The 55,714-nt window shown below is 53.4% G+C and carries 59 protein-coding genes, 1 rRNA gene, 1 other RNA gene and 1 pseudogene; 39 read left to right on the plus strand and 23 right to left on the minus strand.

Features of this window, described 5'->3' with window-relative positions:
* Nucleotides 1–127 (plus strand): integrase core domain-containing protein (locus F3I44_RS21410; protein ID WP_150019289.1); only part of this gene is annotated, 127 nt, incomplete at its 5' end.
* 67 nt (nt 128–194) lie between these two features.
* On the opposite strand, the gene F3I44_RS21415 is transcribed toward F3I44_RS21410, so the two are convergent.
* Together F3I44_RS21415 and F3I44_RS21420 are read right to left on the minus strand one after the other, a co-directional pair.
* The gene (locus tag F3I44_RS21415) at nt 195–488 is read right to left on the minus strand and encodes an RnfH family protein (protein ID WP_150015986.1); all 294 of its coding nucleotides are present in this window, start codon (nt 486–488) and stop codon (nt 195–197) included.
* Nucleotides 481–915 carry a type II toxin-antitoxin system RatA family toxin gene (locus F3I44_RS21420; RefSeq protein ID WP_150015985.1) on the minus strand — a complete coding sequence of 145 codons (435 nt, stop codon included), beginning with the start codon at nt 913–915 and terminating at the stop codon, nt 481–483. The genes F3I44_RS21415 and F3I44_RS21420 overlap by 8 nt, the downstream gene beginning before the upstream one ends.
* Before the next feature lie 158 nt (nt 916–1,073).
* On the opposite strand from F3I44_RS21420, the gene smpB reads away from it, so the two are divergent.
* The 3 genes from smpB to F3I44_RS23810 all read left to right on the plus strand — a co-directional run bounded on the left by smpB (nt 1,074) and on the right by F3I44_RS23810 (nt 2,855).
* Nucleotides 1,074–1,556 carry an SsrA-binding protein SmpB gene (smpB, locus tag F3I44_RS21425; RefSeq protein ID WP_150015984.1) on the plus strand — a complete coding sequence of 161 codons (483 nt, stop codon included), beginning with the start codon at nt 1,074–1,076 and terminating at the stop codon, nt 1,554–1,556.
* Nucleotides 1,557–1,599: 43 nt separating this feature from the next.
* Nucleotides 1,600–1,962, plus strand: a transfer-messenger RNA (tmRNA) gene (gene ssrA / locus F3I44_RS21430).
* 173 nt (nt 1,963–2,135) lie between these two features.
* Complete coding sequence (locus F3I44_RS23810; protein ID WP_190286031.1) at nt 2,136–2,855, plus strand: HNH endonuclease; 720 nt, start codon at nt 2,136–2,138, stop codon at nt 2,853–2,855.
* Here F3I44_RS23810 and F3I44_RS21440 read toward each other — a convergent pair.
* The 10 genes and pseudogenes from F3I44_RS21440 to F3I44_RS21485 form a co-directional block, all read right to left on the minus strand.
* Nucleotides 2,852–3,709: a Dam family site-specific DNA-(adenine-N6)-methyltransferase gene (locus tag F3I44_RS21440; protein WP_150019609.1), complete on the minus strand. Its 858-nt coding sequence runs from the start codon at nt 3,707–3,709 to the stop codon at nt 2,852–2,854. The genes F3I44_RS23810 and F3I44_RS21440 overlap by 4 nt on opposite strands.
* Nucleotides 3,706–3,972 (minus strand): HTH domain-containing protein, encoded by a 267-nt coding sequence (locus tag F3I44_RS21445; RefSeq protein ID WP_150019610.1) that lies wholly within the window; start codon nt 3,970–3,972, stop codon nt 3,706–3,708. Before F3I44_RS21445 ends, F3I44_RS21440 begins: the two co-directional genes overlap by 4 nt.
* Before the next feature lie 659 nt (nt 3,973–4,631).
* The gene (locus F3I44_RS21455) at nt 4,632–6,311 is read right to left on the minus strand and encodes a hypothetical protein (RefSeq protein ID WP_150019612.1); all 1,680 of its coding nucleotides are present in this window, start codon (nt 6,309–6,311) and stop codon (nt 4,632–4,634) included.
* Between the two features lie 2 nt (nt 6,312–6,313).
* Nucleotides 6,314–6,853, minus strand: coding sequence for a hypothetical protein (locus F3I44_RS21460; RefSeq protein WP_137241224.1), 540 nt, complete (start codon nt 6,851–6,853; stop codon nt 6,314–6,316).
* Nucleotides 6,825–7,550, minus strand: a complete 726-nt coding sequence (locus tag F3I44_RS21465; RefSeq protein WP_150019613.1) for a hypothetical protein — start codon at nt 7,548–7,550, stop codon at nt 6,825–6,827. Before F3I44_RS21465 ends, F3I44_RS21460 begins: the two co-directional genes overlap by 29 nt.
* Complete coding sequence (locus tag F3I44_RS21470; protein ID WP_150019614.1) at nt 7,540–8,070, minus strand: tail fiber assembly protein; 531 nt, start codon at nt 8,068–8,070, stop codon at nt 7,540–7,542. The genes F3I44_RS21465 and F3I44_RS21470 overlap by 11 nt, the downstream gene beginning before the upstream one ends.
* The gene (locus F3I44_RS24365; protein ID WP_370461297.1) at nt 8,067–8,933 is read right to left on the minus strand and encodes a hypothetical protein; all 867 of its coding nucleotides are present in this window, start codon (nt 8,931–8,933) and stop codon (nt 8,067–8,069) included. The genes F3I44_RS21470 and F3I44_RS24365 overlap by 4 nt, the downstream gene beginning before the upstream one ends.
* A pseudogene (locus F3I44_RS24045) lies at nt 8,910–9,299 on the minus strand (tail fiber protein); the annotation flags it as partial. The gene F3I44_RS24365 and the pseudogene F3I44_RS24045, both read right to left, overlap by 24 nt.
* 4 nt (nt 9,300–9,303) lie before the next feature.
* Nucleotides 9,304–9,588: a phage regulatory CII family protein gene (locus tag F3I44_RS21480; protein ID WP_223811726.1), complete on the minus strand. Its 285-nt coding sequence runs from the start codon at nt 9,586–9,588 to the stop codon at nt 9,304–9,306.
* Nucleotides 9,588–9,896, minus strand: a complete 309-nt coding sequence (locus tag F3I44_RS21485) for a hypothetical protein (protein WP_150019616.1) — start codon at nt 9,894–9,896, stop codon at nt 9,588–9,590. The genes F3I44_RS21480 and F3I44_RS21485 overlap by 1 nt, the downstream gene beginning before the upstream one ends.
* 178 nt (nt 9,897–10,074) lie before the next feature.
* Between F3I44_RS21485 and F3I44_RS21490 the strand changes: the two genes are divergently transcribed.
* The 7 genes from F3I44_RS21490 (at nt 10,075) to oxlT (ending at nt 16,752) form a co-directional block, all read left to right on the plus strand.
* On the plus strand, nt 10,075–10,626 hold the full coding sequence (locus tag F3I44_RS21490; RefSeq protein WP_223811727.1) for a phage repressor protein CI: 552 nt from the start codon (nt 10,075–10,077) through the stop codon (nt 10,624–10,626).
* A gap of 1 nt (nt 10,627) precedes the next feature.
* Nucleotides 10,628–11,680: a site-specific integrase gene (locus F3I44_RS21495; protein ID WP_143991426.1), complete on the plus strand. Its 1,053-nt coding sequence runs from the start codon at nt 10,628–10,630 to the stop codon at nt 11,678–11,680.
* A gap of 531 nt (nt 11,681–12,211) precedes the next feature.
* Nucleotides 12,212–12,877, plus strand: a complete 666-nt coding sequence (locus tag F3I44_RS21500; protein ID WP_223811728.1) for a hypothetical protein — start codon at nt 12,212–12,214, stop codon at nt 12,875–12,877.
* A 58-nt stretch (nt 12,878–12,935) separates the two neighbouring features.
* Nucleotides 12,936–13,409, plus strand: a complete 474-nt coding sequence (locus F3I44_RS21505) for a hypothetical protein (protein ID WP_150015974.1) — start codon at nt 12,936–12,938, stop codon at nt 13,407–13,409.
* A gap of 485 nt (nt 13,410–13,894) precedes the next feature.
* On the plus strand, nt 13,895–14,716 hold the full coding sequence (locus F3I44_RS21510; protein WP_150015548.1) for an RNase A-like domain-containing protein: 822 nt from the start codon (nt 13,895–13,897) through the stop codon (nt 14,714–14,716).
* Between the two features lie 7 nt (nt 14,717–14,723).
* On the plus strand, nt 14,724–15,020 hold the full coding sequence (locus tag F3I44_RS21515; RefSeq protein ID WP_150015547.1) for a contact-dependent growth inhibition system immunity protein: 297 nt from the start codon (nt 14,724–14,726) through the stop codon (nt 15,018–15,020).
* Nucleotides 15,021–15,477: 457 nt separating this feature from the next.
* Entirely contained in the window at nt 15,478–16,752 is a 1,275-nt protein-coding gene (oxlT, locus tag F3I44_RS21520; RefSeq protein ID WP_150015546.1) for an oxalate/formate MFS antiporter, read from the plus strand.
* Between the two features lie 258 nt (nt 16,753–17,010).
* Here oxlT and F3I44_RS23815 read toward each other — a convergent pair whose 3' ends face one another.
* The gene (locus F3I44_RS23815; protein WP_190285984.1) at nt 17,011–17,181 is read right to left on the minus strand and encodes a hypothetical protein; all 171 of its coding nucleotides are present in this window, start codon (nt 17,179–17,181) and stop codon (nt 17,011–17,013) included.
* A gap of 29 nt (nt 17,182–17,210) precedes the next feature.
* Nucleotides 17,211–17,348 carry a hypothetical protein gene (locus tag F3I44_RS23820; protein WP_190285983.1) on the minus strand — a complete coding sequence of 46 codons (138 nt, stop codon included), beginning with the start codon at nt 17,346–17,348 and terminating at the stop codon, nt 17,211–17,213.
* A gap of 235 nt (nt 17,349–17,583) precedes the next feature.
* On the opposite strand from F3I44_RS23820, the gene F3I44_RS21530 reads away from it, so the two are divergent.
* The 7 genes from F3I44_RS21530 to F3I44_RS21560 all read left to right on the plus strand — a co-directional run bounded on the left by F3I44_RS21530 (nt 17,584) and on the right by F3I44_RS21560 (nt 23,732).
* The gene (locus F3I44_RS21530) at nt 17,584–19,020 is read left to right on the plus strand and encodes a circularly permuted type 2 ATP-grasp protein (RefSeq protein WP_150015549.1); all 1,437 of its coding nucleotides are present in this window, start codon (nt 17,584–17,586) and stop codon (nt 19,018–19,020) included.
* Entirely contained in the window at nt 19,014–19,940 is a 927-nt protein-coding gene (locus F3I44_RS21535) for an alpha-E domain-containing protein (RefSeq protein ID WP_013358779.1), read from the plus strand. The genes F3I44_RS21530 and F3I44_RS21535 overlap by 7 nt, the downstream gene beginning before the upstream one ends.
* Nucleotides 19,937–20,719 carry a transglutaminase family protein gene (locus F3I44_RS21540; RefSeq protein WP_150015545.1) on the plus strand — a complete coding sequence of 261 codons (783 nt, stop codon included), beginning with the start codon at nt 19,937–19,939 and terminating at the stop codon, nt 20,717–20,719. Before F3I44_RS21535 ends, F3I44_RS21540 begins: the two co-directional genes overlap by 4 nt.
* A 73-nt stretch (nt 20,720–20,792) precedes the next feature.
* The gene (locus F3I44_RS21545) at nt 20,793–21,521 is read left to right on the plus strand and encodes a proteasome-type protease (protein WP_150015544.1); all 729 of its coding nucleotides are present in this window, start codon (nt 20,793–20,795) and stop codon (nt 21,519–21,521) included.
* 113 nt (nt 21,522–21,634) lie between these two features.
* On the plus strand, nt 21,635–21,880 hold the full coding sequence (locus F3I44_RS21550; RefSeq protein ID WP_150015543.1) for a YmjA family protein: 246 nt from the start codon (nt 21,635–21,637) through the stop codon (nt 21,878–21,880).
* A 193-nt stretch (nt 21,881–22,073) separates the two neighbouring features.
* A complete protein-coding gene (locus F3I44_RS21555) occupies nt 22,074–22,562 on the plus strand; it encodes a cold-shock protein (RefSeq protein ID WP_150015542.1) in 489 nt (162 codons plus the stop codon).
* A gap of 315 nt (nt 22,563–22,877) precedes the next feature.
* Nucleotides 22,878–23,732: a PA4780 family RIO1-like protein kinase gene (locus F3I44_RS21560; RefSeq protein ID WP_135907824.1), complete on the plus strand. Its 855-nt coding sequence runs from the start codon at nt 22,878–22,880 to the stop codon at nt 23,730–23,732.
* Nucleotides 23,733–23,788: 56 nt separating this feature from the next.
* Here the strand turns inward: F3I44_RS21560 and mgtU are convergent, their stop codons facing one another.
* On the minus strand, nt 23,789–23,875 hold the full coding sequence (mgtU, locus tag F3I44_RS24370; protein WP_368668636.1) for a magnesium transporter protection protein MgtU: 87 nt from the start codon (nt 23,873–23,875) through the stop codon (nt 23,789–23,791).
* A gap of 10 nt (nt 23,876–23,885) precedes the next feature.
* Nucleotides 23,886–26,588: a magnesium-translocating P-type ATPase gene (gene mgtA, locus F3I44_RS21565; protein ID WP_150015541.1), complete on the minus strand. Its 2,703-nt coding sequence runs from the start codon at nt 26,586–26,588 to the stop codon at nt 23,886–23,888.
* Between the two features lie 658 nt (nt 26,589–27,246).
* Here mgtA and F3I44_RS21570 point away from each other — a divergent pair.
* The 6 genes from F3I44_RS21570 (at nt 27,247) to speG (ending at nt 32,969) form a co-directional block, all read left to right on the plus strand.
* On the plus strand, nt 27,247–28,815 hold the full coding sequence (locus tag F3I44_RS21570; RefSeq protein WP_150019617.1) for an ABC transporter substrate-binding protein: 1,569 nt from the start codon (nt 27,247–27,249) through the stop codon (nt 28,813–28,815).
* On the plus strand, nt 28,815–29,867 hold the full coding sequence (locus tag F3I44_RS21575; RefSeq protein ID WP_150019618.1) for an ABC transporter permease: 1,053 nt from the start codon (nt 28,815–28,817) through the stop codon (nt 29,865–29,867). Before F3I44_RS21570 ends, F3I44_RS21575 begins: the two co-directional genes overlap by 1 nt.
* Complete coding sequence (locus tag F3I44_RS21580) at nt 29,864–30,721, plus strand: ABC transporter permease (protein ID WP_150019619.1); 858 nt, start codon at nt 29,864–29,866, stop codon at nt 30,719–30,721. Before F3I44_RS21575 ends, F3I44_RS21580 begins: the two co-directional genes overlap by 4 nt.
* Nucleotides 30,711–31,547 (plus strand): ABC transporter ATP-binding protein, encoded by an 837-nt coding sequence (locus F3I44_RS21585; RefSeq protein WP_150019620.1) that lies wholly within the window; start codon nt 30,711–30,713, stop codon nt 31,545–31,547. Before F3I44_RS21580 ends, F3I44_RS21585 begins: the two co-directional genes overlap by 11 nt.
* Nucleotides 31,534–32,211, plus strand: coding sequence for an ABC transporter ATP-binding protein (locus tag F3I44_RS21590; protein ID WP_150019621.1), 678 nt, complete (start codon nt 31,534–31,536; stop codon nt 32,209–32,211). The genes F3I44_RS21585 and F3I44_RS21590 overlap by 14 nt, the downstream gene beginning before the upstream one ends.
* 212 nt (nt 32,212–32,423) lie before the next feature.
* The gene (gene speG, locus F3I44_RS21595) at nt 32,424–32,969 is read left to right on the plus strand and encodes a spermidine N1-acetyltransferase (RefSeq protein ID WP_003850356.1); all 546 of its coding nucleotides are present in this window, start codon (nt 32,424–32,426) and stop codon (nt 32,967–32,969) included.
* Here speG and F3I44_RS21600 read toward each other — a convergent pair whose 3' ends face one another.
* The 4 genes from F3I44_RS21600 to F3I44_RS21615 form a co-directional block, all read right to left on the minus strand.
* Nucleotides 32,970–33,389 carry a hypothetical protein gene (locus tag F3I44_RS21600; protein WP_150019622.1) on the minus strand — a complete coding sequence of 140 codons (420 nt, stop codon included), beginning with the start codon at nt 33,387–33,389 and terminating at the stop codon, nt 32,970–32,972. It abuts the gene before it with no gap.
* 85 nt (nt 33,390–33,474) lie between these two features.
* Nucleotides 33,475–34,410 (minus strand): homocysteine S-methyltransferase, encoded by a 936-nt coding sequence (gene mmuM / locus F3I44_RS21605; RefSeq protein WP_150019623.1) that lies wholly within the window; start codon nt 34,408–34,410, stop codon nt 33,475–33,477.
* Nucleotides 34,400–35,809, minus strand: coding sequence for an S-methylmethionine permease (gene mmuP / locus F3I44_RS21610; RefSeq protein ID WP_150015534.1), 1,410 nt, complete (start codon nt 35,807–35,809; stop codon nt 34,400–34,402). The genes mmuM and mmuP overlap by 11 nt, the downstream gene beginning before the upstream one ends.
* 136 nt (nt 35,810–35,945) lie before the next feature.
* On the minus strand, nt 35,946–36,281 hold the full coding sequence (locus F3I44_RS21615) for a DUF2002 family protein (protein ID WP_003850360.1): 336 nt from the start codon (nt 36,279–36,281) through the stop codon (nt 35,946–35,948).
* A 153-nt stretch (nt 36,282–36,434) separates the two neighbouring features.
* Here F3I44_RS21615 and F3I44_RS21620 point away from each other — a divergent pair, with 153 nt between their 5' ends.
* From F3I44_RS21620 to emrB, 11 genes are all read left to right on the plus strand, one after another.
* Nucleotides 36,435–36,752, plus strand: coding sequence for a DUF883 family protein (locus tag F3I44_RS21620; RefSeq protein WP_033733577.1), 318 nt, complete (start codon nt 36,435–36,437; stop codon nt 36,750–36,752).
* Nucleotides 36,753–36,976: 224 nt separating this feature from the next.
* Nucleotides 36,977–37,294, plus strand: a complete 318-nt coding sequence (locus F3I44_RS21625) for a type II toxin-antitoxin system RelE/ParE family toxin (protein ID WP_150019624.1) — start codon at nt 36,977–36,979, stop codon at nt 37,292–37,294.
* A gap of 63 nt (nt 37,295–37,357) precedes the next feature.
* Nucleotides 37,358–37,675: a DNA-binding transcriptional regulator gene (locus tag F3I44_RS21630; RefSeq protein WP_150015532.1), complete on the plus strand. Its 318-nt coding sequence runs from the start codon at nt 37,358–37,360 to the stop codon at nt 37,673–37,675.
* A 294-nt stretch (nt 37,676–37,969) separates the two neighbouring features.
* Nucleotides 37,970–38,212 (plus strand): glutaredoxin-like protein NrdH, encoded by a 243-nt coding sequence (gene nrdH, locus F3I44_RS21635; protein ID WP_150015531.1) that lies wholly within the window; start codon nt 37,970–37,972, stop codon nt 38,210–38,212.
* A 4-nt stretch (nt 38,213–38,216) separates the two neighbouring features.
* A complete protein-coding gene (nrdI, locus tag F3I44_RS21640; protein ID WP_150015530.1) occupies nt 38,217–38,630 on the plus strand; it encodes a class Ib ribonucleoside-diphosphate reductase assembly flavoprotein NrdI in 414 nt (137 codons plus the stop codon).
* A complete protein-coding gene (gene nrdE, locus F3I44_RS21645) occupies nt 38,600–40,738 on the plus strand; it encodes a class 1b ribonucleoside-diphosphate reductase subunit alpha (protein WP_150019625.1) in 2,139 nt (712 codons plus the stop codon). The genes nrdI and nrdE overlap by 31 nt, the downstream gene beginning before the upstream one ends.
* Nucleotides 40,739–40,746: 8 nt before the next feature.
* A complete protein-coding gene (gene nrdF, locus F3I44_RS21650; RefSeq protein ID WP_150019626.1) occupies nt 40,747–41,706 on the plus strand; it encodes a class 1b ribonucleoside-diphosphate reductase subunit beta in 960 nt (319 codons plus the stop codon).
* Nucleotides 41,707–42,105: 399 nt separating this feature from the next.
* Nucleotides 42,106–43,293, plus strand: coding sequence for an MFS transporter (locus tag F3I44_RS21655; RefSeq protein WP_150015527.1), 1,188 nt, complete (start codon nt 42,106–42,108; stop codon nt 43,291–43,293).
* Between the two features lie 303 nt (nt 43,294–43,596).
* Nucleotides 43,597–44,127, plus strand: a complete 531-nt coding sequence (gene mprA, locus F3I44_RS21660) for a transcriptional repressor MprA (RefSeq protein ID WP_150015526.1) — start codon at nt 43,597–43,599, stop codon at nt 44,125–44,127.
* A 150-nt stretch (nt 44,128–44,277) separates the two neighbouring features.
* Nucleotides 44,278–45,450 carry a multidrug efflux MFS transporter periplasmic adaptor subunit EmrA gene (gene emrA, locus F3I44_RS21665; RefSeq protein WP_150019627.1) on the plus strand — a complete coding sequence of 391 codons (1,173 nt, stop codon included), beginning with the start codon at nt 44,278–44,280 and terminating at the stop codon, nt 45,448–45,450.
* A 16-nt stretch (nt 45,451–45,466) separates the two neighbouring features.
* Nucleotides 45,467–47,002, plus strand: a complete 1,536-nt coding sequence (gene emrB / locus F3I44_RS21670) for a multidrug efflux MFS transporter permease subunit EmrB (RefSeq protein WP_150019628.1) — start codon at nt 45,467–45,469, stop codon at nt 47,000–47,002.
* 36 nt (nt 47,003–47,038) lie between these two features.
* Here the strand turns inward: emrB and F3I44_RS21675 are convergent, their stop codons facing one another.
* Entirely contained in the window at nt 47,039–48,223 is a 1,185-nt protein-coding gene (locus F3I44_RS21675; RefSeq protein ID WP_150019629.1) for a tRNA/rRNA methyltransferase, read from the minus strand.
* 159 nt (nt 48,224–48,382) lie between these two features.
* Here F3I44_RS21675 and trxC point away from each other — a divergent pair, with 159 nt between their 5' ends.
* The 4 genes from trxC (at nt 48,383) to pssA (ending at nt 53,831) form a co-directional block, all read left to right on the plus strand.
* On the plus strand, nt 48,383–48,802 hold the full coding sequence (trxC, locus tag F3I44_RS21680; RefSeq protein WP_013358802.1) for a thioredoxin TrxC: 420 nt from the start codon (nt 48,383–48,385) through the stop codon (nt 48,800–48,802).
* Nucleotides 48,803–48,883: 81 nt separating this feature from the next.
* The gene (locus tag F3I44_RS21685) at nt 48,884–49,561 is read left to right on the plus strand and encodes a tRNA-uridine aminocarboxypropyltransferase (protein WP_150015523.1); all 678 of its coding nucleotides are present in this window, start codon (nt 48,884–48,886) and stop codon (nt 49,559–49,561) included.
* A 139-nt stretch (nt 49,562–49,700) separates the two neighbouring features.
* A complete protein-coding gene (locus F3I44_RS21690; protein WP_150019630.1) occupies nt 49,701–52,358 on the plus strand; it encodes a bifunctional acetate--CoA ligase family protein/GNAT family N-acetyltransferase in 2,658 nt (885 codons plus the stop codon).
* A 117-nt stretch (nt 52,359–52,475) separates the two neighbouring features.
* Nucleotides 52,476–53,831: a CDP-diacylglycerol--serine O-phosphatidyltransferase gene (pssA, locus tag F3I44_RS21695; RefSeq protein WP_150019631.1), complete on the plus strand. Its 1,356-nt coding sequence runs from the start codon at nt 52,476–52,478 to the stop codon at nt 53,829–53,831.
* A 188-nt stretch (nt 53,832–54,019) separates the two neighbouring features.
* Here pssA and F3I44_RS21700 read toward each other — a convergent pair whose 3' ends face one another.
* Nucleotides 54,020–55,309 (minus strand): MFS family transporter, encoded by a 1,290-nt coding sequence (locus F3I44_RS21700; protein WP_150015520.1) that lies wholly within the window; start codon nt 55,307–55,309, stop codon nt 54,020–54,022.
* A gap of 276 nt (nt 55,310–55,585) precedes the next feature.
* A 5S ribosomal RNA gene (gene rrf, locus F3I44_RS21705) occupies nt 55,586–55,701 on the minus strand.
* Nucleotides 55,702–55,714: the final 13 nt, after the last annotated feature.

Genomic DNA, 55,714 nt, shown 5'->3' on the forward strand with positions numbered 1-55,714 from the left:
AACCCGGCCGGAAGATGTTGCTCAGGCAGGGAGGATGGTGGCAGAGTCAGTAGAAATCTATAACAGTCAGCGGCCACATCTGTCGCTGAAATACAAAACGCCTGATGCAGTGCATCAGGCGTTTTAACGGCATAACGTGTCAACCTATGCCAGGACTAGTCACTGCCATCCGCTGATTCTGGCGGGATAACGACTTATTTTTTGCTTTCTGCCGCCCGCTCTGCGCGCTGACGACGCAGCTCTTTTGGATCGGCAATTAGTGGACGATAGATCTCAATACGATCGCCCTCCTGAACCACATCATCCAGCTTCACTGGCCGACTATAGACGCCAACTTTATTACTGGCGAGGTCGATTTCCCGACGCAGTTCCAGCAGGCCTGACTTCAGTATGGCCTGCTCTACCGTGCAGCCCTGCTCCACTGTCACGTAAAGCTGATACTGCTTTTCAGGCAAGGCATAAACCACCTCGACGGAAATATCAGGCACGGTAAACCTCTTTGGCACGCTGAGTGAAGGCCTGCACCATGCTGTTGGCCAGCTCTTTGAAGATACGACCAAAAGCCATCTCTACCAGCATGTTGGTGAATTCAAACTCCAGGCTTAACTCAACCTTACAGGCATCATCGCCCAGCGAGACGAACGTCCAGCCGCCGGTCAACTTGCGGAACGGTCCATCAACCAGTTGCATATGGATGCTCTGGTTATCCGTCAGGGTATTGCGGGTGGTAAACGTTTTGCTGATGCCCGCCTTTGACACATCCACGGACGCCGTCATCTGATTATCAGAGACATCCAGCACGCGACTTCCGGTACAACCCGGCAGGAATTGCGGATAGGCATCCACGTCATTTACAAGTTGGTACATCTGCCCGGCACTAAACGGGACCAGCGCCGAACGACTAATCTGAGCCATAATGGTTCCTGTTCATCACAAAACCGCTGAATAATAGCATTTTCAGCGATTAAACAAAAATGTCCCCGGGTAAGGGTGTGCTAGAATATCCCGTTTCCTGCTGCCCCGCTGGACTGGGGATGCGATAACCGACTAAGTGATGTAAAATACGCCGCACTATGACAAAGAAAAAAACACACAAACCCGGTTCTGCCACTGTTGCCATGAACAAACGCGCCCGCCACGAGTACTTCATTGAAGAGGAGTATGAAGCGGGATTGTCGTTACAAGGATGGGAAGTTAAGTCGCTTCGTGCCGGTAAAGCCAACATCAGCGACAGCTATATTTTGCTGCGCGATGGCGAAGCCTTTCTGTTCGGTTCAACCTTTCAACCCTTAGCCGTTGCCTCCAGCCACGTGGTCTGTGACCCGACGCGCAGCCGTAAGCTGCTGCTGAAGCAACGTGAACTCGACTCTCTGTATGGCCGCGTTAACCGCGAAGGCTACACCATCGTGGCACTGTCGCTGTACTGGAAGAATGCCTGGTGCAAACTGAAGATTGGTGTTGCACGCGGTAAGAAAGAGCACGACAAGCGCGATGATATTAAAGATCGCGAATGGAAATTAGACAAAGCACGTATCATGAAGAATTCAGCGCGTTAAGCACTGGATTTTAGGTTGTTTAGTTGCTAGTATTTGTAGTTCTGGGGCTGATTCTGGACTCGACGGGATTGTGAAGCCTTAGGAGCATGCCGAGGGGCGGTTTGCCTCGTAAAAAGCCGCAAAAAAAATAGTCGCAAACGACGAAAACTACGCTTTAGCAGCTTAATAACCTGCTCTTAGCCTTCTCTCCCTAGCTTCCGCTCTTAAGACGGGGATCAAGAGAAGTCAAACCCAAAAGAGATCGCGTGGATGCCTTGCCTGGGGTTGAAGCGTTAAATCCAATCAGGATAGTCTGTTAGTGGCGTGTCTGTTCGCAGCTAACCGGCGAATGTAAAAACTGACTAAGCATGTAGTGCCGACGGTGTAGTAATTTCGGACGCGGGTTCAACTCCCGCCAGCTCCACCAAATAAATCAAAGGGTTACGTTCCAGCGTAGCCCTTTTTCATTTTTAGTGGCGGCAATATGGCGATTGAAATCCAACACCTGTAGACACTACCAATCACAAGTAGCCGTTCTCTAAACCATGTCTAAAGGTTTGAAATCGGCTCTGTAAAATTTTGGTAAATGGAGATATAGGGATGTCATCCGAAATTAATCCAAGAATTTTAGAAGCAGTTAAAAATGTGACTGGCAAAAGACCACGAACTGTCATCGAACATATAATTAAGCATGGGTATGTAACCACTGAGGAACTGAAAGAACTTTACGGTTATAATCATGCCCCAAGGGCGGCTAGAGATGTGCGGGAAGCTGGAATTCCATTAGAAACATTTAAAATGCCATCATCTACGGGTCGCGCGATTGCTGGTTACAGATTTGGTGACCCTGACAAAATTGAAGCTCACAAATTAGCAGGTCGCCAAATATTTTCTAAGGCTTTTAAAAACCAACTAATTGCGATTTATGGTTCCAGATGCACTATCTCAGGCGAGTATTACGAACCTATCTATCTTCAGATTGATCACCGTATTCCATATGAAGTTGCTGGTGATGATATTGGTCAAGAAAACGAACCCCATAATTTCATGTTACTGACCGGCACATCGCAAAGACAAAAATCTTGGTCTTGTGAACATTGTGATAATTTCAAAAACAATAAAGACATTTCCATCTGCAAGACTTGCTATTGGGCTTATCCAGAAGAATACTCTCACTTAGCAATGACCGAAGCCAGAAGGATAATTTTAGAGTTTAAAGGAATTACAGAAATTGATATTCATAATAAGATAAAGAAAATTAGCCAAGAAGAAGGCTTGAGTATTCAGGACTTCATTAAAGTAGTCCTGAATACTATTTAAGACATTCTTTTTAGCAACGCAGGTGAGAGATATAACGATTCTAAGGTTTCATCATCTCTCCCTAGTAATGTCGCTTGCGAAGATCGCCCTGCCTTCAACATAATTTTCTTCAGTTGCAAACTTGTTGGCAACTCATTCCCATATGATTTATCGCCACACGTCCCATCGAATGAAAGAATATAGGGAATCCCCCGAATATTCATCCTCTCCATTTCATTGACAAGAGATTCTAAATCAAGAATATAGGCATATCTTGGGTCTTTTTTTGTACTTGTACCTTGCCAAGGAGGATCCATATACACTAGATCATTAGCAGTCGCATTTTGGGTTAGTAATCTGAAATCTCCACTGAAAAGCTCTGTCTGCTCTTTTAATAAAGCGGAAACCTGAAGTAGATTTTGATGGATTTTTTCTGGTTTTGTACCTAAGCGACGCTTATCCTGTGATTGATTAAATTCTCCAGAACTATTAAACCTAATAGCATTTTTTACACATCTTGCCATCAGATATAATAATTTGACAGGATCATTATCTTTATTAAAATCACTACGAACTTTCAAAAAATACTCATTCGGTTCTTTTAGTTGTTCGAACCATAATTTTGAATATCTTTGTGATACATCTATAGGGCTATTAATGATTAAATCCCAGAGTTCTATTAAGTGTTGGTATTTATCTCCAATGACATATTTTTTTGCACTTTGCCTTGCAGCAGCGGCTAAAGTTACAGCTGCTGAACCAGCAAACGGTTCGTAGAAAGTATCAACCTTAAAACCGTTAATATGTTCTAAAATATCATTAGCTAGCTTACGTTTACTGCCTTGATAAGGAATAACGTGAGGTACAACTTTCATTTAACATTATCCGTTAATGTATAATAAACAGAACGCCCTTCATTGTGACGAATAAATATAGCGGCTTCTCCATCCATTACTCTCCTTTTCTCCCTTTTGTAAATCATTGCATACAAAGTATTTTGAGGAGTTTGCCCAGAAAGTAACAGTGGGTATTTTTGATGGATTTTTTCAAAAAGGTGCAGTAACGACAGTGGTTCCTTGTTCCGCTTAAGAATTTTTATAGCGATCTTTTCAAGGTCACTTCTACGCCTACTCCCCATACCACCTTCCTCTCATTGAAAATTATGATGCAAAATTAACATGCTATAGCATGCTAATCAAAGCATTCAAGACCCGAAATTCTAGTAACATATTTAATATCATAACCGTTAATCTGTATATAATCACAGTGCGTGAGCTTCTAGAAATTTCAGTTTTCCAAAACGATGTAATTTTCCCACAGCCCACGCCACGCCTGGCTTGTTATCTTTTCATAGGTTTACCGTTTTGATCTTCCCAGCGATCCTAAAATTCAAGAAAATCAGATAAAAACATTTTAATTCAATATGTTGTATTTTTACTAAGATCCTTCTTAGATGCAGAAAACTGAAAAGCACTGAAAATCCTTTCAACTTTTTCAGTTGGCGAACTCTGACAGAAGGCCAGTAGCCATGCGCTCTGGCCATGCCCTTTGCAAAAAAATAAAACTGAAAAATTTTTATGATGCAAAACCTGCAGGCGGGTGCGGTGTAGCGCCGATTTTGTCTGCCGGACGATTATTTTGCCGTGCTGACGCGCAGCCAGTGCCGCGCTGTGCGGATGATCTGTTTATGGTTGTCGTGCGTGATGGGCGCGCCTTTGCGTGGCGCATCGTGCGTCTGAGGCGTGCTGGTGACGGGCAATAAAAAAACCCGCTGCGATAGCGGGTCAGTGTGCTGGCTTACTTGCCGATGACGGGTGAATATTTCGTACTGAGCGCGGCGGCCTGCTGGCTGATCTGTGCGATATCGCTGCTGTTCGTGGGCTGCCCGGTTGACGGGTGCGTATGGCTGGCCTGCTGGTCAGCCAGCTGCTGAACAAGCGCCACGGTATCGAGCATCAGCTGGGCCACGTTAATCTTCTCTGAACCAATCCACACAACCGGCGCGATAATTTCCTGACGCGTTCCGGCAATGCTCTGGCGCAGCTGGCCAATTTTTTCAGTCAGTGCCTGACCGACTTTAATCGCCGCGCTGCCGGTGACATCCGTTTCCGCATTACCACCCACTGTAATCAGCTGGCTCTGCTGTGCGGCCATGCTGTAATTGCCGGTCGTCACGTGCTGGATTGCCCCGGCCATCAGGGACGCCGTGCCGATCACGGTCGTTCTGTCAGTGGCTTTGACCGTCGTTTCCCTGCTGACCAGCTCACGCGTTTCCGTATCGGCTTTAACTTCCCGGCTCATGGACGTTTCACGGATGGCCTGATCGGTCTGGCGTTCCCAGTCTCCCGCCTGTGTTACCCGCTGTGATACTTCCGCGCGCTGCTGCTGCAGCTGTTCACCCGGTTTCACGTCCGGCAGGCTGGTCCCGCCCGGCATGGTCTGGCGCACAAACGGCTTGTCCGGGCGTCCGCCGGTAAAACCGACCTCAACCAGCGTTCCCTCTGGCGGAAACTGAAACATGCCGGAATCATTACCGGCCATCGGAACGGGCAGCGGCACAGCAGGATAAACCGGCGTACTGCCGTCCGGATTGCCGTCAGCGTCCAGCAGCTGCAGATCGACGGCATAGCGCGGCCTGAAGGGGTCAGCAAAGTTTCCGCTTTTAACCGCCTCAGTCGGGGCAACAACGCGCGCCATTTTGGGCAGGTGCAGGCCGCTGGCCAGCTCCGGGTAATGGCTTTCAACCTGCCGCTGTACCGGTGTTTTTTGTAGCGGCTGGCCGGTGATACGGTTTCGCGGCGTCCAGGTTATTGTCATGGTGTCGCCGCTCAGCTGCACCTTTGTCACGCGCTGGCCGTTCACCTCTACGCCCGGACGCAGTGACTGGATCACAGGTACGGTCATCGTATTGCCACCGGCAGTGGACTGGCTGAACTCCGGCGGAATGTCCACCGGCTTACCGGCAAACAGCGCCTTTTCAGCGCCGCCCAGATACATGCTGCCATCAGGCAGCTGATACCAGAGGTAATCGGCAATCCCGAAGGCGCGCCCCAGACTGGCCAGCAGCTGAAATCCTGTGCCGCTGTGTGTGAAGTGCGGGATCGGCCTGTCGCTGTAATCTGCCTGCGGCACGGTAACGGTCAGGCCGCTGTGTTCTTCCAGCCAGGCGGCAATCTGGCGAAGCGTCGGGTGCTGAAATGCGCACGGCCATGCGCGATCAAATACGCCGCACAGCTCCCGGATGAAAAGACGCTGATAGCCGGTTTCCGAAGGCTGCGAGCGCTCCACGTATCCGGTAAACCAGCGCAGCAGCCTGTCAGGGTAGCCGGTATCAATGCGGACCATTTTGCCGGTGTAATCAGTGCTGGTCTTTGCCGTGACGAAGCCACGGCCACAGCTGCTAAGCTCCAGCACCAGAGCGGCATCAGTCAGATGCACTTCGTCAGTTGACAGGTAAAGTCGGGTTACAGGTTTCATCGCTATTCCAGTGCGTCGTTTACCGGCTTAAGCACTTTGCGCTCAAACCACGTCATTTGTTCGTCGCTCTCGCCTGCGGCCTGCGGTCCGCCTTTGCCGCCGCCGGTCTGTTTGGTGGCCGTGGTTTTGCCGCTTGCGCGCGCTTCACGCTTTTCCTGCACGCTTACATGCTCTGTCAGGGTGAACGTTATCAGCCAGGCCATTTTTCCTTCCTGCTGCGGAGCGTCCACATTGCCGGTGAACGTCGCCTCGCGAAAACTCACCGCGCGCGCCACCTCATGCGCCACGCGGTATTTTTGCCGCTGGCCGCTGGCGTCAGTTGCTGAAGCCAGCTCAAAAATACGCTTCAGCAGGGCAGCATCACTGAACCCGATTTCGCCGCTGATCCTCAGCTCTTTTCCCTTGATGCCCTGCTCTGCCTTAGCCGTTGAACTGGTCTGCCCGGACTGGTCTTTGTCCTGAAAAGCCATTGATACGGTAACCCGCATATTTTTAAGCGGGATGCCCTCACCGTTAAGCGCCAGCGTCGGGTTTGTACTCATGGATCATGCCTCTTATTCCCTCAAGATTGTCACCGACCAGCATCACGGCCGCCGAATACACAGCGGACGGCTGCGGAATATCTTTTTCCAGCTGCGTGAGCGTGGTCACCACGTCGTCGCCGCCGGTAAACACCCATGCCCGTGCGCTTTTGCCCTGCAGATCGCTCAGCCCGGCGGCAATCTCTGCCAGCATGGCATCACGTTTCTGGCCAAACGCAGCCAGCTGCGCTTTCAGTCCGTCCAGCCCGGCTGCTGCGCCTGCTTCACTCTGGGCCTGCTTCACGGCGGCGGCTGCAAACGCAGCGCGGCTGGATGGCACGGACAGCGGCACGGATGGCGGCATCATCGTGTTCATCCGTGCAGGCCGCTGCATCTTTTCCGTGGTCAGTGTGGCGGCAGACTGCGCCAGACGCTTCACCTGAACAAACGCCGGTGCCGGGAAAACCTCAGCCAGCTGGTTCAGTGAGGAAATAAAATTGTCATGCGTCTGGCTGGCCACCATCAGAATAACCACGTCAGCTTTTCCGCCAATGCCTGCCAGCTTTTGCGCCAGATAGGCCGTGGCATTCACCGGACTCAGATATGCGCCGTTATCGGTTTGCTGTCCCAGCCCGTAAATCCACGGATGCACCGGGACCATGCTGCAGTTCAGCGCGGTCACTGCATCCGTCAGCGCCAGCCGCGCCTCACGCCACATCGTTAAGCTCCGGCCAGACAATGTTATCCGGGTCTGAAACATCAAGCTCAATCAGATCGAGGCGGTAATTCTTAAGCGCCATCAGTCGCGCTTTCTGCTCAGGCGTTGCCCTGCCCAGCTCAACCGCATCCGCCAGCGGGGACATTTCAGCAACCGCATCAGCAATGAGTGACAGGCGTTTTTTATCTGCCAGCTCAACCCGCTCAGTCTGGGTGTAAGTGCGGGGCACAATTGCGGAACCGTCAAACATCCATGAACCATCAATTGAGATATTTTCAGGCACCGCATTTTTTTCGACTTCTGCAACAGAATATCCGCCAGGGTAAAGGCGTGACGCATCAAACCCGAAAGAACGGATCACGCCCTCGCTGTCGTAGCAGACTTTTAAAGTGTCAGCACTGAACCGCATACGGTGAAAATACCAGTCCTCACCCTTTTCACTTTGAAAATAAAGCGCGGGGATCATCAAATCCGCATATTCCGGAATGTACTGTGTGAAATTTTTAAGGATTAACATCATGCTGTATGCCCTACATTTACCCAGCCTATTGACGGATAATATTTCTGAATCGGACGGTAAAACACCGTATCCCCGCCGGGGTTATCGCCTTCATAATTCCAGCCGGTCATGACACAACCACCGGGAACACGCTGCTGGCCATTTTTAACAATGAGGAATGCACCTTCTCCACCCAGAGCAACATCAGAAACTCTGTTAAGCTGCGCATCATTCGCTTTATTCCACGCATCATTAGCCCTGTTGTTAGCATTATCTGCATGTGTGGTAATGGCTCTCAGCGCCCCATTTAAATTGATGTTATTCCAGTAGCCCCGAAAAATACTTTTAGTACCACCGCGCTCAACGATGTCACCGTTTTCCTGATAAACGTGGCCATTTCCGCCCCATGAAATAACCAGATTTGACTGAATAGTGACGCCGTTCGCAAATGTGACCTGTCCCGTATCGTGGTTAACCGATAGCGGACGTAAGTCATTCCATGAGCCATAGGGATCGCCGGGCTTTGTAAACATCAGGTAAAAATTACTTCCATCAAACCGCCAGAACTGCGCACGCCCGTTTGATGACACGATCCTGTAATTATCGGGCTGACTTGAAACCGCTTTGCCGTTCAGCCTAATAAAGCAATCAAGTGAGGACGGGTTTATCTGGATATGGCCACCATTAAATTCAGACATCAGGCTGCCCGTATTAACTACGTTTCCATCTTTAATTTTTTGAAAAAAGAACGCTCCCCCATAGGTATTTCCCGGTTCAGCACGCGCTATAACATTCGCTGATATGGCTAATACATCTCCTCTTGCCTCAAGCGAACCATCCAGCACGCCCCCCTTCTGCGAGTAACGCCCGTTTGCGTTGTCCATCGCTGCTTTAACGGCTTTTGGCGTGGCGGCCAGTTTTTCGCTGTCGCTGTCCGTTCCACTGAACAGTTTTACAAAACCCTTTTCCTCAAGGGTTGCATCAGGATGGTTTCGTGATTTCTCATGCGCAGCCAGGGCATTGCTGGCTGCCTGTTCGTTCAGGCTGCCTTTTGGCCGCAAATCGGTAATGTTGCCGGCAGCGTCGATGCCCGCCAGCGCTGACACGTAATGCTTCACGCCGTCCAGCTCGTAGTCAGCAAGATCAGCCGCCACTGTGATTTTGCTCTGCACGCCCCAGACGCTGGCCAGCGTCCCGGTAAAGCACACGTCCAGCCACACTTTTACCGGCTTCACACCGACCTTAATATTCTGGTCAGCGTCCAACCGGTACAGAAGGCTGACAATTAATCTGACGCAGAAAACCGTCCAGAATGGTTGGGTCTTCAGTGAGATCGATGATCGCCAGCAGTTCAGGTAATGTCAGCTGGTGCGACTGGTCTGGGTTCAGTTTGTTGCGAAGTGTGGCCGGTTGCATTCCAACTTTTTTTGCCAGTTCTGTGACGTTGTGTGCCAGTGAAAACTGCCGACAGGCGTCATCTAGATAGTTACGTGCGGATATTTTGTAATCGTACATGCTCACGCCCTCGAACTTATGCATTATTGAATCGTGCAGCGCTTTGCGAGGCGATATTCATCAGGCACCTTGATTTCTTCGCCTGTTACATTGATTACAAAATTGGAATGACCCAAGGCTAAACGTATCTGCTCTTCTTTGTATTTCAGATACTTAATCTGTACTTTGCCGCCAGCACGTTTGCAGCCCTTACGGATTTTTTTAGGGAAAACTTCAACCACTCCGCGCTCTTTCCATTTGTAGACGGTGTGAATTGACAACTTCTCTAAAAACGCAAACTCAAGCGGGTACACCCAAGCGCGAGGAATGTTGATTGAAATAGGTGCATTCATGGTGCAAAATCTCCTGTCGATTGGTTCGTATTCGTATCTTTTAGTATTTATTGGTCTCTATTGACCTCCGTTTGCACCGGAAGGTCTCTAGCTGGTTCATTTGGACGCCTCTATTTATATTCGTCCATACGAACCCTGTCAAACTATTTTGGAGGTTCATTTGGACTTGTCGCAGGGTGTGAAAACGTCTGACGCAATTGATAGGGTTATGGAAGCCTATGGTTTCTTTATAAAAAATGACCTTTGCGCGCACGTTGGACTATCACCTAACACGCTTTCAACGTGGACAAAAAGAAATACATTCCCTGCTGAGCTGATCATTCGCTGCGCACTTGATACAGGTGTTTCGTTGGCATGGCTCACATCTGGCCAAGGTCTTAAACGCAATCCACTGACTTCAGATATTGTTTCTATACCGAGCAATGTTCTGATAAATGGCGAACTTAAGCCATCTGGCTCAATCTCTTTTGATAAGCTTTTTCTGCCTGTCGAAATGAGAGACCCGTTAGTTTTGAGAAGTAATGGCGATTTTTACTTTTTAGATAAAGCCATTGAAGAGCTTAGTGACGGCCAATGGCTTGTAGAAATTGAAAATAAGGTAAGCATTAGAGAGTTAGCATTTATTCCCGTAAAAAAGGTTCGGGTTCTTGGTGGCGGCGTTCATTTTGATTGCGGTGTTGATGAGATAAAAATCCTATCGAAAGTGGTTGGCGTTTCTAAAAAGGTTTGAAATGACAATTAGGAAATTACCTTCGGGAAAATGGCTTTGCGAATGTTACCCAAGTGGCAGAGACGGCAAGCGAGTACGAAAACAATTTGCCACCAAGGGTGAAGCGGTTGCGTTCGAGAACTTCACAATGGATGAGGTTAATAGTAAGCCGTGGCTCGGAGAGAAGGCGGATAATCGTAGGCTTTCAGATTTAATAAAGTTATGGCATTCGCTATATGGTCAGACTCTCTCTGACCCTAAAAGACTTATGGCCAAATTGAAGATAATTTGCGATGGGTTAGGCGATCCATATGCGATGGATGTTACTTCTGGGATGTTTACAACTTATCGTGAAAAGCGTTTAGTTGGTGACATTCGCGATTCAGACGGCATTCCTTTAAAACCAGTAAAACCTAAAACAGTTAACTTAGAGCAGGCTAATTTATCTTCTGTCTTTGGTACTTTGAAAAAGCTAGGTCACTGGAATGCACCAAACCCATTAAGCGGACTACCAACATTTAAAATTGCTCAAACAGAATTAGCATTCCTGAATAATGAGGAGATTAAATTAATTCTTAATGAGTGTGAAAATTCAGGTAATAAAGACTTACTTACTGTTGCCAGAATCTGCCTTGCAACTGGTGCGCGTTGGAATGAAGCAGAATCCTTGCATCGCTCGCAGGTTACGCAATACCGGGTGACATTTACTAAAACTAAAACTAAAAAAAACAGGTCTGTCCCTATTTCCCAAGAACTTTATAACGAGATTCCCAAATCTAATGGGCAATTGTTTAGTCCATGTCGAAAAGCGTTCCAACGGGCGATGGAGCGTACTCGCATCAACCTGCCAGAAGGGCAATGCACACACGTTTTACGCCACACTTTTGCCAGCCACTTCATGATGAATGGCGGAAACATTCTGGTATTGAGAGACATACTCGGCCACGCGGACATAAAAATGACCATGATTTATGCCCACTTCGCACCTGAACATCTTGAAGATGCGATTACAAAAAACCCTCTTGCAAACTTAAAATGGTCTCGCCAAAATGGCGGCGATTTGGCGACAGACTAAATAAAAAGATACTAACTGATACTAATGCATACCAATCGATACTATTCCTTTTCAAACACTTAGACGTAAGTCATTGATTGCGTAAAACATCAGAAGGTATGTAGTAATTTCGGACGCGGGTTCAACTCCCGCCAGCGAGGGTTACCAGAACCCTCATCAAAGTCCTGAGAGCCCGCAAGGTGAAAGCCTTGCGGGCTTTTTTGTGTCTGTAATCGGCTGAATTGCTCCAAACAAACGCGGTAATTGTGGAGCGGTGACGGTGCCCGCATCAATGCCATCATCGGCAGCATATCGAGCCGCAGGGTGATCCTGCACATGTCGGAGCCAAATGAACTCTATAGGGGGAATGTCACTATCAGTCCGCGTCAGGCCAGGCATTACCTCCACTACGACAGATTGCCTGAATGGAGGCCAGCAGCCTCAAGAATCCGTTCAGTATGAAAATTCGGCGGATTGCATAATGAGGCAATTTTCAATTTCATTAGCACATTTGTTATATTCGTGGAGTTGCTCATCTAACAGGGACTGAAAATGGATACGGCCTTACTTAGTGCGCTGGACTCAGACGGCAAAACGAAATTTGAAAGTGCGGTGAACGCATTACAAGGCGATGTATCTGCGGCGGCAGCAAGGCTCTCTGTCGATCCCCGACTGCGTCTTGAGTACTCTAAACGCATTAAAGAAATGGCTGAAGATCTCAGAGCAAAAGTGAGTAGTGGCATTATTAGCTGGGATAAAGCTGCAATGGAGGCACAGGAAACCAGAAATCTGATAATGGATATGGTGCGCACCCGGAGTACGCCACTTGGCAGGGCAATGGCAGAAAGGATGAAGACCTCAGGCGTAACGCTCAATGAGTTAGTCGCCAAAAAAACTGCCGCTATGTTCGGGCCAAAGGCTAATTTTTACAGCTTATCTGAAACGCAAAAAAATCAGGTTTATGCCGCGATTGTAGAGTCAGCGGGTAAATCAAATCCTCAGGTCAACCTGAGAATGATGGAACTATCCCATGCAGCTAAAGGCTTGATAGTTCTTTCTATCGAGATATCAATGTATGAAATATATACGTCAGACAACAAAGCATCAGAAACCGGCAGGCAGGTTGCTATTAACGGAGCTGGTATTGCGGGCGGTTGGGCTGGCGGTGCCGTTGCAGGTTTGATGTGTGGACCTGGCGCCCCCTATGCGTGCTATTAGGCGGATTTGTCGGCGGTGCTTTAGCGGCGTGGGAAATGGGCAACTGGTGGAAATAGAAATGGAAGAAGTCACTACAATATCGCTGTCGGAAGTTAATGAGGCAACAGATACCGCCCAGGCTCGTTCCGAAGTTTTGATTGACGGCATCTCAACGGGAATTATCATCCCTGGAAAAGTGCTTGAGGGTGCGATAATAATTGATGAGCGCCGCTATCTTTTATTCATAACAGATGACGTTCTTTTTGAAGAGATGCTGACGCTCCTGCTGTTAGATCTCTCTCAGGGAATTTTAGAGGAACTGACTATTGGGGGTATTTATACTTCAGGTCATTTCGAGGCTTTGAAAGTTTCACCTCATTCTGCAAGTTTCCGCTTCATCGGTGATACCACGTGGACAGTAAAAGTATCAGCATCGCCAACGTTTAAGATTCCCTTTTCTGATCCTCCCGGAGTAAGCCGCCCAATGGGATTGAGAAAATACATTGATATCAATGCTAACCCTGCACCAGCCAAAGCAGATGGTAGTAGATAGGGTAATCTGAAGCCCTTTTAACCTATCAGCAGAGCAGGTGACCAGGCAGCAGACAAAACGGCATTGGTTTACGCTTAGGAATATCAGTTAAATGTGCGAAGCTGCCCGCATTATTGCTTAGCCAGTTAATCTCGCTACGTGCTTAACCCGGTCAAGGACAACACTGTCAAACGTCGGAGAAAGTTTTTCATGACAGATACGCAAGTTAATGACACATAGCAGCTACGGGCTCACGTTTCGCAGGGCTGACTGCCAATAAGGATCTGCAAGTTCAGTAAACGCCGCACAGTGTAATCCAATTTACTTTTTGCCGCTGCCACATCATTTCAGCATTGTCTCCTGTTTATCCAGCGCCAGCTCCTTTCAGCCACCTGTGAGAAATGAATAGCTTTCACTAACTTAATTTATGGCACTGAAATGGTTGGCAGCACCTGAAAAAAGCATACAATTATGCTGTTTGCCTTTTAAACAAATAAGGTCACATTATGGATGATGGCATAAAGATCGCGATGTCCCCTGTTCAGCTTGCTGCCGCACTCTCTGATAAGACAGTGACAGAGGCGGAAACAATGAGTAACCGCCTTCTCGGGGGGTTGGGACTTGTCATGGGATGCCTTGAACTGGCTGGTGCAACTGCTCTATGTATAGCACCTGAACCTACCGGATTAACAAAAGCAGGATGTGTTGTCGTCGGCGCACATAGTCTCGATAGCATTAATGCTGCTGCAAATCAGCTCATTGTGGGCAGAGACACTCGCACAGCAACATACGAGACAGCAACAGCAATTGCCAAATCCTTTGGAGCAGATGAAGATACGGCTATGAAAATCGGCCTGACTGTCGATATCGCTGTTCCACTAGGATTTGCACTTGGCATCGGCGCAAGTCGTGTAGCAGCAGTAAGAGCTGGCCGCATTAAACTTACTGAGCATGAGTCAGTCACAGGTTTGAAACCCGGCGGGCATACGCTTTCCACACATGTTGGCAAAAGCGATGCAGAACTATTATCCCGCTTTGAAGCCAATAAGCGTTTGCAGTATTCCACTACCTTTACCAACGTGCAGATAGCCGAAGAAGCCATATCGAAAGCGATTTTTGCTAATCGGGACGTTATAAAATCGGTCCTTGGCGGAGGCAGACAGGGAGCTAGGTTAACTATTCGAAATGCATCTGGCAAAGCGATTGGCTACGGTTTCCAGCGCGGGAGTAACCAGCGAATAGTCATGACAAATGTGAGAATTGTTATCGAGTTTCAGCAATATAACGGCAAACCCTATTACATTCTCACAGCATTCCCGGATCTATAGGTACAAAATGCAAAAATTCCACTTTCTTGACCAACTTATTTTCGGTTATTTCAACCAGGACGCGGACATCATCAATGATGGCGAGGATACGGTCGAAGGCATAGTACGGCTATTCAAAAAGTCAGTACCAGACTGGATGCTCAAAGATCTCGCCGAAGAAGTTGATGATTTTATCTCCGCCTATGGTGACGGTGTCGAAGAGGAGTTCAGGAAACGATATGGGTTTGATTTTGCCCCTGAACTATGGGAAACCACGGCTCAGGAATTCCTGATGACTGTTCGTCAGATCTCGTCAGAGAAATGAGGCTTTCAGGATAATATTTTCCTGGTTGATGGTTACCAGAACCATCATCGAAGTCATTAAAGCTCTTACAGCACAAGCCCTGCGGGCTTTTTTGTGTCCTCAATCCGAACATTTCAAACACCTGTTTATCTTTTTCCGGTAACACCTTTCTGTTCATAACCTCGAATATCAGAATGTACCGGATGGCGTTTCTGACTGACCATCAACCGTCTCCCACGCACCATCTCAGCGCACTCATTTTTTGCAGCCCATCACATTTATTCCGCCCGTAACTCCGTTACCAATTGAATTTAAGCATTTTTTCAAACTGGCACACATCCTGCTTTATTGCTTTACGTACATATTTATGTATCGGGATGACTGTCTCAGGGATTTAGCATTTGCAGCTAATGGTCTGGATAGGTGCGACAACAAAAACGTGGTTAAGCAGAGCAAAGCGTAATTATGGAGACAGACAATGACCTCGATAAGTGAACCAGTAGTAATAGCGAAACACAGCAAGTGGGTACAGCTTCTGCTTGGATTACTTTGCATGGCAGCCATTTCCAGTCCGCAATATGTCTGGACGCTGTTGACCAAACCGATGATTGCTAAACTCGGCGTCGGGCTGGCGGAACTTCAGGTCACATTCTCGCTGCTGATTATTCTGCAGACCTTTTTCTCACCTTTTCAGGGTCGGCTGGTCGAACGCTTTGGCCCACGTCTGCTGATCTCCATCGGTACACTGATGGCGGGTTTCAGCTGGGTGATCGCTGCCCGGGTCAACAGCCTGACTTCACTGTATCTGGCCTACGGCTGCCTTGGCGGACTGGGGACGGGTATTGTTTACATCGGCGTAGTGGGACTGGTGATGAAGTGGTTTCCACAGCAGCGCGGTTTTGCCGCCGGAACCGTGGCGGCGGGCTACGGCATGGGGGCCATTTTCACCACCTTCCCGATTTCTATTTCTCTTAATAGCTACGGGCTGGAGCAGACGATGACGACATTTGGCCTCATCTTCGCTGCTGTGGGTCTTCTCGCCAGCCAGAACCTGAGACTGCCTGAAACCAGCATGATGATCCCGGCCAGCAAAACACCGTCTCCCGTACTGGACCAGCGCCAGTTTAAATCCGGAGAAATGCTGCGCCAGCCGTTGTTCTGGCTGATGTTCATGATGATGACCATGATGTCGACTTCAGGGCTGATGGTGACTTCGCAGATGGCGATTTTTGCCGAAGACTTTGGCATCAACAAGGCGGTAATTTTCGGCATGGCCGCCCTGCCCCTGGCGCTGACCATTGATCGTTTTACTAACGGTTTAACACGTCCCCTATTTGGTTTTATTTCTGACCGCTACGGCCGTGAAAATACGATGTTTATTGCCTTCGCGCTGGAAGGCGTAGCGATGACGTTGTGGCTTGCCTGCCGCGAAGATCCGTTGCTCTTCGTACTGCTTTCAGGCGTCGTTTTTTTTGGCTGGGGCGAAATCTTCTCGCTGTTCCCATCCACACTGACCGACACCTTTGGCAGCGAAAATGCTTCAGCGAACTATGGCTGGCTGTATATCTCGCAGGGTATCGGCGCGGTCTTTGGTGGTCCGCTGGCGGCGCTGATGTATCAGCACACCCATAACTGGCACCTGGTCTTTGGCTGCGCGATTACCTTCGACTTCATCACCGCTGGCCTGGCGTTGTGGGTTCTCAAGCCCTGGCGTGCGCGGTTTATGCAGGCACAAAATACTCTTTCACGCTGATTACCAGGAAGTGAATAAAGCGCTTAAAACAGCGTCCCCCGACTACGTGTATTGCCATTGAAAATACTTCGCCTGTCAGAACTCCGGGCGCATCGTTAAAACTCTGTTCGATAGCGGAGACAGTGACCACCCGCTGATCTTCATTCCCTTCTCTCCGTGATGTAAAACGCCCCGGCAGTCGGGGCAAAGTACTTTTTACCCGGTCCAGTAAGTGCCGGTCGATTCGACGGCGAGGAACGGTTTATAGCATTGCGTTTGCTACGCATCGGGAGCGGCAAACTTCTGCGGATAAAACACCCTGGCGAAGAACTGCACGGCCAGCACGTTACAGGAGGAATGGTACCAGATGCCAAAACTGCGACCGGCTTCAACCGCTTTCAGCGTGCTGATGCCTTTACGCGACAGCAGCAGCTTCAGGCTGGCACTCACCTGTTCTGCAGTAGTCTGCGTGCCCGGCACTAAACCGGCGGGTAGTGGAGCGCCCGCTTTTGGCGGTCTGGTGCCACCGCGACCAGATAGACATCCGGCTGCGCGGCAATAACTTTTTCCAGATTCACCTGCCCGAGCGCCCCCGGCAGATCAATAAAATCCCCCATATTACCGTTACCGTCTAAGCGACAGCTTCATGAGCTGAAGACGCCTGAGCCATGACCATTTTGTTGTTCACCACGCCACACTAAGCGCCATAGTAAGACATTGCTGCTCTGCGCCTGCACCAAAAAAGTGCTTTAACCCTTGCACTATCTCGGCTTTGTACCGTTCCGCTTCTTCTGAGGCTGGCACACTTTATGCTTGGATAGATTCACAGCCTTTAACGTCTGCGAGGTGACGATGCTGAATATCAATCTCTCCGCTTCACCCTTTTTTGATGAGATGCTTCTGGCTGAAGGCGAACACCGTGACCACTACGCCGCCTACTGGCAATGGCTGCAGCAGGCCGATCACCAGGCGGTACAGCGCAAGCGGGAAGAAGCCGCCCTCCTGTTTCACCGGGTAGGGATAACGTTCAATGTCTACGATGACGATAATGGTGCTGAACGGTTGATCCCGTTCGACAGCGTGCCACGTATTATTCCGGCCGCCGAGTGGGCCATGCTTGATGCTGGTATCCGTCAGCGTGTGCAGGCGCTCAATGCCTTTCTCTACGATATCTACCACGAACAACACATTCTGAAAGCGGGCGTCATTCCGGCAGAACAGGTTCTGGCTAACGAACAGTATCAGCCCTGTATGCAGGGTGTTGATCTCCACCGTAACATCTACGCACACATTATCGGCGTGGATATGGTGCGCAACAGTGATGGCGAATATTACGTCCTGGAAGATAACCTGCGTACCCCCTCCGGCGTCTCCTATATGCTGGAGAACCGTAAGATGATGATGCGGCTCTATCCGGAACTGTTTGCCCAGCAACGCATTGCGCCCGTAGAACGCTATCCGTCACATCTGCTGCAAACGCTGCGCGAAAGCTCCCCCGTCAACGATCCCACCGTGGTGGTATTGACCCCAGGCCGCTTTAACAGTGCTTACTTCGAACACAGCTTCCCGGCCCAGCAAATGGGCGTTGAGCTGGTTGAAAGCGCCGATCTGTTCGTGAAGGATGGCATGCTGTTTATGCGCACGACCGCCGGGCCATGCAGAGTGCATGTGATCTATCGTCGGGTTGACGACGCCTTCCTCGATCCGCTGGCGTTCCGCCCGGACTCCATGCTCGGCGTACCCGGACTGCTGTCAGTTTATCGGGCTGGCAATGTTGTCCTGGCCAATGCCATCGGCACGGGTGTGGCTGATGACAAATCTATCTACCCCTACGTACCGGATATGGTGCGCTTTTATCTGCAGGAAGAACCGATTCTCAACAACGTCCCAACCTGGCAGTGCAGGCATAAAAATGAGCTGTCGTATGTGCTGGCAAACCTCGAAAAAATGGTGGTGAAGGAAGTTCACGGCGCTGGGGGTTACGGCATGTTGATTGGCCCCGCCGCGAGCAAAGCTGAGCTTGCCCACTTCCGTGACCTGTTGCTGGCGCGTCCGCAGAATTACATCGCGCAAAACACGCTGGCGTTGTCCACCTGCCCTACGTTTGTCAACGACGGCCTGGCACCACGTCATATCGATCTCCGGCCCTTTGCGCTCAGTGGCGCGGAGATCCGACTGGTGCCTGGCGGGCTTACCCGCGTCGCGTTGACGGAAGGATCGCTGGTCGTCAATTCATCTCAGGGCGGCGGAACCAAGGACACCTGGGTACTGGAGGATGATCTATGCTGAGCCGGACAGCCAGTGAACTCTATTGGATGGCCCGCTATCTGGAGCGGGCAGAAAATATCGCCCGGGTGCTGGACGTCACCAACAAGCTGTCGATGATGCCAATCCGTAACGGGGGTACGCATGATCTGCTGGTACCGCTCAACCTGACCAGCACCAGCGGGCTGTATGCTGAGACCTACCCGACACTGACGATGCCCAATCTGGTCAGTTTTTTCGCCCTGGATAACCGGAATCACAGCAGCATTTTCAGTTGCCTGCAGATGGGCTGGAACAACGCGCATGCGGTGCGTGGCAGCCTGTCATCTGAAGTCTGGGAATGTATTAATGCCACCTGGATCGGGATGAAATCGATACGCCGTCAGGGCATCGGCTCAGACGGTGCCGACGCCTTCTTTGACTGGGTGAAAGAGCGCTCTCATCTGTTCCGCGGTGCCATGTTCGGTACCCTGCTCCGCAGCGATGCGATGCACTTTATCCGCCTGGGGACGCTGCTGGAACGGGCTGATGGCACCGCCCGTCTGCTGGAGGTGAAAAACCGACTAATGGACATTGATGACGATCCGGTGCGCGAATATTACCGCATGGACACACTGCTGCAGGCGGTAAGTGCGCGCGAAGCCTACCATAGTATTTATAAGCAGCCCCTGAGCCGGGAGACTATCGCCGAACTGATGATCCTGCGCAACGAGCTGCCACGTTCGTTGCTGGCGTGTATCAACGATATGGTTCAGCAACTGGAGCTGATTGGGGGCCGTGCAAATCCGCCACGCCGCCTGGCGCACATCCTGCACGCCGAGCTGCGCTTCAGCTCCATGAAAGACCTGAACAGAATCGGGCTGAACAACTGGCTGGAAGCCTTTCTCGCTCAGGTCAACGAGATCGCCGAAAGTATTCATCACACGTATCTGGAGGCGCAATGAAACTTAGCATTGAGCACAACACGCACTATCGCTACGACCAGGCAGTGCAAAGGAGTATCCAGTACCTGCGTCTGACGCCTCAGGAATCGCCTCATCAACGTATACTTTCCTGGCAACTGACCTTGCCGGAGAAGGCGGTTTGCACCACTGACGCCTTCGGCAACATTATGCATGTGCTGACACTCGATGAGCCGCATGAGTCCATCACCATTCAGGCACATGGCGTGGTAGAGATTGAACACGGCATTGAAGATCAGGCTCAGGGACATCTGTCGCCGCTGGTCTTCCTGCGCCATAGTCCGCTGACCCAGCCCGATGCGGCGATTCAGGCGTTTGCCCTGCGTTATCATCAGCCTCAGGCGATTCTGGCCGCCCTGGAAAACCTGATGGCAGACCTGCTGCTCAGGATGCCTTACACCCCAGGTACTACCCTTGTGACCGACAGTGCCGCTGAGGCTTTCGCCGCCAGTACCGGCGTCTGCCAGGATCATACGCATGTCTTTCTGAGCTGCTGTCGTACTCTGAATATACCGGCACGCTACGTCAGCGGTTACCTGCACAGCAAAGATTCTACCCATGTCGCCACGCATGCCTGGGCCGAAGTGTGGGTGGAAGACCGCTGGCACTGCTTTGACGTCACCAACAATACCCGTATCCCTGATCAACATCTTAAGCTTGCCGTCGGCATCGATTACCTGGATGCCTGTCCGGTGCGTGGTTTACGCATTGGCGGGGGATATGAAGATATGTGTGCGATTGCCGCCGTACAAATGATGTAAATCGCGACTTGCTGATGGTGAAAACTTCATGCACGCTGATGGCGTGCAAATCTTTTTTTGAGGGGAGTGTGGTATGACCTATTGTGTGGCCATGCGCCTGTCATCCGGGCTGGTCTTTGCATCCGATTCACGTACCAATGCTGGCGTGGATCATATTTCCACCTTCCGTAAACTGCACGTGTTTCATCAGGACGGCGATCGTACGCTGGTGCTTCAGACTGCCGGTAATCTGGCGACCACGCAAAGTATTATCAGTCTGCTGCGACACCGCAGCAAAAATGCCGACTGCCCCAATCTGCTGAATGCCTCAAGCCTCTACGACGCCGCATCTCTGGTCGGCGAGACGGTTCGTGAGGTGATCCAGCGGGACAGTGAGGCGCAACAGAATGGCAGTACAACAGACTTCAGTTGCAATCTGCTGCTCGGCGGGCAAATCAATGGGGATGAGATGGGTCTGTTCCATATTTACCCACAGGGTAATTTCATCGAAGCCACCCGCGATACGCCCTATTTCCAGATTGGTGAAAGCAAGTATGGCAAACCGATTATTGACCGGGTGCTGCACTACGACATGTCTCTGGAGCAGGCGATGCAATGCGCGCTGATTTCACTGGATTCGACCCTGCGCAGCAATCTGTCCGTTGGTCTTCCGCTCGACGTGATGATCTACCCGTGTGATAGCTTCAGCGATGCCCGGCAATACCGCATTACCGAAGACCATCCGTACTTCAGTACTATCCGTAAAGGCTGGGGAGAGGGATTAGTCAACACCTTCAGACAGCTTCCGCCGCTGGTTCTCTAGTCAGAACCGGGTATCCTGTTCCCCTTTACAGCCCCAACCCAAACACGAAATAATACCGCCACAAGCCGGGTCAGAATCCGGTCGCTACTTACTCTCAACTCTGCGGACCCCTTATGAATAACGAAATTTCTCTCAAATATTATGATGTCGCAGATGAGTACGCGACGGAGGCGGCTAAGCCGGTCAGCGAAGCAGAGCGTACTCCGCTGGCGCATTACTTTCAGTTGCTGATCACCCGTCTGATGAATAACGAAGAGATCAGTGAAGAGTCGCAGCAGGATATGGCGCGCGAAGCGGGTATCGATGAGCAGCGTATTGATGATATCGCCGGGTTCCTGAACCGCTGGGGCAACGAGTAAGAGATACGCACCGGCAGACGAGCATTGCGCCGTCCGCCGGTTAACCGTTCTGACTACCGCATTAATCTCCGCGTCGGGCATCCGCCCCGCCTCTTGCCCGGCTGTAAATTATCATCCAGACTTATATAGTCTGCGCAGGCATTGTGTTTTACACTGCGCGCTGTAAAAAACTGAGTAGATTAAGCAGGCAAAAATGGCGATGAACGGAACGATCACAACCTGGTTTGAAGACAAAGGTTTTGGCTTTATCAAAGATGAAAACGGTGATAACCGCTATTTTCATGTGATTAAAGTCGCCAATCCTGATCTGATTAAGAAAGATGCGGCGGTGACATTCGAACCCACCACCAACAACAAAGGCTTGTCCGCCTATGCGGTGAAAGTCGCGCCAACCAGCAAATATATCTATATCGCAGGTGAGCGGCTGAAGATCACTTCGATTAAGTCTTATCTGGTCTATAACGAAGAGGTCCCTGTTGATGCTGGTGTCGATAAAGAGAACGCGGTGTTGTCAGTCGGTCTGTTGCTGAATAATATCCGTCCGAAGTCTGACCCGAACGCCAGTAAGATGCGCTCGCTGAAAAAGCTGGCGGTGACCACTTTCCAGGGAACGACGCTGATCTTCTCCGAAGATGAGATCGACATTGAAAGCACGGTTAAAGTGCTTAAAGGCCTGAAGTAATCCCGCAGGCAGGCCGGGATTCTGTGAGCAGGATTTCGGCCTTATGCCCATATCCACCTGCTATTCAGGCACATCTCGCTGACATAATGTTGCCCTGTGCCGTAAGAAAGCGAATCTCTGGCAGATAAAACCGCCCTGCTCTCCCCCCTAATCCCTTGTTTATGATAAAACAAAGGTCAAAAGCGCAACGCATTAAGGTTCATCCCCACAAAACAACTTTCCAGGGTAGAATCGGATACTTTGTTCAGTCATTGCCAATGTTTTCCATCATCGCAAATTGATACGAAAAGCGGGTGAAATAAGGTATAAAGCCGCATGAAAATCCCAAACAGAATCCAGCCCCTGGTCGATGACGGCCTCATTGACGATGTGCTGCAGCGGCTGAAAAGCGGCAAAGAAGCAGACGTCTATACCGTGCTTTGCAGCGGTAAAGTGCAGTGCGCCAAAGTCTATAAAGAAGCGACCCAGCGCAGCTTTAAGCAGGCGGTTCAGTATCAGGAAGGCCGGAAAACCCGCAACAGCCGTAACGCCCGCGCCATGCAAAAAGGCACGAAGTTTGGCCGTAAGCAGCAGGAGGAGTCCTGGCAGACCGCCGAAGTCGACGCCCTGTTTCGCCTGGCTAATGCCGGTGTTCGCGTGCCCCAGCCTTACCTCTGCATTGACGGTGTATTATTGATGGAGCTGGTGACCGACGCCAATGGCTCTGTCGCGCCGCGCCTCAGCGACGTCACGCTCTCCGAAGAGGAGGCGATTACCGACTTCCACACCATGATCCGCAACATCGTGCGCATGCTCTGTGCCGGTATCGTCCATGGTGACTTATCCGAGTTCAACGTGCTGCTGGACGATCAGGGACCGGTAATTATTGACCTGCCACAGGCGGTCGATGCAGCAGCCAATAACCATGCTGAGTCGATGTTCGAACGTGACGTAGACAACATCACCTCCTACTACGGTCAGTTCGCTCCGGCGCTGCTGAAGACGCGCTATGCCAAAGAGATCTGGCAACTTTATGAAGATGGCAAGCTGACCCCGGAAACACCGCTGACCGGACAGTTTGTTGAAGAGGAGCGCGTGGTGGATATGGATTCGCTGATGGATGAGATCATCACCGCAGAAGATGAGTACTACGAACGCCAGCGCGCCAGCCGTGAGCGCGACGAAGATTAGAAAAAAGGCAGCGAGTTGCCTCGCTGCCTCTGTACTAACGCACTATTACAATGCCCTCATCGTACGACGACCGTCAGCGCAATCAGAGTTAAGCCGATGATCATCACGCCGACAAATACCGTATCGAGCCTGCCTTTTTTCATCTTCGCCTCCCTAGAACCACTGACCAAACCGACGGATATAGAAACGTTTCATGCCCTGCGCCACCATGCAGTAGCTGAACAGCGTCAGCACCAGCCAGGGGAAATATTGCCATGGCAGTGGCACCAGACCGACCATCGCACCCAGCGGTGAGAACGGAATCAGGATGCCCAGCGCCATCACCGCCAGCGTGGTCAGCATGACCGGTAAGGTGGCACGACTCTGGATAAACGGAATCTTCCGCGTACGCAGCATATGTACCACCAGCGTCTGTGACAGCAGTCCCTCAATAAACCAGCCAGACTGGAACAGCGACTGCACGCCTGCATGGTTAGCGCCGAAAACGAACCACATCAGCGCAAAAGTGGTGACGTCAAAAATTGATGAAGTCGGACCCATCCACAGCATGAAGCGTTTAATGTTGCCGGCATCCCATTTACGCGGCTTATTCAAAAACTCGCGGTCAACCTTGTCCCATGGCAGCGCCAGCTGGGAAACGTCATACATCAGGTTTTGAATCAGCAGATGAATCGACAGCATCGGCAGAAACGGAATAAAGGCACTGGCCACCAGCAGCGAGAACACATTGCCGAAGTTGGAGCTGGCGGTCATGTTCAGATACTTGATGATGTTGCCAAAGGTCTCGCGTCCTTTGAGTACACCCTCATTCAGCACCTGCAGATCTTTCTCCAGCAGGATGATGTCAGATGAGGCTTTCGCCACATCCGCCGCACTGTCTACGGAGATCCCTGTGTCTGCCGCGCGCAGTGCAGGCGCGTCATTGATACCATCGCCGAGGAATCCGACGGTGTGACCGTTCTGCTGCATCAGGCGCACCAGACGTGACTTCTGCAGCGGCGTCAGCTGGGCAAACAGGGTGCAGCGCTCTGCTTCCAGTGCCAGTTCATCGTCGCTCATCGCCTCAATCTGATCGCCAGTCAGCATAGCCGGATCGGTTAATCCAACATCGGCACAGACCCGCAGCGTCACCAGCGGATTGTCACCGGTCAGCACTTTCACCGTTACACCACTGTCGCGCAGGGCTTTAATGGCCTTGCCGGCACTGGCTTTCGGTGGATCGCGGAAGGTGAGCATGCCCTGGATAACCAGATCGCGCTCATCACTGTCGCTGAGCGGCGCGTGCAGCTCGCCATCACGGGTTGCCACCAGCAGCACGCGGTAACCCTGCTGATGATAGCGTTCGGTCTGCGCCAGCAGCGCCGCACGCTGTGCTGCATCCAGTGCAACGACCACATCCCCCTGACGCACAGCAACGCTGACTGCCAGCATCTCTTCTACTGCACCTTTACAGATCAGTTGCGAGCGATGCTGAGTCAGATCTTCCACCAGCACCGACACCCGACGGCGGGTAAAATCAAACGGCAGCTCATCAACCAGCTGATACTGACTACGCTGACTCTGTGAAATGACCTTATCACCCGCGCAGAGCACGGCACGGTCCATCAGGTTTTTCGCACCACTCTGACTGCCGCTGTTGAGCCAGGCCAGCAGCAGGACCTGCTCATCTTCACTGCCCCGTGCATCCAGATGATGCGCGAGCAGGATCGTGTCCTGGGTCAGCGTGCCGGTTTTATCGGTGCAGAGCACATCCATCGCGCCAAGGTTCTGAATGGCGTTGAGCTTTTTGACGATCACTTTGCGCCGTGACATCGCAATGGCACCCTTGGCCAGATTAGCGCTGACAATCATCGGCAGCATTTCCGGGGTCAGCCCGACTGCGACTGCGAGGGCAAACAGCGTGGCATCCATCCAGTCCCCTTTGGTGAAGCCATTAATCAGCAGCACCACCGGGACCATCACCAGCATAAAGCGGATCAGCAGCTTGCTGACGCTGTTCACGCCGCGGTCAAACGCGGTCTGCGGACGGCTTCCGGTCAGCGATGAGGCCAGTGAGCCAAACCAGGTTTCGCCACCGGTCGCGACGACGACGGCGCTGGCTGTGCCGCTGGCTACGCTGGTGCCCATCAGGCAAATGTTCGGTGACGCCAGCAGCTCCTGGGCAGTCTGCTCTTCAGCATCAAGACCCGCATCGCTGCTGTGTTTCTCAACCGGCAGTGACTCGCCAGTCAGCACCGCTTCACTGATAAACAGATTACGTGAACTCAGCAGGCGCACATCGGCGGGCACCTGATCGCCGGTGCTGAGCAGAATGATATCGCCCGGCACCAGCTCACTCATATCCACATCCTGGCGCTGCGCGGTGTCGCTGCCTGGCTCCCGCCGCAGCACGGTGACCTGGCTGCGAACCAGGGACTGCAGCGCCTGCGCGGCACGGTTGGTACGAAACTCCTGCCAGAAGCGCAGCAGCCCGCTCAGCATCACCATGGTGCAGATGATGATGACGCCGGAGAGATCGGTCTCCTGACCCGCGCGCAGCGGCAATATATAGTCGGTAAACAGGCTTACCAGCGCCAGGACCAGTAATACGTAGATAAACGGGTTATTAAACGCCATCAGCAGCTGAATCAGCGCCGGTGGTGCTTTCTCATGTGCCACTTCATTGCGGCCATACAAGGCCAGTCTTTTCGCCGCTTCAGCCTGAGTCAGACCCTGACGCTGACTGCGCAGGTTTGCCAGCGTCATCTCAACGTGCTGGCCTGCCTGCTGTGCGACAGCAAATATTTTTTTACTTTTTTTATCGTTACGGTTACCGGATGTGGTGATCGCAACCTGCTCCAGTTTCATGTCGCTCATTTCGACATCTCCCTGATTTAAAGCAATAGTTGTCCTGCACGCAAAATATGCGTGCATGGATAAAACCTGGCGTGGCCGGGTTATTTAATAAGGCGACCTTTTGGAATCATGACGCTAATCAATCTGCGCGCAAAATAATGACCCGCACAGGATGACGTAACGCCTGTTAAGCGCTGCGTTTTAAAGGTCTGATATCGGCGTTCGGGCGCAGCCTGAGCTACGCCAGTCGGGGTGGAGGAAAAAGGGCTAATATAAACAGCAGCATAACGCGCACTCCTGTAGCTGACAGGATTAAAAACAAGGAGCGCGATTGTTAATTAAAGCGGGGATCGCTGCTCGCCGGTTGGCAAGCAGCAGAGAAAATTCAGCTTGCCAGAATTAAAATTAATCGAGGGTGACTGTCCAACTGAATTCTCCTGAAGTTATTTGCCGCTATTATAGAGAGAGGAAAATTGGGGTAAAGCGATTCAGGGATAAATAACCGCTTCGTTGAGGATTTGTTTCTGCTCAGGTTGCCGCTTCGGTAACAACATGGCGATCTTCTTATAACCACAACCGAACCCTTATAACCTTTTTGCATATGATTAGCCCATATTCGACTATTCTTCGCATTAGCCCTTTCGTAAACTCGCGTAACTTTCTAAGGCAAGGAAATTTCATGAAAACTATAATTCCATCACTGCTGGCGCTGACGCTGGCTGCCGCCTTCACAGCACAGGCCGCAACACCTAAAGATACGCTGGTGATTGCCCAATCTACTGACGACGCCGACAGCTTCGACCCGGCTAAAGGGTTCGAACTGACCAGCGTTCAGGCTTTTACTAACATCTATCAGCGTCTGGTTCAGTCTGACCCGCAGAATCCGGTGGACCTGAAACCCACTCTTGCCACCTCGTGGCAGCCCGGTAGCGACAATCGCAGCCTGACCTTTGAACTGCGCAAAGATGCGAAATTCTCCACCGGTAACCCGCTGCGCCCGGAAGATGTGATCTTTTCGCTGGGCCGCGTGGTGAAACTGAACCTTGATCCCTCTTTCATCCTGACGCAGCTCGGCTGGACCAAAGATAACGTTGATGGCTTCCTGAAGAAGATCGACGACAATCACGTGCAAATCAGCTGGACCGCCAACGTCAGCCCGACCTACGTGCTCAGCCTGCTCTCTGCCCCGGTTTCTTCGATCATTGATGAGAAAACCGCGATGGCGAACGCGAAGAACGGCGATTTTGGTAACGCCTGGCTGGCAACCCACTCAGCGGGCAGCGGTCCGTACCAGATCCGTAAAGTGGTGATGCATCAGGTGGTGCTGCTCAGCGCCAACCCGACTTCACCGGCGGGCGCACCAAAAATGAAGAACATCCTGATCAAGAACGTACCGGAACCGGCAGCGCGTCGTCTGCTGCTGGAACAGGGTGATGCCGATATCGCCCGTAACCTGGGTGCCGATCAGATTGCTGCGCTAAACGGCAAACCTGGCGTGAAGACAGAAGCGATTCCAATGGCATCGCTCTACTACATTCAGTTCAACATCGGCGCGAACGAGACGATGAAGAACCCGGCCTTCTGGGAAGCAGCACGCTACCTGTGGGATTACAAAGGTATTGCTAATGAGCTGCTGAAAGGTCAGTTCGATGTGCATCAGAGCTTCCTGCCTAAAGGCTTCTTAGGCGCAATCAACGATACGCCATACAGCTACGATCCGGAAAAAGCTAAAGCGATTCTGAAGAAAGCGGGCCTGAACAACGTCACCTTCAAGCTCTCCACCAGCAACCAGCCGCCTTATCTGGATATCGCGCAGGCGCTGCAGGGCAGCTTCGCCAAAGCTGGCGTAAAAGTGGAAGTGGTACCGGGCCTGAGCTCCGAAGTCTCAACCAACGTGAAAGCGCATAAATATGAAGCCACGCTGAACGCCTGGGGCTCCGACTACTTCGATCCTAACACCAACGCCGCTTCATTTGCTTACAACCCGGAAGATGGCAGCAAAACCATTGCTTTCCGTTCAGACTGGCACATTCCTGAACTCAATAAGCAGGTGATTGCGGCCACTGCGGAAAGCGATCCGAAGAAGCGTATCGCGCTGTATGAAGCGATGCAGCGTGAGGTGATGAAGACCTCTCCTTACGTGATTGGCATGCAGGCGAAGAACCTGATTGCCCTGCGCGACAACCTGAAAGGCTATGTGCAGGGCATCAACCCTGACATGGTGTATTACTCGCAGGTCACTAAGTAATGGCACAGTCTGTTCCTTCAGCCGGGTTCGCCCGGCTTTTTTGGCAGCGTGGCGGACGGCTGATCGGTAGCCTGTTGTCGCTGCTGGTCACACTGCTTGGTCTGCTCGCCTTCACCTTTATGCTGTCGCATCTCTCGCCGATTGATCCGGTGCAGCAGATTGCTGGCGATCATGCCAGTGAAGCAACCTATCAACAGGTGCGTCACGACCTGGGTCTCGACCAGCCGGTGCTGATGCAGTTCTGGCGCTACATCGAACATCTGGCGCACGGCGATCTCGGTGTCTCCCGTCTGACCAATCAGTCGGTGAGCGGCGACCTGATGACCACCTTCCCCGCCACCATTGAGCTGGCGACCTGCGCGATGATCTTCGCAGTGGTGTTCGGCGTCACGCTGGCGCTGCTGGCCGCCTGGAAACCAGGCAGCTGGATTGATAATCTCGCCCGCTTTATCTCGCTGCTGGGCTACTCGGTGCCGGTGTTCTGGCTCGGCCTGCTGGGTCTGCTGCTCTTTTATGCGGTGCTGCACTGGTCCGCCGGACCGGGACGGCTGGATGATATCTGGGTTTATACCCTGGAGCCGAAGACCGGCTTTGTACTGATCGACAGCTGGCTGTCGGGTGAACCGGATATGTTCCGCAATGCGATTGCGCACCTCTGGCTGCCGGTGGTGATCCTCGGCCTGCTGGCGATGGCGGGCATTACCCGTCTGCTGCGTGCGGCGCTGCTGGAAGAGAGTAGCAAAGAGTATGTGGTGCTGGCGCGTGCCAAAGGCGCGGGTCGGGTTCGCATCCTGCTGCGCCACATCTTCCCCAACGTGCTGGGCACGCTGGTCACGGTGATCGCCCTCTCTTACGCCACGCTGCTGGAAGGCTCGGTACTGACCGAAACTGTCTTCGCCTGGCCGGGGGTGGGTCGCTACATGACCAATGCACTGTTCTCCGGCGATGTGCCGGCAATTCTGGGCTCCACCCTGTTGATCGGTAGCTGCTTTATTCTGATTAACGCCCTGGCGGATGTTTTAACCTGGTTAACCGATCCGAGAACCCGATGACGCAACAACTCTCTGAACTCGAAACGCTGCGACCACGCCGTCGCCGTCAACGCGTGACCTCGTTAAGCGTTGGGCTGACGCTGGTGGCGATTCTTATCCTGATGGCGCTGCTGGCACCGCTGATTGCGCCGTTCGACCCAAATATGCAGACCATGTCGAGCCGCCTGCTGGCACCGTCGGCGCAGCACTGGTTTGGCACCGACGGCTTTGGCCGCGATCTGCTGTCGCGCGTGATTTACGGCGCACGTCCTACGCTGCTGCTGGTGTCGCTGATTCTGGTGCTGACCATTCCGGCCGGGCTGCTGATCGGCATCACCGCCGGTTACGTCGGCGGCTGGACCGAACGCCTGCTGATGCGCATTACCGATATCTTCCTGTCACTGCCAAATCTGGTGATCGCGCTGGCGCTGGTGGCGATTCTCGGCCCAGGCCTGATGAATGGTGCGCTGGCGCTGGCGCTGACCAGCTGGCCGCCGTTTGCTCGTCAGGCGCGTGCCGAAACGCTGGCGCTGCGCCGCAGCGACTACCTTGCCGCCGCGCGGATGCAGGGCATTACGGGCTTTCGCCTGATGTTCGGTCATATCCTGCCGCTCTGTATGCCGACGGCGGTGGTTCGCGCCGCGTTAAGCCTGGGCGGGATTATCCTGGCTGCGGCCGGTCTTGGCTTCCTCGGCATGGGCGTTCAGCCGCCGACGGCGGAATGGGGTTCAATGGTCGCCGAAGGCAGTAAAGTGATCTTCGATCAGTGGTGGGTTGCCGCCGCACCGGGCGCGGCCATTCTGTTTGCCAGCCTGGCCTTTAACCTGACAGGCGATGGCCTGCGCGACCGACTGGATACCCGTCATGCAAAATAATCTGCTCCATGCCGAAGGACTGACCATTCGCAGTGATGAAGCGCTGCTGGTCGATAACATCAGTTTTTCCGTGGGCTGCGAGCGCGTGGCGCTGGTGGGTGAGTCCGGTTCCGGCAAGTCACTCACTGCCCGCAGCCTGATGGGCTTACTCTCGCCCGCGCTGCATCTGCAGGCCAGCCAGCTTCAGGTCGCCGGTGAGAATGTGCTGACGCTGAGTGAACGCCACTGGAACCAGCTGCGCGGTAACCGTGTGGCGATGGTGATGCAGGACCCGAAATATGCCCTTAATCCGACGCGTACCATTGGCTGGCAGGTGGAAGAGCCGCTGATCCTGCATCGCCGTCTGAGTCGTGCCGAGCGTAAAGAGAAGGTGTGCGAGATGCTGGATGCGGTCGGCCTGCCCGATCCGCGACGTCTGATGCAGCACTATCCGCATCAACTCTCTGGCGGTATGGGTCAGCGCGTGATGCTGGCGATAGCCCTGATCACCGATCCCGACTTTCTGATTGCCGATGAACCGACTTCTGCACTGGACCACGCTATGCGCGATCAGGTGCTGGCACTGATCCGCGGTCTGGTGGAAGCGCGCAATATGGGGCTGCTGCTGATCAGCCATGATTTGCAGCAGGTCTCGGAACATTGCGAGCGGGTGATGGTGATGTACAAAGGCCGGTTGCTGGATACACTGCCCGCCGCCGATCTGCCGCGCGCGACCCATCCCTATACCCGCACGCTGTGGGCCTGCCGCCCGGGCAAAGCGACTCACGGACAGGCTTTACCGGTGCTGGATCGCGCTGCGCTGGAGGCGAATTATGATCAAGCTTAAGGATTTAAGCGTCGCCCACAAGCAGGGTTATGACCTGCGCACCGTGGTGCACGAGGTCAATCTGGAGGTTAATGCTGGTGAGTGTTTTGGTCTGGTAGGGCCTTCGGGCTGCGGTAAGTCGTCGCTGCTGTGGGTGCTGGCGGGTCTGAATCCACACTGGCAGGGCCAGATGCAACTTGCCGGTCACGAGGTTCAGCCGGGCAAAGTCTTTACCGGCGCACTGCGTCAGGAAGTGCAGATGGTGTTTCAGGATCCTTATGCCTCGCTGCATCCACGTCACCGCCTGCGCCGCACGCTGGCGGAGCCTTTGAAGCTGCTGAAACGCGACAATATTAACGATCGTATCGATCAGGGCTTCCGTCACGTCGGACTCGATCCCGCGCTGGCAGATCGCTATCCGCATCAGCTCTCCGGCGGTCAGCGTCAGCGCGTCGCTATCGTGCGTGCCCTGCTGCTGCAGCCGAAGATCCTGCTGCTGGATGAGCCGACGTCGGCGCTGGATATGTCGGTACAGGCAGAGATCCTTAATCTGCTCAACGATCTGAAACGACAGGATGGCCTGACCATGGTGCTGGTCAGTCACGATCCCGACGTTATCGATCACATGTGTGATCGCGCAGTGCGCATGGCGCAGGGTCGCATCATCGAACAGATCTCTGCCTGAAAACAGGCCGGACGGCGTCAATCTGCCGTCCGGCGCTATTGCTTTCTTCGGCCAGTCTTAACACGTCTCTATACCCACCGTTAACCTCTCTTCTCCCATGCCAGAACGGTGTACTGTTCGCTGAAGCCAGCAACCCTATGCGACTGCGCAAATCGCAGCACCAGGCTGATGCGGTATACTCGCCGCAGTTTCTTTAAAAAAGGAGTCAGGTAATGACGGTAAAACTGCGTCCGCTGGAGCGGGAAGATCTGCACTTTGTCCATCAGCTGGATAACAACGCCAGCGTAATGCGCTACTGGTTCGAGGAGCCTTATGAGGCGTTTGTGGAGCTGTCCGATCTCTACAACAAACACATTCACGATCAGACCGAACGCCGCTTTGTAGTGGAACATAGCGGGCAAAAAGCGGGATTAGTGGAACTGGTCGAAATTAACCATGTACACCGCCGCGCCGAGTTTCAGATCATCATCGATCCGGCCCATCAGGGCAAAGGGCTGGCCACGCAGGCGGCGAAACTGGCGATGGATTACGGCTTCTCGGTGCTGAATCTTTATAAGCTCTACCTGATTGTCGATCAGGAAAACGAAAAAGCGATCCACATCTACACCAAGCTCGGCTTCGAGATCGAAGGCGTGCTTAAGCATGAGTTTTTCATTAACGGAGAGTACCGCAACACCATCCGCATGTGCATTTTCCAGCATCAGTATCTGGAACGCCATAAAACGCCAGGCGGAATGGTGAAGCCGACCGCGCAGTAATCAGCCGCGCGCGCCAACCGGGTTCATGAAGGGACGCGGATGGTCCGGCTTGAGGTCGTACATGCCGCCATAGAAAGGATCGACCAGCAGCCAGCCAGGAAATCCGCCCAGCGGAATGTTCCCCAGCAGATACCAAAGGTTAGCGCGTGCTTCAATCGGCACCGTGACCGGCACGTAGCCCGGACTTTCCAGCATCAGCAGGTAGTGCTTTTTGCCAAAGTAGCGACCGGTCGATTTAGCCAGTTCAACGGTCTGCGGCGTGAAACCCTGCGCCACCGCATAGCCACGTTCATCCTGCACGGTAAAGCGCGCGCCCTGCGGAAGAGAGTCGATGCGCACCATCTGGGTTTCAGTGCCGACAATGGTGGCACAGCCGCTAAGCAGCAGCGCGGCGGCCAGAGCCAGAATTCGCTGTTTCATGAAGGGGTCCACAGAGTGATCAGTGATCAGAGTGTAGACCGCCCTCTTCATCTCAATCGGGCTATCATCGCCCGATTCAGCCAGCTTATTGCGGTTGACAAGCGCGGGCGATAGCCGCGATGTCGTTGGGAGAGGTGCGACAGCAGCCGCCAATCAGCTTCGCGCCCGCCTGCTGCCACTCATCCAGCTTGTCATGCAGCGTGCAGCCCGACGGCGCTGAATGCCAGGTTTTGCTGCCGGCATCATACTGTTCGCCGGAATTGGGATAGACCACCAGCGGTTTGTCGGTCAGCCTCTGCAACTGCTGCAGCGCAGGCGTCACGCTCTCCAGTGCCACGCAGTTAACCCCCAAAGCCACCACCTGTGGTTGCTGATTCAGCCAGCTCACCACCGCTGACAGCGGCGTGCCATCGCTGATGTGTCCGGCGTCACGCAGGGTAAACGTGAACCAGGCGCGGCTTTCAGGAAATTCAGCCAGCAGCTTCACCAGTGCCTGCGCTTCAGCAAAGGAAGGCAGTGTTTCACAGGCCAGCAGGTCGGCACCCGCCGCCAGCAGCGCCTGCACGCGCGGGCGGTGAAACGCCATCATCTCCGCTTCCGGCAATGTGTAGTCGCCGCGATATTCCGAACCATCTGCCAGGAATGCACCATACGGCCCCACCGATCCCGCCACCAGCAGCGTCTTCGCATCAGGGCGTACAGCCAGATAATCGTGACGGGCGCGACGCGCCAGGTCGACGCTCTGGGCGATCAACGCCAGTGACTGCGCCTCATCGAGACCACGCGTGGCAAAGCCCTGCGGTGTCGCCTGGTAGCTGGCCGTGATGGCACAGCGCGCCCCGGCAACAAAATAGTCGTAGTGAACCTGGTAGATCAGCTCAGGATTTTCCATCAGCACTTTCGCTGACCAGAGCGCATCGGCCAGATGACAACCGCGGGCTTCCAGCTCGGTGGCCAGCGCGCCATCAAGGATCAGCGGCGACGACTCCGTTAAAGCCTGCGCGACAGGGTTATGCGACATCTTTGGCCTCCTCAGGCTTTGGGGATGATTTGTGGGTCAGATGGTAAGCGGCATAGCAGAACAGCACAAACGGGATGCCACACCACAGCGCAATGCGCTGGGTCGGATCAAACGCCAGCCCGATACAGGCCAGCAGGCAGAGCAGAAAGCCCAGAATCGGCGTCAGCGGATAGAGCGGCGCACGGTAGCCCAGATCGGCCAGCGATTTGCCCTGCTGAAGATGACGGCGACGAAAAACAAAATGCGAGGCGCAGATGCTGAGCCAGACCGCGACTACCGCAAAGCCGGAGATGGCCGACAGCGCCACAAATACCGTGTCTGGCGCAACCACGCTGGAGACCAGCGCCAGTAAGCCACCGATCATGCTGATGGTGATGGCCAGCAGAGGCACGCCGCGTTTGTTGACGCTGGCAAAGGCGCGTGGCAACGTGTTTTCGTTGGCCAGCGACCAGAGCATACGCCCGGAGGCATAGAGGCCCGAGTTGGCCGCAGAGAGGATAGCGGTCAGGATCACAAAGTTAATGATGTCAGCGGCATAGGGAATGCCGATCTTTTCAAACACCAGCACAAACGGACTTTTGACAATCCCCGCCTGATCCATCGGAATCAGCGCCGCCAGCACAAATACCGTGCCGATAAAGAAGATGATCAGTCGGGCCACCGTCGTGCGGATCGCCAGCGGCAGCACTTTCTCCGGCTGCTGAGTTTCACCGGCCGCAATCCCGATCAGCTCGGTGCCGGAAAAGGCGAAGTTTACTGCCACCATGGTCATCAGAATCGGCAGTACGCCGTTGGGCAGCCAGCCGTGCGCGGTGAGATTGCTCAGGCCCGGCGCTGGAGTGCCATCTTTCATCGGGATAAAGCCAAACATCGCTGCGCCACCCAGCACGATAAAGGCGACGATAGTGACGACTTTTATCAGTGAGAACCAGAACTCTCCTTCCGCGAAGAAGCGGGTTGAGATGACGTTCAGCAGATAGATGGCGCAGCAGAAGACCAGGCACCATATCCACACCGGGATCTGCGGGAACCAGTACTGCATACAGAAACCCGCCGCCGTCAGGCTGGATCCCAGTGCCACCGTCCAGGTCAGCCAGTAGAGCCAGGCCACGGTGTAGCCGGTTGCCGGGCTAAGGTAACGCGCGGCGTAAACGTGAAACGCACCGGTTTCCGGCATCGCTACGGAGAGTTCGCCCAGGCAGACCATTACCAGCCATACTACCAGCGCGCCAATCAGATAGGCGAGCAGCGTTCCCGCCGCGCCGGTGGTTGAAATGATATAGCCGGTGTTAAAAAAGAGGCCGGTGCCGATCACGCCGCCCAGCGATAACATCACCAGATGGCGCACTTTCATGGTGCGTTTAAATTGTTCCTGCGAGGGAGTTGGCTGTTCGCTCATCACTTTTATCCGTATGGACGTCTAAACATCTATAAGGGACAAATTTATACGCGTCACAGCCGGTAATTGCAACGGCAGGGTAAACAGGGAGGATGGTCAGGAGGTTCAGTGCCCCGTCGCGGCGGGGCCTGATGCGTTAGCCGAAAACGCTTTGAATATAGCGTTCCAGCGCCATGCGGGAACTGAATCCGTGCGGGATGCCGTAATGTTCCTGTGAATCACCCGCCAGGTAGAGAGGGAATTGGGTGTAGTGATCGCAGGTCTTCATTTCTGAAGCAGGTTCAGCGAACGGCTGGCTTTTCTCTTTCAGCGTCGGGTGAATCACTAAAGCCATGCGCCCCATGCGCGCTTCGCGATTCACATAAACGTAGTTTTCACCACGGCGATAGCCATAGGCCCGTGGAGTAATTTCATCGACTTCGAAACCCGCTTTTTCCAGTACGCGCGCTACCTCATCTGGTCGTAAATACATGCTCGATCCTCTCCTCTTTCAAAAGCTTCGCAACCTTACATCAGCATGACAGAGTGGGCATTCGGAATTTTCCCTAAACAACACTCCCGCGTCTCGTTTATCAAAAGGTCGTCTACACTAATATTACGTTTTTAAATCAAAGGGAGCTAAAAAATGTTTAATCGCACTGTAAAAAACGATGACATTGATATCAATCAGGATGTGAATGAGCTGGCCGATTCACTGGAAGCACTGTTGAAATCTTATGGCAGTGACGCCAAAGACGAAGTGGATTCTGCTCGCAGTCAGGCAGAGAAACTGCTGAAGCAGACCCGTTCTAAACTGAACGGTGGCAGCAACCGCGTATCTCAGGTTGCACGTGATGCCGGTGCCCAGGTTGATACCTACGTGCATGACAAACCATGGCACGGTGTGGGTGTCGGTGCCGCGTTCGGTATCGTAGTGGGTATACTGCTGGCTTCTCGTCGCTAAGTACAAAAAAAATCTCCTGAGCCCTGCCCCGTGCGGGGCTTTTTTTGCGCGTAATTAAGCGCGATCACAGTACATCCTCCCTCTGAAGCCGGAAGCCTGGCGCTCTGATGTAAGCTAATTGCCAACCTGGTCTTAACGATGCGCCACACTAAAGTTGATGGATTGCCACATCCCGCAACCAGGACTATAGTAGCGATTACAGGTATGAAAACGGATTTTATGCTATGGGAATTTATTTAACGCCTGATTTCGATGGTGATCGTAGAAAAGCGCGGATTACAAATGGGATGCTGTGTAAAACCGCCGGAGACATTTTTCGAGGTCTGCCAGGTGATTCACTGGGAAAGTTTACCTATAAAAAAAGGATGGGCTTGCCTGGTGTTAGTGCCCGTGCTGGAGCGCGTGCAATCGTTTTTTTAACGATGGTGAAAATATTTTTTTCTTTGATATGTACCTTAAAAGTGAGCTTTCAAAGAAAAAAGGAAAGGAACTTGAGGATGATGAAATCGATGCTTACTGTAAAATCGCATCCGATTTCATAAGTATGGGTCAGGAGTTGATAGATATCCTTCTGATCAAAAATGATTTGATAGAGGTAGTTTGTGATGACTGAAAGACTCAAGCGCATACAGGGTATGGCTAAGCGTTATAACGAATTGGGCGTTGTTAAAGATGAAACGCTTACAGCAATTAATGCTGCTGTTGCCGCCCGTACTATCCCTGCAATCAGGACAATGACCGGCAGTGAGATCAGAGAGGTTCGTGTACGCTATCACATGTCGCAGGCTGCACTGGCTATCACTACTGGGATGTCAGTAGAGAGTGTATCGAAGTGGGAACGAGGTGAGAGTAAGCCCAATAATGCCGCGATGCGCATCATTAATATCATTGATGCTAAAGGCCCCCAGGTCTTTATGGCTTAGAGAGATTGAAGTAAAAATTAGCCAGATTGAAAAAGCCTTTTTGCCCTTTTTCCAGCCTGCGACATTTACAAAAGAATTTTCCGGGCGGCAGGGCGCATCCCTGCTGGCTTTGCCTGAGTTGCGCAAATGCAAATCATAAAACCCTATATCTGGTGGGCTTGACCCACCAAACCACTACATCTAGTATTTAACTCATCAGCACGACACCCTATGCCCGCCCGAATAAAGCCCGCAAACTGCGGTCCCTGCTTCGTTTCCGGGTATCAGAACCGCATACAGAGGGAAATACGAATCATGCGCATTATTATTTACACTAAAGATAACTGTGTCCAGTGCACCGCGACCAAAAATGCTATGGATCGTCAGGGTCTCGCCTATCAGATGATCAATCTCGACAATCAGCCGGATGCGATCGATAACCTGAAATCACTGGGGTATCGCCAGGTACCGGTGGTGATGGCGGATAACGACCACTGGAGCGGCTTCCGCCCGGATAAAATCGCCACGCTGCGCACGCTTTCTGCCGTCGGGAACTAAGCGCATGTTCCCGCTGGTCTATTTTTCCAGCCAGTCGGAAAACACCCACCGGTTTGTGACACGCCTCGGCCTGCCCGCCCGGCGCATCCCGCTGGATGCCCGGGAGGCGCTGCATGTCGACCATCCCTATATCCTGGTGGTGCCGAGCTATGGCGGTGGCAGCAGTCGCGGTGCAGTGCCCGGCCAGGTGATTCAGTTTCTTAATGATGAAGCGAACCGACGCGGTATTCGTGGCGTGATCGCGGCAGGCAACCGTAACTTCGGTGCCGGTTACTGCCTGGCGGGCAGCATCATTGCAAAAAAATGTCAGGTGCCCTGCCTCTACCGCTTCGAGCTGATGGGAACGCCTGACGATATTGCGAACGTTAAAGCGGGAGTAACCCAATTTTGGCAACAACAGATACCCTCAACGGCGTGACGCTCGATTATCACGCTCTCAATGCCATGCTGAACCTCTATGACGCGGAGGGCCGCATCCAGTTCGACAAGGATCGCGAAGCGACACGGCAGTTTTATCTCCAGCATGTGCAGCCCAATACGGTTTCTTTCGCCAGCAATGCTGAGCGTTTACGCTATCTGGTGGCGGAGAGCTATTACGAAGCTGAGATGCTGAACCAGTACGATTTCGATTTCCTGCTTGCGCTGCATGAGGTGGCGGAGACGTGGGGATTTGAGTTCAAAACCTTCCTGGGTGCCTGGAAGTACTACACCAGCTACACGCTGAAGACCTTCGACGGCAAACGCTATCTGGAAACCTTTGAACAGCGCGCCTGCATGGTGGCGCTGACGCTGGCTCAGGGCGATGAAACGCTGGCGCGGGCGCTGCTGGAGGAGATCCTGAGCGGCCGTTTCCAGCCTGCCACACCTACCTTTCTGAACTGCGGCAAACAGCAGCGCGGTGAGCTGGTCTCCTGCTTCCTGTTGCGTATCGAAGATAATATGGAGTCGATTGGTCGCGCCGTGAATTCGGCTTTGCAGCTGTCAAAACGGGGCGGCGGCGTCGCCTTTTTATTGTCAAACCTGCGAGAGTCCGGCGCACCGATCAAGCGCATAGAAAATCAGTCGTCGGGCGTGATCCCGGTGATGAAAATGCTGGAAGATGCCTTCTCTTATGCGAATCAGCTTGGCGCACGTCAGGGCGCTGGCGCGGTGTGGCTCAATGCACACCATCCCGATATCTTCCGCTTTCTGGATACCAGGCGCGAAAACGCCGACGAGAAGATCCGCATCAAAACGTTGTCGCTGGGCGTGGTGATCCCCGATATCACCTTCCAGCTGGCGAAAGAGAACAAACCGATGGCGCTGTTCTCGCCCTACGACGTGGAGCGGATCTACGGCCAGGCCTTTGGCGATATCAGCATCAGTGAAAAGTATGACGAGATGCTGGCCGACGATCGCATCCGCAAAACGTATATTCAGCCACGCGACTTTTTCCAGACGCTGGCCGAGATTCAGTTTGAGTCGGGCTATCCCTACATCATGTATGAGGACAGCGTGAACCGTAGCAACCCGATTGCCGGTCGCATCAATATGAGCAACCTCTGCTCTGAGATCCTGCAGGTGAACAGCGCCAGTGAGTACAACGACGATCTCAGCTATCGCCGGGTCGGCAAAGATATCTCCTGTAATCTCGGCTCACTGAATATTGCGCACGCCATGGATTCGCGCGATCTGGCGCGTACCGTGGATGTAGCCGTTCGCGCCCTGACCTCAGTGTCGATGATGAGCGAGATCGGCTCAGTACCTTCCGTCGCCGAAGGCAATCGCCGCTCGCACGCCATTGGGCTGGGACAGATGAACCTGCACGGCTATCTGGCCCGTGAAGGGATCGCCTATGGTTCGCCGGAAGCACTGGACTTCACCAATCTCTACTTCTATTGCATCACCTACTATGCGCTGCGCACCTCTAATCAGCTGGCGCAGGAGCATCAGCAGACCTTCGATGGTTTTGCGGATTCGGACTACGCCAGCGGCGTCTACTTCGATAAGTATCTGCAGCAGGAATGGCTGCCGCGTACTGAACGGGTGGCTCAACTGTTTGCCGATGCCGGACTGACGCTGCCAACTCAGGCGGACTGGCAGGCACTGCGTGATGCGGTGATGCAGCACGGGCTGTTTAATCAGAACCTGCAGGCTATTCCGCCGACCGGTTCTATCTCCTACATCAACCACGCCACCTCCAGCATCCATCCGATTGTCTCCCCTATCGAGATCCGCAAAGAGGGCAAAACCGGCCGCGTCTACTATCCCGCGCCATTTATGACCAATGAGAATCTTCATCTCTATCAGGATGCGTATCAGATTGGGCCGGAAGCGATTATTGATACCTACGCAGAAGCAACGCAGCACGTCGACCAGGGACTGTCGCTGACGCTGTTCTTCCGCGATGACGTCACCACCCGTGACATCAACAAAGCGCAGATTTACGCGTGGAAAAAAGGGATCAAAACGCTCTATTACATTCGACTGCGTCAGATGGCACTTCAGGGCACGGAGGTTCAGGGCTGCGTTTCCTGCTCCCTGTAATAACAACGATGAAACTTAAACAGATTCAGGCTATTAACTGGAACCGCATTCAGGATGATAAAGATCTTGAGGTGTGGAACCGTCTTACCAGCAACTTCTGGCTGCCGGAAAAGATGCCGCTCTCCAACGATCTGCCCGGCTGGCAGACGCTGGATAAACAGCAGCAGCAGCTGACTATCCGGGTCTTTACCGGCCTGACGCTGCTCGACACCATCCAGAACGTGATCGGCGCGCCGGGACTGATGGAGGATGCCATTACCCCGCACGAAGAGGCAGTGCTGTCGAATATCAGCTTTATGGAAGCGGTACATGCCCGCTCCTACAGTTCGATTTTCTCTACCCTGTGTAACACGCAGGATGTGGATGCCGCCTACCAGTGGAGTGAAGAGAATGCGCCGCTGCAGAACAAGGCGCGCATCATCCTGGAACACTACCGCGCCGATGATCCGCTGAAGAAGAAGATCGCCAGCGTCTTTCTGGAGTCGTTCCTGTTCTATTCCGGCTTCTGGCTGCCGATGTACTGGTCGAGTCGCGGCAAGCTGACCAATACCGCAGACCTGATTCGCCTGATTATCCGTGATGAAGCGGTGCACGGTTACTACATCGGCTACAAATATCAGCAGGCGCTGGCCGCCGCTGACGATTTGCGTCGCGAAGAGCTGCAACAGTTTGCCTATGATCTGCTGCTGGCGCTGTATGAGAACGAAGTCGCTTACACCGAAGCGCTCTATGGTGATGTCGGTTGGGTGGAAGAGGTGAAAACCTTCCTGCACTACAACGCCAACAAAGCGCTGATGAATCTGGGCTACGAGGCACTGTTCCCGGCGGAGCTGACGGCGGTCAATCCGGCCATTCTGTCGGCACTGTCACCCAACGCTGACGAGAACCACGACTTCTTCTCCGGCTCAGGCTCCTCCTATGTGATGGGGAAAGCGGTCGAAACTGAAGACGAAGACTGGAATTTCTGATGGTCGGGACGACCTGCGACAGCTGATAAAGATGCTGGCTCAGGGAGCATACGCCTTCTGCAAAGACGCAAACGACGCCCTCTAAGGCGTGGCTCAGCGCGGGCGATTACGCACCTCATTCCTGAGGTGCGCCCGTAAACGGGCCAACACTTAGCGTTTTAGTCCATGGCCCGCGATGCTTAGCTACAGGCGTATGCTCCCATCACTTTAAACTTCTGAGCTGTCTGTGAGACGTTAAGCCCTGAGCCGTTAGTTGCCACAACCTTCTCAGGGCACACCTCCTCCACCATGGTTTAAACCTCTTGTTATAACTGGTATGGCCTGTTAATAATCATGCGTGTGAAATAGTTTTTTGAGTTATTATTAACCTCAAATGATTATTAGCGACCGATGCTGTTTATGAATGCGACTCGTCAGGGGCTGACGCCTGCTTTAGTGGTCCTGATGTCGGTAGCAACCGGCCTCTGCGTAGCCAGTAATTACTACGTTCAGCCACTGCTCAATACCATCGCCCAACAGTTTGATCTCTCTGTGAGCCTCGCCGGGTTTATTGTCACCACGGCGCAACTCGGCTACGCCTGCGGTCTGCTGTTGCTGGTGCCGCTGGGCGATCGCTTTGAACGACGCAGCCTGATTGTGACGATGATCCTGCTGGCTGCGGCGGGCATGGTGATTACCGCCCTGTCGCACGCGTTCCTCTTTTTGCTGCTGGGTACGGTCATGACCGGCCTGTTCTCGGTCGCCGCACAAATTCTGGTACCGCTGGCCGCCACGCTAGCCGAGCCGGAGCGGCGCGGTAAAATTGTCGGAACGGTAATGAGCGGTCTGCTGTTGGGGATTCTGCTGGCACGTACCGTGGCAGGCGGCCTGGCGCAGATTGGCGGCTGGCGCACGGTCTACTGGACCGCCAGTCTGCTGATGGTGGTTATGGCGCTGGCGCTTTGGCGATCGTTGCCACGCGTAAAACAGTCAGTGCCCATGAGCTATCCGCAACTACTGGCTTCCATCTTTCGTCTGTATGCAGGCAATCGGGTGATCCGGACACGCGCCTGGACCGGCTGTCTCTCCTTTGCCAATTTCAGCCTGCTCTGGACCTCAATGGCCTTTCTGCTCTCCGGCGCGCCTTATCATTTTTCTGAGGGCAAGATTGGCTTGCTGGGATTAGTTGGTGCTGCGGGTGCGCTGGCCGCACGTCAGGCGGGTTCACTGGCCGACAAAGGTAAAGCGAAGCTGACGACCCGACTGGGTCTGCTGCTAATGCTGCTGTCGTGGGCCGCCATTGCGTGGGGTGCGGAGCAGCTTGTGCCGCTGATCGTCGGCATTCTGCTGCTGGATCTGGCGGTGCAGGCTGTCCATATCACCAATCAGAGCGTGATTTATGCGCAGATGCCGGAGGCGCGAAACCGTCTGAATGCCGGTTACATGACCAGCTACTTTATCGGCGGTGCGGCGGGCTCGCTGCTCTCCGCTACCGCTTACCATCTTTGGGGCTGGTATGGCGTCTGTGGTGCTGGCGCGCTACTGACGCTGATTAATCTGCTGATTTGGGCAGGGGGATCGCGCTTTGAGCCGGAAAAAATCAACTGAAGGCTATCCGGACAACGCATTGCTCTGGTCACAAATGGTTAGGTTTGTTATGGTTAGCAACAAACCTATTCACTTCAGTTATTTTTCCTCGCGATATTAATAAATTTGCCCCCTTTTTGATAACGTCCTGGCACTGCGGCTGCCGCCGGGCGTACGGGTTTTTGACCCAGGGCCAGGGACTGGCCTGGAATACCTTTGATGGTGCAGCGTGCGAGTCTGTCAGCGATCGCCTGCTAAAAAGTGACTACGCTTAGCCTGTCACCATAGTTATTATACAAGTTGCAATTAGTGAGGTTTTTTTTAATGGAAAGTTCGTTTACTCCCATTGAGCAGATGCTAAACATCCGTGCCAATCGTCATAAGGATTTTCCGTTGCAGGAAATTATTCTGACGCGTCTCTGTATGCATATGCAGGGTAAACTGCTGGACAACCGCAATAAGATGCTGAAAGCACAGGGTATTAATGAGACCCTGTTTATGGCGCTGATTACGCTGGATGCGCAGGAAAATCACAGTATCCAGCCTTCTGAGCTCAGCTCTGCCCTTGGCTCTTCACGCACCAATGCTACGCGCATTGCTGATGAGCTGGAGAAGCGCGGCTGGATTGAGCGTCGCGAAAGCGATCACGACCGTCGCTGCCTGCATCTGCATCTGACCGATAAAGGCATGGAGTTCCTGCGTCAGTTGTTACCCCCTCAGCATCAGAGCCTGCAGTACCTCTGGTCGTCGCTGTCAGTCGAAGAGAAGTCTCAGCTCGAAGGTATCACCCGTAAGTTGCTTAATCGTCTTGATAAAATGGATGAAGATCAGCTGATCGCCTCGCTGTCCCGCTAATAGCAATAAGTGCGACACAATCACCTGTCGGAATCGTTATTTTAGCTTCCTTTTTTATCTGGCCAGCGCTCAGTCGCTGGCTTTTTCGACTCGGGCGCAGGCAGAAAAGGAGTTCTGTCGCCCGACTAAATGGAAAATGTGGAGAAAGTCATGAGTGCAACGGCAGAAGCACAAAGCCCGCAACCGTCAGCCAGCAAAAAGAAGAAGCGCAAAAGTGTGCTCATTGTGCTGGCGCTGATCTTTGTGCTGATTGGTATTGCCTGGGGCGTTTACTGGTTCCTGGTCCTGCGCCATTTTCAGGAAACCGATGACGCTTACGTTGCGGGCAATCAGGTGCAGGTGATGGCCCAGGTCTCCGGTAGCGTGAATAAGGTCTGGTTTGAAGATACCGATTTCGTCAAAAAAGGCGATGTGCTGGTTTCACTCGATAAGACCGATGCCGAGCAGGCGTTTGAAAAAGCACAGACGGCTCTGGCCACCAGCGTGCGTCAGACACATCAGCTGATGATCAATGGCAAACAGTATCAGGCCAGCATCACGCTGCAGCAGACCGCCCTGGCACAGGCAGAGGCGGATCTGAAACGCCGTGAGCCGTTAGGAGCAGCAAACCTGATTGGCCGTGAAGAGTTGCAGCACGCCCGTGATGCCGTTGCAACGGCTAAAGCTCAGCTGGACGTGGCCATTCAGCAATACAATGCCAATCAGGCGATGATCCTCAACACCTCGCTGGAAAATCAGCCTGCCGTGCAACAGAGCGCAGCTGAACTGCGTGACGCCTGGCTGGCGCTGCAGCGCACCGAAATCCGCAGTCCGATGGATGGCTTTGTCTCCCGTCGCAGCGTACAGGTCGGTTCGCAAATCTCTACCAGCACCCCGTTGCTGGCTGTCGTACCTGCCACCAATCTGTGGGTCGATGCGAATTTCAAAGAGACGCAGCTGGCAGGTGTCCGTATCGGTCAGCCTGCCACCGTGGTCGCCGACATCTACGGTGACGAAGTGGTTTATCAGGGCAAAGTCGTGGGTCTGGATATGGGCACCGGCAGCGCCTTCTCTTTGCTGCCAGCACAGAACGCCACCGGTAACTGGATTAAAGTGGTTCAGCGTCTGCCGGTTCGTATCGAACTGAATCAGGACGATATCGCCAGACATCCGCTGCGCATCGGCCTCTCCACGCTGGTTAAAATCGATACCACCAGCAAAGAGGGTAGCGCGCTCGCCACCAGCCCCCGTCAGCAGGCCGCTTACAGCAGTAATGCTCTGGCGATTGACCTTGCGCCGGTCAATCAGCTGATCACCGATATCGTCCGCGCCAACGCCGGATGATGACGCGGAGGCTGTAATGGCACAAAAACCGCTTGAAGGGATGCCGCTGGTCCTGATGACCATTGCGCTGTCGCTGGCGACGTTCATGCAGGTTCTGGACTCGACCATCGCCAACGTGGCTATCCCCACCATTGCCGGGAATCTGGGGGCGTCGAACTCTCAGGGCACCTGGGTGATCACCTCGTTTGGCGTCGCCAATGCGATTTCTATCCCCCTGACCGGCTGGCTGGCAAAACGCATTGGTGAAGTGAAGCTCTTCACCTGGTCGACTATTCTGTTTGCCATTGCCTCCTGGGCGTGCGGCATGTCAGATAGCCTGGAGATGCTGATCTTCTTCCGCGTCATTCAGGGGATCGTCGCCGGTCCGTTGATCCCGCTGTCGCAAAGTCTGCTGCTCAACAATTATCCCCCGGCCAAACGGAGTGTTGCGCTGTCGCTGTGGGCGATGACGGTGATCGTGGCACCGATCTGTGGCCCGATACTGGGTGGCTGGATCAGTGATAACTATCACTGGGGCTGGATCTTCTTTATCAACGTGCCGATTGGTGTGGCAGTAGTCATACTGACGCTGCAAACCCTGCGTGGCCGGGAAACCAAAACCGAAATCCGCCGGATCGACATGGTCGGGCTGGTGCTGCTGGTGGTGGGAATCGGCTGTCTTCAGGTGATGCTGGATCGCGGAAAGGAGCTCGACTGGTTTAGTTCGACGGAGATTATCGTGCTGGGGGTCGTGGCCCTGATTGCGCTGTCAGTCCTGCTGGTGTGGGAGCTGACGGACGATCACCCGATCATTGACCTGTCGCTGTTTAAGTCGCGCAACTTCACCATCGGCTGCCTGTCGATCAGCCTGGCTTATATGCTCTACTTCGGCTCGATAGTCCTGTTGCCGCAGCTGCTGCAGGAGGTTTACGGGTATACCGCAACCTGGGCAGGTCTGGCATCTGCGCCGGTGGGGATTTTGCCGGTGATCCTGTCGCCGATCATTGGTCGCTTCGCCCATAAGCTCGACATGCGGCGGCTGGTTACGTTCAGCTTCATTATGTATGCCGTCTGCTTCTACTGGCGTGCTTATACGTTTGAACCGGGGATGGACTTTGGTGCCTCAGCCTGGCCGCAGTTTATTCAGGGTTTTGCCGTGGCCTGTTTCTTTATGCCGCTGACCACCATTACGCTGTCGGGACTGCCACCGGAGCGCATGGCTGCCGCATCCAGCCTGTCGAACTTTCTGCGAACCTTTGCCGGTTCAGTGGGAACGTCGATTACCACTACCATGTGGACGAACCGCGAGTCGATGCATCATAGCTATCTGACGGAGTCGATTACCCCGTACAACGTTAATTCACAGCAGATGTATAGCCAGCTTGAAAGCCTGGGGATGACGCAGCAGCAGGCATCAGCTTATATCGCACAGCAGATTACCAATCAGGGACTGATTATTTCAGCGAATGAGATCTTCTGGGCGTCGGCGGGGGTCTTTTTAATCCTGCTGGTGCTGATCTGGTTTGCCCGCCCGCCGTTTGGCGCAGGCGGTGGTGGTGGCGGTGCGCACTGATGTCACACAGCAAAACGGGCCTTTCGGCCCGTTTTTTTATGCGTTCTGACGCCACCATTCGGCGAGCAGTACGCCGGTTGCGACTGAGACGTTGAGACTTTCTACGTTACCGGTGCCGCCAATTGACAGGCTCATGTCACCCTGTTTGAACGCGGTGTCAGAAAGACCTTCACGCTCCTGGCCTAACACCAGCACCATTTTCTCCGGCAGCTGAGCCTGCGCCAGCGGCGTGCCCTGATGGCTGGAGGTGGTCACGATGGTGTAACCCGCTTTACGGAACGCTTCCAGACCTTCACTGAAGGTTGCGCCGCTAATCGCCTGCACATGCTCAGCGCCGCCTTCTGCGGTACGCACGGCTGCACCTGACTCCAGCAGTGAAGCATCATTCACCAGCAAACCTTTTACTCCAAAGTGCGCGCAGCTGCGCATAATCGCACCGAGGTTATGCGGGTTGCTGACATCTTCCAGTGCCAGTACGCAATCTTTCGTATTCGCCTGGCTCAGCCATTCAGACACCGCCATGCCCATACGCTTTTTGATCAGGAAGCAGACGCCACCATGATGTTCAGTACCTGACGCTTTGGTGATCTCAGCATCTTCAACCACATGATAGGCTTTGCGGTTAGCGGCCAGCCAGCGCAGCGCTTCGCGAAAACGTGGTGTGACTTCCTGCACGAACCAGGCGCGAACAATCGCTTCCGGACGGCTCTGGAACAGCGCCTGGCAGGCGTTTTCGCCATAGACGCGTGTCTCTTCGTTACGCTGACGACGAATCTGCTCAGGATCAACGAAGCTCTTGCCACTGATGCCGCCGTGATCCGGCTTATCGCTCTCAGGCGATGACGCACGATCGGCGGATGGTGCGCGTGACACGGTGCGCCACGGGAAGTCGCTGCTGCCATAGGCACCGCGGCTGTCATCGCCACGATCGTTGCGGCGACCTGCGCCATCGTCTGAACGGCGTGGTGCGCCACGTCCGCCTTCATCACGACGCGGTGAACTGCTGCGACCGGTGTCGTCACTGCGACGACCAGCGGAGCGACCGCCTTCCTGACTGCGTTCAGAGCGGGGGCCAGATGAACGACGATTATCATCCTGGCGGGCAGCAGAGTGACCACCTTTGCCTGTACGAGGATTCGGCGCGCGCACGCTTTTATCGTCCTCGCCACGCACGTACATCACCTTAACTTTGCCGCTCTTGCCTTTATATTCGTCGTTCATCTCTTCCTCCTGCATTCAGAGCGCGCAGATTACCTGATGTGCTGGCGCTTAGCTATCAACTATTGAACCTATAGAGCAATCCAGATTGAGCGAAAATCCCCCCCCTTCCATAATGAACAACTATTACCAGACTGACACTTTTCAACATCAGAGGTTCCTATGAATACGGTATGCGCTTCCTGTCAGGCAACCAATCGCGTTCCTGACGAACGCCTTGCCGACGTGGCGAAATGTGGTCGCTGTGGAAATGAGCTGTTCGATGGCGAAGTGGTGAATGCCACCAGCGCCAACTTTGACAAATATCTGCAGGATGATCTGCCGGTGGTGATCGATTTCTGGGCGCCCTGGTGCGGTCCCTGCGTCAATTTTGCGCCCGTGTTTAAAGATGTCGCCAGTGAACGCAGCGGCAAGGTCCGCTTTATTAAAGTGAACACTGAAGCAGAACCGGCCCTGAGCGCCCGTTTCAACATTCGCAGTATCCCGACCATCATGCTGTTTAAAAATGGCGAGCGGGTAGACATGCTGAACGGTGCTATGCCCAAAGCGCCGTTTAACGAATGGCTCGACGAATCACTTTAAACTTCAAAGGCCAGCCAGTCTGGCCTTTTCCTTTTCATCTGCGCTTCGATTACACTGACGTTTTTCCTGCCCTGAATACTCATGTCTGATAATGCCGTTTTGCGCTTGCGCACCCAACGCCTTGCCCGTGCCACCCGTCCCTTCCTCGCGCGGGGGAATCGGGTCATTCGCTGCCAGGGCTGCCTGCTGCCAGAGGCCAACTGTCTCTGCAGCCAGATTGCACCGCAGTCTGCCCGGAGTCGCTTCTGCCTGGTGATGTTTGATACCGAGCCAATGAAGCCGAGCAACACCGGCCGTCTGATTGCCGATATTTTGCCGGATACCCAGGCATTTGGCTGGTCACGCACCGAGCCGGATCCGCTGCTGCTGGCGGCCGTGCGCAATCCCGATTATCAGCCACTGGTGGTCTTTCCGGCCGCTTATGCCGATCCTGGTCGTGAAGTGCTGACAACGCCGCCGGCCAGCGGCAAGCCGCCGCTGTTTATTATGCTGGATGGCACCTGGACCGAAGCACGCAAGATGTTTCGCAAAAGTCCCTGGCTCGACGCCCTGCCAGTGATGTCACTGGATGTCAGTACTCCTTCGCGCTATACGCTGCGTGAAGCCCACGGCGAAGGTCAGCACTGCACCGCTGAAGTGGCGACGGCGCTACTGGCACAGGCGGGCGATCGGCTGGCGGCAGAGGCGTTATCTCACCATTTCGATCGGTTCCGCACGGCTTACCTGGCAGGAAAACCGCATCACGCTGGACAGGCTTAACCGTATCTCTCTCCGGCTGGCTGGCGTGAGCCTCTCCTGACAGTTTCCAGGATCCGGATGTTCAGCCTGCGATCTGCCCGGAAGCACGGCCAGCAAAAAGCGTTTACAATCACGCAAATCCCGATCTCTGGAGGGCGAGATGAGCCAACGCGGACTGGAAGCGCTATTACGACCTAAATCAATTGCGGTGATTGGTGCCTCGGTTACGCCCGGGCGTGCTGGCTACTTTATGATGCGTAACCTGCTGGCGGGCGGTTTTAGCGGACCGGTACTGCCGGTGACGCCAAAATATAAAGCGGTCAGCGGCGTACTCGCCTGGCCCACCATCGACAGCTTACCTTTCGCGCCAGACCTGGCGGTAATCTGCACTCACTCAAAGCGTAACCTCGAGTTGCTGCAACAGCTCGGCGAGAAAGGCTGTAAAGCCTGCATTATCCTCTCCGCACCCGCCAGCCAGTCGGCTGAACTCAAAGCCTGTGCCAGCCAGTGGCAGATACGTCTGCTGGGACCAAACAGCCTTGGCCTGCTGGCACCCTGGCAGGGACTCAATGCCAGCTTCTCGCCCGTGCCGATAGAGAAAGGCCGTATCGCGTTTATCTCTCAGTCCGCTGCCGTCTCTAATACGATTCTCGACTGGGCGCAGCAGCGTAATCTCGGCTTCTCCTGGTTTATCGCGCTGGGTGACAGTCTGGATACCGATGTCGATGACCTGCTCGACTTTCTGGCACGCGACGGCAAGACCAGCGCCATCCTGCTCTATCTTGAGCACCTCAGCGATGCGCGTCGTTTTGTTTCCGCCTCACGCAGCGCCTCACGTAATAAACCGATTCTGGTCATCAAGAGTGGTCGCAGCCGTGAAGCACAGGCGCTGCTTGGTACCCATAGTGGTCTGGACGCTGCCTGGGATGCGGCCATTCAGCGCGCCGGGTTACTGCGTGTGCAGGACACGCACGAGCTGTTCTCCGCCGTTGAGTCGCTGAGCCATATGCGGCCGCTGCGCGGCGACAGGCTGATGATCATCAGTAATGGTGCTGCGCCCGCCGCGCTGGCGCTGGATGAGCTTTACGCCCGCAATGGGAAACTGGCGCAGCTCAGCGAGGAAACGCGTCAGCAGCTTGAGGCTATTTTGCCTGCCGGTGCAGGTCGCGGAAATCCGCTGGATTTAAAAGATGACGCCACAGCTGAGCGCTACGCTGCCTGTGTGGAGATCCTCCTCGACAGCCATGAACTAGATGCCTTAATGATTATTCATGCGCCAAGCGCGGTCGCACCCGCGACTGAAACAGCCGCACATCTGATCGATACCGTGGCCCGCCACCCGCGCGGTAAGCTGGTAACGCTGCTGACTAACTGGAGCGGCGAATTCTCTTCACAGGCTGCGCGTCGTGCCTTTACGCAGGCAGGTATACCGACCTGGCGCACGCCGGAAGGCACCGTCACCGCCTTTATGCATCAGGTTGAGTACCGGCGTAATCAGAAGCAGCTACGCGAAACGCCTGCCCTGCCCGTCACGCTGAACCAGGATAGTGCACATGCTCACCAGCTGCTCTCACAGGCGCTGGCGCGCGGCATTACCTCACTGGACACTCACGAGGTTCAGCCGGTGCTGCAGGCTTATGGACTGGCCACACTGCCAACCTGGATCGCCAGTGACAGCGCGGCAGCGGTTACCATTGCCGATCAGATTGGCTATCCGGTGGCGCTGAAGCTGCGTTCACCCGATATCGCCCATAAATCAGAGGTTCAGGGTGTAATGCTCTACCTGCGTAATGCCAGTGAAGTGGAGCGTGCCGCCGAAGCCATTTTTGATCGGGTAAAGCAGACGCTGCCTCAGGCACGTATCGAGGGACTGCTGGTTCAGAGCATGGCCAGCCGGGCGGGCGCGCAGGAATTGCGGGTCGTGGTCGAACAGGATGCACTGTTTGGCCCACTCATTATGCTGGGTGAAGGCGGAGTTGAATGGCAGGCTGATAAACAGGCTGCCGTTGCCCTCCCCCCGCTAAATATGACGCTGGCACGCTATCTGGTCATTCAGGCCATCAAGAGTGGAAAAATCCGCAGCCGCAGCGCCCTTAATCCGCTGGATATTGCGGGTTTAAGCCAGCTGCTGGTGCAGGTCTCTGATCTGGTGGTGGATTGCCCGGAGATCCAGCGACTGGATATTCACCCGCTACTGGTGGCGGGCAATGATTTTACCCTGCTGGACGTCACCCTGACGCTGGCCCCGTTCCACGGCGATAACGAAGCAAGGCTGGCCATTCGCCCTTATCCGCAGCATCTGGAAGAACAGGTAGAGTTAAAAGATGGGCAATTCTGCCTGTTCCGCCCAATCCTGCCAGAGGATGAACCTTTACTGCGCGATTTTATCAGCCAGGTTACCAAAGAGGATCTTTACTACCGCTACTTCAGTGAGATCAATGAGTTCACGCATGATGACCTCGCCAATATGACGCAGATCGATTATGACCGCGAGATGGCTATTGTGGCGGTCCGTCAGCATTACGGACACCCCGAGATCATTGGCGTCACCCGCGCGATCTCGGACGCTGATAACATTGATGCGGAGTTTTCAGTGCTGGTCCGTTCGGACCTGAAAGGGTTAGGCATGGGTCGTCGTCTGCTGGAAAAGATGATCCGCTACACCCGACATCACGGCTTGCAACAATTGAACGGTATCACCATGCCCCATAACCGCGGCATGATTACCCTGGCCCGAAAACTCAACTTTCATGTTGATATTCAACTGGATGACGGTATTGTCAGCCTGAAATTATCTTTACAGAATGAGATCAACTAACCTTGTAGAGAAAGGTAAAAAACGTTCGAATCGACGGAGTTGATGTTATTATTTATGGTTATAACCCTGATTTGATGGCAAAAGGCCATGCAATGAACAGAGAAGAAATGCACTGTGATGTTGTCTAAATTTAAACGTAATAAACACCAACAACACCTCGCAGAGCTGCCGAAACTGTCACAATCCGTTGCGGATATGTCGACACTTTACTCGCCTGCCGAATTTCGTCAGACGTTGCTGGAGAAGATTGCGGCAGCGCAGACCCGCATCTGTATCGTTGCGCTCTATCTGGAAAACGATGACGCCGGACGTGCCGTCATGGATGCGCTTTATCATGCTAAGCAGGCGCGACCGGAGCTCGATATCTCGATCCTGGTAGACTGGCATCGTGCGCAGCGTGGGCGAATTGGCGCAGCGCGAGGCGTAACCAATGCCGACTGGTATTGCGAAATGGCGACGCGTTATGCCGATATTGCCATCCCGGTTTATGGTATCCCGGTTAATACACGTGAAGCCCTGGGTGTACTCCATCTTAAAGGTTTCATTATTGATGATACCCTGCTCTACAGCGGTGCCAGCATCAATGATGTTTACCTGCATCAGCATGACAAGTATCGCTATGATCGCTACCAGGTTATCCGTAATCCGCAGCTGACCGATACCATGTATGACTGGATTACGCTCAATCTGAAGCCAGCAGAAGCGGTTAACCGGCTCGATTTCGCTGAGCGCCCTTCCAGCCCTGAAATTAAAAATGAGACGCGCCAGTTCCGTCAGGATCTGCGTGGCTTCAATTATCAGTTTGAGGGGAATGCCGGCAACGATGAACTGGCGGTCACGCCGTTGGTCGGTCTGGGTAAGCATAGCCTGCTTAATAAAACCATTTTTCACCTGATGCCCTGTGCAGAACAGAAGCTGATTATCTGTACTCCCTACTTCAACCTGCCCGCCTTGCTGGTGCGTAATATCATTAACCTGCTGCGCCAGGGGAAACAGGTCGAGATTATCGTCGGTGATAAAACAGCCAATGATTTCTATATTGCGCCCGACCAGCCGTTCAAAATTATCGGCGCACTGCCATATCTGTATGAAATCAATCTGCGCCGCTTCCTGAGCCGTTTGCACTACTACGTTACAACCGGCCAGTTAGTCGTAAGACTATGGAAGGATGGCGAGAACAGTTATCACCTTAAAGGGATGTGGGTCGATGATGAATGGCAGCTGATTACCGGTAATAACCTCAATCCACGCGCATGGCGACTCGACCTGGAAAATGCGGTACTGATCCACGATCCTCATCAGCAGTTAGCAGTGCAGCGTGAAAAAGAGCTGACGTTAATCCGCCAGCACACCACGGTGGTGACGCATTTCCGTGAGCTTGAAAGTATTGCTGATTATCCGGCCAAGGTGCGGAAGCTCATTCGCCGCCTGCGCCGGATACGTATCGACCGCCTGATCAGCCGTATTCTTTAATCACCGCCTGTCAGAAGGCATCCATTAGGCGAAGTGGGCTACTGTTGTGCTGTTGTTTCGTTAAGTCCTGGGGCGGGAAAAGAGTGGTATGACAGCCGCCCGAATGGCTGGAGCTGGAAAGATTTCGCGTGGGATGCCGCCGGTGCAGCCAGCGGCATTGCCCTGTGGAATCTGAGTCAGTAGCTGTTTTAAAGCTTTATCCCCTTACCACGCTTGTGCAGCAATAGTGACACCAGAAACGCCACCGCCCCCATCGCAGAGACATACCAGAAGAAGGTGGTCTCGATCCCCTGCTTCTTCATCAGCAGCGCTACATACTCTGCCGAACCACCAAACAGCGCATTCGCTACCGCATAAGAGAGCCCGACACCCAGTGCGCGTACCTGTGGCGGGAACATTTCGGCTTTAAGAATGCCGCTGATGGCTGTGTAGAAGCTGGTGACCAGCAAGGCCAGCATAATCAACAGGAAAGCCACGCCGGGACTCTGCACGTTTTGCAGCAGGGTCAGAATTGGCACCGTACAGATCGCCGCACCTGCGCCAAAGATCATCATCGACGTGCGACGACCAATTTTATCTGACAGGGCACCGATAATCGGCTGAATTAGCATAAAGACCAGCAGCGCACCGGTCATCAGCCCGCTAGCCGTTTTAGGATCCATACCCGACGTGTTAACCAGATACTTCTGCATGTAGGTGGTGAAGGTATAAAAACTCAAAGAACCGCCCGCGGTGAAACCCAGCACCATCAGGAAAGGACGGGTATGATTGCGCAGCAATCCGATTACGCTTCCCGCATCACGATGTTCGCGGCTGGTCTTGTCTGATGTTTCTTCCAGAGAGCGTCGTAGCCACAATGCGACAACCGCGAGCAGTGCGCCGAGGAAGAACGGAATTCGCCAGCCCCAGCTGCGCAGTTCTGCATCAGTAAGCAGGAATTGCAGCACCACTACGGTCAGTACCGCCGCTAACTGACCACCAATCAGCGTGACATACTGGAATGAGGCATAGAATCCTTTACGTCCTTCCAGAGCCACTTCGCTCATGTAGGTTGCGCTGGTCCCATATTCTCCCCCCACCGATAATCCCTGAAACATACGCGCCAGCAGCAGAATGATGGGAGCCGCCACGCCGATCGTTGCGTAACCAGGCAGGCAGGCAATAACCAGTGACCCGAAACACATCATGCATACCGAAACCAGCATCGAATTTTTTCGACCATGTTTATCTCCGATATAGCCGAACAGCCAGCCACCAATCGGACGCATCAGAAATCCTGCCGCAAAAACGCCCGCCGTCTGTAACAACTGCGTGGTGGTATCGCCCTGCGGGAAGAATATGTGCGCAAAGTAGAGCGAGAAGAATGAATAGACATAGAAGTCGAACCACTCGACCAGGTTGCCCGATGACGCGCCAACGATGGCCCAGATGCGTTTCCTGGTATCATCCGGTTGAATATTATTATTTGTTGTTGTCATGCCTTACCTCTGTTCCTTGCTGATCAACAGCGTTTAAAGGATTGAGTAAAGCATTTAAGTCTACCGGAGGTAAAGGCGGGGTAATCTGAGATGAATATTGTGAGCCACATCGCCAATTATCGAAAAATCAGCGGGTTGCTGGCAATTTTGTAAGTCCATATGAGGTAATGAGGGCTGCAGAAAACGGGGTTATGGTCAATATTTCTGCTTAAAAGAACAAAATTCAGACGTAAAAAAGCCCCGCACTTTCGTGCGGGGCTTCTCTACTTATATGATGCCTGGCAGTTCCCTACTCTCGCATGGGGAGGCCCCACACTACCATCGGCGCTACGGCGTTTCACTTCTGAGTTCGGCATGGGGTCAGGTGGGACCACCGCGCTACAGCCGCCAGGCAAATCTTGGTGC

The sequence above is a fragment of the Pantoea sp. F_5 genome (assembly GCF_008631595.1).
GTDB classification, from domain to species: domain Bacteria; phylum Pseudomonadota; class Gammaproteobacteria; order Enterobacterales; family Enterobacteriaceae; genus Pantoea; species Pantoea gossypiicola.

Excerpts from the sequence above, each read along its gene's own strand:
- nrdF (WP_150019626.1), top strand. The coding sequence starts at position 40,747 with ATGAAACTTAAACAGATTCAGGCTATTAACTGGAACCGCATTCAGGAT.
- mgtA (WP_150015541.1), bottom strand. The coding sequence starts at position 26,588 with ATGAGCGACATGAAACTGGAGCAGGTTGCGATCACCACATCCGGTAAC.
- nrdH (WP_150015531.1), top strand. The coding sequence starts at position 37,970 with ATGCGCATTATTATTTACACTAAAGATAACTGTGTCCAGTGCACCGCG.
- F3I44_RS21570 (WP_150019617.1), top strand. The coding sequence starts at position 27,247 with ATGAAAACTATAATTCCATCACTGCTGGCGCTGACGCTGGCTGCCGCC.
- F3I44_RS21465 (WP_150019613.1), bottom strand. The coding sequence starts at position 7,550 with ATGTGGCGTGAGGCGCGGCTGGCGCTGACGGATGCAGTGACCGCGCTG.
- smpB (WP_150015984.1), top strand. The coding sequence starts at position 1,074 with ATGACAAAGAAAAAAACACACAAACCCGGTTCTGCCACTGTTGCCATG.
- F3I44_RS21685 (WP_150015523.1), top strand. The coding sequence starts at position 48,884 with ATGTCTGATAATGCCGTTTTGCGCTTGCGCACCCAACGCCTTGCCCGT.
- F3I44_RS21555 (WP_150015542.1), top strand. The coding sequence starts at position 22,074 with ATGGCGATGAACGGAACGATCACAACCTGGTTTGAAGACAAAGGTTTT.
- F3I44_RS23810 (WP_190286031.1), top strand. The coding sequence starts at position 2,136 with ATGTCATCCGAAATTAATCCAAGAATTTTAGAAGCAGTTAAAAATGTG.
- F3I44_RS21675 (WP_150019629.1), bottom strand. The coding sequence starts at position 48,223 with ATGAACGACGAATATAAAGGCAAGAGCGGCAAAGTTAAGGTGATGTAC.
- F3I44_RS21600 (WP_150019622.1), bottom strand. The coding sequence starts at position 33,389 with ATGAAACAGCGAATTCTGGCTCTGGCCGCCGCGCTGCTGCTTAGCGGC.
- F3I44_RS21655 (WP_150015527.1), top strand. The coding sequence starts at position 42,106 with ATGAATGCGACTCGTCAGGGGCTGACGCCTGCTTTAGTGGTCCTGATG.
- F3I44_RS21690 (WP_150019630.1), top strand. The coding sequence starts at position 49,701 with ATGAGCCAACGCGGACTGGAAGCGCTATTACGACCTAAATCAATTGCG.
- nrdI (WP_150015530.1), top strand. The coding sequence starts at position 38,217 with ATGTTCCCGCTGGTCTATTTTTCCAGCCAGTCGGAAAACACCCACCGG.
- F3I44_RS21480 (WP_223811726.1), bottom strand. The coding sequence starts at position 9,588 with ATGCATAAGTTCGAGGGCGTGAGCATGTACGATTACAAAATATCCGCA.
- F3I44_RS24365 (WP_370461297.1), bottom strand. The coding sequence starts at position 8,933 with ATGGACAACGCAAACGGGCGTTACTCGCAGAAGGGGGGCGTGCTGGAT.
- F3I44_RS21530 (WP_150015549.1), top strand. The coding sequence starts at position 17,584 with ATGCTGAATATCAATCTCTCCGCTTCACCCTTTTTTGATGAGATGCTT.
- F3I44_RS21445 (WP_150019610.1), bottom strand. The coding sequence starts at position 3,972 with ATGGGGAGTAGGCGTAGAAGTGACCTTGAAAAGATCGCTATAAAAATT.
- F3I44_RS21700 (WP_150015520.1), bottom strand. The coding sequence starts at position 55,309 with ATGACAACAACAAATAATAATATTCAACCGGATGATACCAGGAAACGC.
- F3I44_RS21515 (WP_150015547.1), top strand. The coding sequence starts at position 14,724 with ATGCAAAAATTCCACTTTCTTGACCAACTTATTTTCGGTTATTTCAAC.
- F3I44_RS21590 (WP_150019621.1), top strand. The coding sequence starts at position 31,534 with ATGATCAAGCTTAAGGATTTAAGCGTCGCCCACAAGCAGGGTTATGAC.
- F3I44_RS21575 (WP_150019618.1), top strand. The coding sequence starts at position 28,815 with ATGGCACAGTCTGTTCCTTCAGCCGGGTTCGCCCGGCTTTTTTGGCAG.
- F3I44_RS21560 (WP_135907824.1), top strand. The coding sequence starts at position 22,878 with ATGAAAATCCCAAACAGAATCCAGCCCCTGGTCGATGACGGCCTCATT.
- mgtU (WP_368668636.1), bottom strand. The coding sequence starts at position 23,875 with ATGAAAAAAGGCAGGCTCGATACGGTATTTGTCGGCGTGATGATCATC.
- emrA (WP_150019627.1), top strand. The coding sequence starts at position 44,278 with ATGAGTGCAACGGCAGAAGCACAAAGCCCGCAACCGTCAGCCAGCAAA.
- emrB (WP_150019628.1), top strand. The coding sequence starts at position 45,467 with ATGGCACAAAAACCGCTTGAAGGGATGCCGCTGGTCCTGATGACCATT.
- F3I44_RS21500 (WP_223811728.1), top strand. The coding sequence starts at position 12,212 with ATGGATACGGCCTTACTTAGTGCGCTGGACTCAGACGGCAAAACGAAA.
- F3I44_RS21535 (WP_013358779.1), top strand. The coding sequence starts at position 19,014 with ATGCTGAGCCGGACAGCCAGTGAACTCTATTGGATGGCCCGCTATCTG.
- mmuP (WP_150015534.1), bottom strand. The coding sequence starts at position 35,809 with ATGAGCGAACAGCCAACTCCCTCGCAGGAACAATTTAAACGCACCATG.
- F3I44_RS21615 (WP_003850360.1), bottom strand. The coding sequence starts at position 36,281 with ATGTATTTACGACCAGATGAGGTAGCGCGCGTACTGGAAAAAGCGGGT.
- F3I44_RS21585 (WP_150019620.1), top strand. The coding sequence starts at position 30,711 with ATGCAAAATAATCTGCTCCATGCCGAAGGACTGACCATTCGCAGTGAT.
- F3I44_RS21545 (WP_150015544.1), top strand. The coding sequence starts at position 20,793 with ATGACCTATTGTGTGGCCATGCGCCTGTCATCCGGGCTGGTCTTTGCA.
- F3I44_RS21460 (WP_137241224.1), bottom strand. The coding sequence starts at position 6,853 with ATGAGTACAAACCCGACGCTGGCGCTTAACGGTGAGGGCATCCCGCTT.
- oxlT (WP_150015546.1), top strand. The coding sequence starts at position 15,478 with ATGACCTCGATAAGTGAACCAGTAGTAATAGCGAAACACAGCAAGTGG.
- F3I44_RS21540 (WP_150015545.1), top strand. The coding sequence starts at position 19,937 with ATGAAACTTAGCATTGAGCACAACACGCACTATCGCTACGACCAGGCA.
- F3I44_RS21580 (WP_150019619.1), top strand. The coding sequence starts at position 29,864 with ATGACGCAACAACTCTCTGAACTCGAAACGCTGCGACCACGCCGTCGC.
- trxC (WP_013358802.1), top strand. The coding sequence starts at position 48,383 with ATGAATACGGTATGCGCTTCCTGTCAGGCAACCAATCGCGTTCCTGAC.
- F3I44_RS21485 (WP_150019616.1), bottom strand. The coding sequence starts at position 9,896 with ATGAATGCACCTATTTCAATCAACATTCCTCGCGCTTGGGTGTACCCG.
- F3I44_RS21440 (WP_150019609.1), bottom strand. The coding sequence starts at position 3,709 with ATGAAAGTTGTACCTCACGTTATTCCTTATCAAGGCAGTAAACGTAAG.
- F3I44_RS21420 (WP_150015985.1), bottom strand. The coding sequence starts at position 915 with ATGGCTCAGATTAGTCGTTCGGCGCTGGTCCCGTTTAGTGCCGGGCAG.
- mmuM (WP_150019623.1), bottom strand. The coding sequence starts at position 34,410 with ATGTCGCATAACCCTGTCGCGCAGGCTTTAACGGAGTCGTCGCCGCTG.
- F3I44_RS21550 (WP_150015543.1), top strand. The coding sequence starts at position 21,635 with ATGAATAACGAAATTTCTCTCAAATATTATGATGTCGCAGATGAGTAC.
- F3I44_RS21620 (WP_033733577.1), top strand. The coding sequence starts at position 36,435 with ATGTTTAATCGCACTGTAAAAAACGATGACATTGATATCAATCAGGAT.
- mprA (WP_150015526.1), top strand. The coding sequence starts at position 43,597 with ATGGAAAGTTCGTTTACTCCCATTGAGCAGATGCTAAACATCCGTGCC.
- F3I44_RS21510 (WP_150015548.1), top strand. The coding sequence starts at position 13,895 with ATGGATGATGGCATAAAGATCGCGATGTCCCCTGTTCAGCTTGCTGCC.
- speG (WP_003850356.1), top strand. The coding sequence starts at position 32,424 with ATGACGGTAAAACTGCGTCCGCTGGAGCGGGAAGATCTGCACTTTGTC.
- F3I44_RS21505 (WP_150015974.1), top strand. The coding sequence starts at position 12,936 with ATGGAAGAAGTCACTACAATATCGCTGTCGGAAGTTAATGAGGCAACA.
- F3I44_RS21630 (WP_150015532.1), top strand. The coding sequence starts at position 37,358 with ATGACTGAAAGACTCAAGCGCATACAGGGTATGGCTAAGCGTTATAAC.
- F3I44_RS21470 (WP_150019614.1), bottom strand. The coding sequence starts at position 8,070 with ATGATGTTAATCCTTAAAAATTTCACACAGTACATTCCGGAATATGCG.
- pssA (WP_150019631.1), top strand. The coding sequence starts at position 52,476 with ATGTTGTCTAAATTTAAACGTAATAAACACCAACAACACCTCGCAGAG.
- F3I44_RS21455 (WP_150019612.1), bottom strand. The coding sequence starts at position 6,311 with ATGAAACCTGTAACCCGACTTTACCTGTCAACTGACGAAGTGCATCTG.
- F3I44_RS21495 (WP_143991426.1), top strand. The coding sequence starts at position 10,628 with ATGACAATTAGGAAATTACCTTCGGGAAAATGGCTTTGCGAATGTTAC.
- F3I44_RS21625 (WP_150019624.1), top strand. The coding sequence starts at position 36,977 with ATGGGAATTTATTTAACGCCTGATTTCGATGGTGATCGTAGAAAAGCG.
- F3I44_RS23820 (WP_190285983.1), bottom strand. The coding sequence starts at position 17,348 with ATGGGGGATTTTATTGATCTGCCGGGGGCGCTCGGGCAGGTGAATCTG.